General features: G+C 60.1%; 51 protein-coding genes, 1 other RNA gene and 1 pseudogene (2 of these 53 running past the window's edge). 24 read left to right on the top strand and 29 right to left on the bottom strand.

Translation table 11 applies throughout. The features are described from left to right. The 4 genes in view from ACA065_RS05115 to ACA065_RS05100 are tightly spaced (at most 10 nt apart) and all read right to left on the bottom strand, a layout consistent with a single transcriptional unit that may run on beyond the window. Positions 1-319 carry the 5' end (the start) of an efflux RND transporter periplasmic adaptor subunit gene (locus tag ACA065_RS05115; protein WP_497693570.1) on the bottom strand. Its footprint begins 542 nt before the window's first position, so the window shows 319 of its 861 coding nt (coding positions 1-319); it begins with the start codon at positions 317-319; its stop codon lies off the left edge, out of view. 10 nt (positions 320-329) lie between these two features. After that, positions 330-530 carry a DUF1656 domain-containing protein gene (locus tag ACA065_RS05110; RefSeq protein ID WP_497693569.1) on the bottom strand — a complete coding sequence of 67 codons (201 nt, stop codon included), beginning with the start codon at positions 528-530 and terminating at the stop codon, positions 330-332. Beyond that, positions 520-2,697, bottom strand: a complete 2,178-nt coding sequence (locus tag ACA065_RS05105) for an FUSC family protein (protein WP_497693568.1) — start codon at positions 2,695-2,697, stop codon at positions 520-522. The genes ACA065_RS05110 and ACA065_RS05105 overlap by 11 nt, the downstream gene beginning before the upstream one ends. A gap of 10 nt (positions 2,698-2,707) precedes the next feature. Further along, on the bottom strand, positions 2,708-4,216 hold the full coding sequence (locus ACA065_RS05100; RefSeq protein ID WP_497693567.1) for an efflux transporter outer membrane subunit: 1,509 nt from the start codon (positions 4,214-4,216) through the stop codon (positions 2,708-2,710). A 181-nt stretch (positions 4,217-4,397) separates the two neighbouring features. Here ACA065_RS05100 and ACA065_RS05095 point away from each other — a divergent pair, with 181 nt between their 5' ends. The 5 genes from ACA065_RS05095 (at position 4,398) to ACA065_RS05075 (ending at position 9,859) form a co-directional block, all read left to right on the top strand. Then, a complete protein-coding gene (locus ACA065_RS05095; protein ID WP_053254489.1) occupies positions 4,398-5,366 on the top strand; it encodes a LysR family transcriptional regulator in 969 nt (322 codons plus the stop codon). Between the two features lie 1,096 nt (positions 5,367-6,462). Next, complete coding sequence (locus ACA065_RS05090; protein WP_497693566.1) at positions 6,463-7,437, top strand: 2-hydroxyacid dehydrogenase; 975 nt, start codon at positions 6,463-6,465, stop codon at positions 7,435-7,437. Between the two features lie 181 nt (positions 7,438-7,618). Further along, complete coding sequence (locus ACA065_RS05085) at positions 7,619-8,521, top strand: chemotaxis protein CheV (protein ID WP_497693565.1); 903 nt, start codon at positions 7,619-7,621, stop codon at positions 8,519-8,521. Positions 8,522-8,524: 3 nt separating this feature from the next. After that, positions 8,525-9,007 carry a GNAT family N-acetyltransferase gene (locus ACA065_RS05080; RefSeq protein WP_497693564.1) on the top strand — a complete coding sequence of 161 codons (483 nt, stop codon included), beginning with the start codon at positions 8,525-8,527 and terminating at the stop codon, positions 9,005-9,007. Positions 9,008-9,115: 108 nt separating this feature from the next. After that, a complete protein-coding gene (locus ACA065_RS05075; protein WP_497693563.1) occupies positions 9,116-9,859 on the top strand; it encodes a YkgJ family cysteine cluster protein in 744 nt (247 codons plus the stop codon). Positions 9,860-9,869: 10 nt separating this feature from the next. Here the strand turns inward: ACA065_RS05075 and ACA065_RS05070 are convergent, their stop codons facing one another. From ACA065_RS05070 to ACA065_RS05055, 4 genes and pseudogenes are all read right to left on the bottom strand, one after another. Further along, positions 9,870-11,015 carry a transporter substrate-binding domain-containing protein gene (locus ACA065_RS05070; RefSeq protein WP_497693562.1) on the bottom strand — a complete coding sequence of 382 codons (1,146 nt, stop codon included), beginning with the start codon at positions 11,013-11,015 and terminating at the stop codon, positions 9,870-9,872. A 146-nt stretch (positions 11,016-11,161) separates the two neighbouring features. Next, positions 11,162-11,362, bottom strand: a pseudogene (locus ACA065_RS05065) (methyl-accepting chemotaxis protein); the annotation flags it as partial. Between the two features lie 107 nt (positions 11,363-11,469). Further along, positions 11,470-12,261 carry a transporter substrate-binding domain-containing protein gene (locus tag ACA065_RS05060; protein WP_497693561.1) on the bottom strand — a complete coding sequence of 264 codons (792 nt, stop codon included), beginning with the start codon at positions 12,259-12,261 and terminating at the stop codon, positions 11,470-11,472. Between the two features lie 170 nt (positions 12,262-12,431). Beyond that, positions 12,432-12,665, bottom strand: a complete 234-nt coding sequence (locus ACA065_RS05055) for a hypothetical protein (RefSeq protein ID WP_497693560.1) — start codon at positions 12,663-12,665, stop codon at positions 12,432-12,434. 215 nt (positions 12,666-12,880) lie between these two features. Here ACA065_RS05055 and ACA065_RS05050 point away from each other — a divergent pair, with 215 nt between their 5' ends. The 7 genes from ACA065_RS05050 (at position 12,881) to ACA065_RS05020 (ending at position 24,995) form a co-directional block, all read left to right on the top strand. Beyond that, positions 12,881-14,047, top strand: a complete 1,167-nt coding sequence (locus ACA065_RS05050) for an efflux RND transporter periplasmic adaptor subunit (protein ID WP_497693559.1) — start codon at positions 12,881-12,883, stop codon at positions 14,045-14,047. Then, positions 14,044-17,139 (top strand): multidrug efflux RND transporter permease subunit, encoded by a 3,096-nt coding sequence (locus ACA065_RS05045; protein ID WP_497693558.1) that lies wholly within the window; start codon positions 14,044-14,046, stop codon positions 17,137-17,139. Before ACA065_RS05050 ends, ACA065_RS05045 begins: the two co-directional genes overlap by 4 nt. A gap of 32 nt (positions 17,140-17,171) precedes the next feature. Continuing rightward, positions 17,172-17,849, top strand: coding sequence for a heavy metal response regulator transcription factor (locus ACA065_RS05040; protein WP_065900845.1), 678 nt, complete (start codon positions 17,172-17,174; stop codon positions 17,847-17,849). Then, positions 17,839-19,203: a heavy metal sensor histidine kinase gene (locus ACA065_RS05035; protein WP_497693557.1), complete on the top strand. Its 1,365-nt coding sequence runs from the start codon at positions 17,839-17,841 to the stop codon at positions 19,201-19,203. Before ACA065_RS05040 ends, ACA065_RS05035 begins: the two co-directional genes overlap by 11 nt. Positions 19,204-20,537: 1,334 nt before the next feature. Next, the gene (locus ACA065_RS05030) at positions 20,538-21,860 is read left to right on the top strand and encodes an OprD family porin (RefSeq protein ID WP_497693556.1); all 1,323 of its coding nucleotides are present in this window, start codon (positions 20,538-20,540) and stop codon (positions 21,858-21,860) included. Positions 21,861-21,947: 87 nt separating this feature from the next. Continuing rightward, entirely contained in the window at positions 21,948-23,441 is a 1,494-nt protein-coding gene (locus tag ACA065_RS05025) for a diguanylate cyclase (protein ID WP_497693555.1), read from the top strand. Positions 23,442-23,501: 60 nt separating this feature from the next. Next, positions 23,502-24,995 (top strand): diguanylate cyclase, encoded by a 1,494-nt coding sequence (locus ACA065_RS05020; protein WP_497693554.1) that lies wholly within the window; start codon positions 23,502-23,504, stop codon positions 24,993-24,995. A 37-nt stretch (positions 24,996-25,032) separates the two neighbouring features. On the opposite strand, the gene ACA065_RS05015 is transcribed toward ACA065_RS05020, so the two are convergent. The 19 genes from ACA065_RS05015 to rsmI all read right to left on the bottom strand — a co-directional run bounded on the left by ACA065_RS05015 (position 25,033) and on the right by rsmI (position 45,821). Further along, positions 25,033-26,037: a hypothetical protein gene (locus ACA065_RS05015; RefSeq protein WP_497693553.1), complete on the bottom strand. Its 1,005-nt coding sequence runs from the start codon at positions 26,035-26,037 to the stop codon at positions 25,033-25,035. 252 nt (positions 26,038-26,289) lie between these two features. After that, positions 26,290-27,201, bottom strand: a complete 912-nt coding sequence (gene lpxC, locus ACA065_RS05010; RefSeq protein ID WP_003171886.1) for a UDP-3-O-acyl-N-acetylglucosamine deacetylase — start codon at positions 27,199-27,201, stop codon at positions 26,290-26,292. 112 nt (positions 27,202-27,313) lie between these two features. Continuing rightward, positions 27,314-28,519, bottom strand: a complete 1,206-nt coding sequence (gene ftsZ / locus ACA065_RS05005) for a cell division protein FtsZ (RefSeq protein WP_448652884.1) — start codon at positions 28,517-28,519, stop codon at positions 27,314-27,316. A gap of 75 nt (positions 28,520-28,594) precedes the next feature. Next, entirely contained in the window at positions 28,595-29,857 is a 1,263-nt protein-coding gene (gene ftsA, locus ACA065_RS05000) for a cell division protein FtsA (RefSeq protein WP_110623104.1), read from the bottom strand. A gap of 15 nt (positions 29,858-29,872) precedes the next feature. Next, entirely contained in the window at positions 29,873-30,742 is an 870-nt protein-coding gene (locus tag ACA065_RS04995; protein ID WP_497693552.1) for a cell division protein FtsQ/DivIB, read from the bottom strand. 4 nt (positions 30,743-30,746) lie between these two features. Then, positions 30,747-31,703: a D-alanine--D-alanine ligase gene (locus tag ACA065_RS04990; RefSeq protein WP_497693551.1), complete on the bottom strand. Its 957-nt coding sequence runs from the start codon at positions 31,701-31,703 to the stop codon at positions 30,747-30,749. Next, positions 31,700-33,145: a UDP-N-acetylmuramate--L-alanine ligase gene (murC, locus tag ACA065_RS04985; protein WP_159954308.1), complete on the bottom strand. Its 1,446-nt coding sequence runs from the start codon at positions 33,143-33,145 to the stop codon at positions 31,700-31,702. The genes ACA065_RS04990 and murC overlap by 4 nt, the downstream gene beginning before the upstream one ends. Further along, positions 33,138-34,208, bottom strand: coding sequence for an undecaprenyldiphospho-muramoylpentapeptide beta-N-acetylglucosaminyltransferase (gene murG, locus ACA065_RS04980; RefSeq protein WP_497693550.1), 1,071 nt, complete (start codon positions 34,206-34,208; stop codon positions 33,138-33,140). Before murG ends, murC begins: the two co-directional genes overlap by 8 nt. Beyond that, a complete protein-coding gene (ftsW, locus tag ACA065_RS04975; RefSeq protein ID WP_497693549.1) occupies positions 34,198-35,421 on the bottom strand; it encodes a putative lipid II flippase FtsW in 1,224 nt (407 codons plus the stop codon). The genes murG and ftsW overlap by 11 nt, the downstream gene beginning before the upstream one ends. After that, positions 35,418-36,764, bottom strand: coding sequence for a UDP-N-acetylmuramoyl-L-alanine--D-glutamate ligase (murD, locus tag ACA065_RS04970; protein ID WP_497693548.1), 1,347 nt, complete (start codon positions 36,762-36,764; stop codon positions 35,418-35,420). The genes ftsW and murD overlap by 4 nt, the downstream gene beginning before the upstream one ends. Positions 36,765-36,770: 6 nt before the next feature. Further along, positions 36,771-37,853, bottom strand: a complete 1,083-nt coding sequence (gene mraY / locus ACA065_RS04965) for a phospho-N-acetylmuramoyl-pentapeptide-transferase (protein ID WP_032886319.1) — start codon at positions 37,851-37,853, stop codon at positions 36,771-36,773. Further along, positions 37,853-39,223, bottom strand: a complete 1,371-nt coding sequence (locus ACA065_RS04960) for a UDP-N-acetylmuramoyl-tripeptide--D-alanyl-D-alanine ligase (RefSeq protein WP_497693547.1) — start codon at positions 39,221-39,223, stop codon at positions 37,853-37,855. Before ACA065_RS04960 ends, mraY begins: the two co-directional genes overlap by 1 nt. Next, positions 39,216-40,679, bottom strand: coding sequence for a UDP-N-acetylmuramoyl-L-alanyl-D-glutamate--2,6-diaminopimelate ligase (locus tag ACA065_RS04955; RefSeq protein ID WP_497693546.1), 1,464 nt, complete (start codon positions 40,677-40,679; stop codon positions 39,216-39,218). Before ACA065_RS04955 ends, ACA065_RS04960 begins: the two co-directional genes overlap by 8 nt. Next, positions 40,679-42,421: a peptidoglycan D,D-transpeptidase FtsI family protein gene (locus tag ACA065_RS04950; protein WP_497695302.1), complete on the bottom strand. Its 1,743-nt coding sequence runs from the start codon at positions 42,419-42,421 to the stop codon at positions 40,679-40,681. Before ACA065_RS04950 ends, ACA065_RS04955 begins: the two co-directional genes overlap by 1 nt. After that, complete coding sequence (gene ftsL / locus ACA065_RS04945) at positions 42,421-42,714, bottom strand: cell division protein FtsL (protein ID WP_058414273.1); 294 nt, start codon at positions 42,712-42,714, stop codon at positions 42,421-42,423. Before ftsL ends, ACA065_RS04950 begins: the two co-directional genes overlap by 1 nt. Further along, positions 42,711-43,658 carry a 16S rRNA (cytosine(1402)-N(4))-methyltransferase RsmH gene (gene rsmH, locus ACA065_RS04940; protein WP_016974952.1) on the bottom strand — a complete coding sequence of 316 codons (948 nt, stop codon included), beginning with the start codon at positions 43,656-43,658 and terminating at the stop codon, positions 42,711-42,713. The genes ftsL and rsmH overlap by 4 nt, the downstream gene beginning before the upstream one ends. Next, on the bottom strand, positions 43,655-44,110 hold the full coding sequence (gene mraZ, locus ACA065_RS04935) for a division/cell wall cluster transcriptional repressor MraZ (protein ID WP_003171868.1): 456 nt from the start codon (positions 44,108-44,110) through the stop codon (positions 43,655-43,657). The genes rsmH and mraZ overlap by 4 nt, the downstream gene beginning before the upstream one ends. Positions 44,111-44,465: 355 nt before the next feature. After that, positions 44,466-44,819, bottom strand: an RNA gene (rnpB, locus tag ACA065_RS04930) — RNase P RNA component class A. Positions 44,820-44,915: 96 nt separating this feature from the next. Then, positions 44,916-45,821 carry a 16S rRNA (cytidine(1402)-2'-O)-methyltransferase gene (rsmI, locus tag ACA065_RS04925; protein WP_497693545.1) on the bottom strand — a complete coding sequence of 302 codons (906 nt, stop codon included), beginning with the start codon at positions 45,819-45,821 and terminating at the stop codon, positions 44,916-44,918. Between the two features lie 176 nt (positions 45,822-45,997). On the opposite strand from rsmI, the gene ACA065_RS04920 reads away from it, so the two are divergent. The 4 genes from ACA065_RS04920 to ACA065_RS04905 all read left to right on the top strand — a co-directional run bounded on the left by ACA065_RS04920 (position 45,998) and on the right by ACA065_RS04905 (position 49,444). Beyond that, positions 45,998-47,809 carry a penicillin-binding protein activator gene (locus tag ACA065_RS04920; RefSeq protein WP_497693544.1) on the top strand — a complete coding sequence of 604 codons (1,812 nt, stop codon included), beginning with the start codon at positions 45,998-46,000 and terminating at the stop codon, positions 47,807-47,809. After that, complete coding sequence (locus ACA065_RS04915; protein WP_159954299.1) at positions 47,809-48,180, top strand: YraN family protein; 372 nt, start codon at positions 47,809-47,811, stop codon at positions 48,178-48,180. Before ACA065_RS04920 ends, ACA065_RS04915 begins: the two co-directional genes overlap by 1 nt. A 92-nt stretch (positions 48,181-48,272) precedes the next feature. Beyond that, on the top strand, positions 48,273-48,866 hold the full coding sequence (locus tag ACA065_RS04910; RefSeq protein WP_133099833.1) for a phosphoheptose isomerase: 594 nt from the start codon (positions 48,273-48,275) through the stop codon (positions 48,864-48,866). Further along, complete coding sequence (locus tag ACA065_RS04905) at positions 48,863-49,444, top strand: BON domain-containing protein (RefSeq protein ID WP_497693543.1); 582 nt, start codon at positions 48,863-48,865, stop codon at positions 49,442-49,444. Before ACA065_RS04910 ends, ACA065_RS04905 begins: the two co-directional genes overlap by 4 nt. Before the next feature lie 67 nt (positions 49,445-49,511). Here the strand turns inward: ACA065_RS04905 and ACA065_RS04900 are convergent, their stop codons facing one another. Both ACA065_RS04900 and ACA065_RS04895 read right to left on the bottom strand, forming a co-directional pair. After that, the gene (locus ACA065_RS04900; RefSeq protein WP_497693542.1) at positions 49,512-50,291 is read right to left on the bottom strand and encodes a YiaD family glycine zipper/OmpA-like lipoprotein; all 780 of its coding nucleotides are present in this window, start codon (positions 50,289-50,291) and stop codon (positions 49,512-49,514) included. A 382-nt stretch (positions 50,292-50,673) separates the two neighbouring features. Next, the gene (locus tag ACA065_RS04895; RefSeq protein WP_497693541.1) at positions 50,674-50,946 is read right to left on the bottom strand and encodes a hypothetical protein; all 273 of its coding nucleotides are present in this window, start codon (positions 50,944-50,946) and stop codon (positions 50,674-50,676) included. A gap of 110 nt (positions 50,947-51,056) precedes the next feature. Here ACA065_RS04895 and ACA065_RS04890 point away from each other — a divergent pair, with 110 nt between their 5' ends. The 8 genes from ACA065_RS04890 to ACA065_RS04855 form a co-directional block, all read left to right on the top strand. Beyond that, on the top strand, positions 51,057-51,437 hold the full coding sequence (locus ACA065_RS04890) for a GreA/GreB family elongation factor (RefSeq protein ID WP_497693540.1): 381 nt from the start codon (positions 51,057-51,059) through the stop codon (positions 51,435-51,437). Between the two features lie 43 nt (positions 51,438-51,480). Beyond that, a complete protein-coding gene (locus ACA065_RS04885) occupies positions 51,481-52,185 on the top strand; it encodes a hypothetical protein (RefSeq protein WP_497693539.1) in 705 nt (234 codons plus the stop codon). Positions 52,186-52,449: 264 nt separating this feature from the next. Continuing rightward, positions 52,450-53,070 (top strand): helix-turn-helix domain-containing protein, encoded by a 621-nt coding sequence (locus ACA065_RS04880; RefSeq protein WP_497693538.1) that lies wholly within the window; start codon positions 52,450-52,452, stop codon positions 53,068-53,070. 28 nt (positions 53,071-53,098) lie between these two features. Beyond that, positions 53,099-53,908 (top strand): hypothetical protein, encoded by an 810-nt coding sequence (locus tag ACA065_RS04875; RefSeq protein WP_497693537.1) that lies wholly within the window; start codon positions 53,099-53,101, stop codon positions 53,906-53,908. A gap of 37 nt (positions 53,909-53,945) precedes the next feature. Next, complete coding sequence (locus ACA065_RS04870; RefSeq protein WP_497693536.1) at positions 53,946-54,089, top strand: hypothetical protein; 144 nt, start codon at positions 53,946-53,948, stop codon at positions 54,087-54,089. Positions 54,090-54,137: 48 nt separating this feature from the next. Then, the gene (locus ACA065_RS04865) at positions 54,138-55,358 is read left to right on the top strand and encodes a hypothetical protein (protein ID WP_497693535.1); all 1,221 of its coding nucleotides are present in this window, start codon (positions 54,138-54,140) and stop codon (positions 55,356-55,358) included. Positions 55,359-55,530: 172 nt separating this feature from the next. Further along, positions 55,531-56,100 (top strand): hypothetical protein, encoded by a 570-nt coding sequence (locus ACA065_RS04860; RefSeq protein ID WP_497693534.1) that lies wholly within the window; start codon positions 55,531-55,533, stop codon positions 56,098-56,100. 9 nt (positions 56,101-56,109) lie between these two features. Further along, positions 56,110-57,671: the 5' portion of a hypothetical protein gene (locus ACA065_RS04855; RefSeq protein ID WP_497693533.1), read on the top strand. 121 nt of this gene lie beyond the right edge of the window; the window shows 1,562 of its 1,683 coding nt (coding positions 1-1,562); it begins with the start codon at positions 56,110-56,112; its stop codon lies off the right edge, out of view.

Raw genomic sequence — 57,671 nt, 5'->3', positions numbered from 1 at the left:
GGCGGTGGGCATTGACCTTGCGCATCTCCCACGTCGCTTTGCGCGAGGCCACCAGCGATTGCGCCTGCTTGACCGCGATGCGGTAGTGCTCGGGGTCGATTTGCATCAGCAGGTCGCCCTTCTTCACCAACTGGTTGTCACGCACCGGCACATCCACCACTTCGCCGGTGACGTCGGCCGCCACGTTGATGATATCGGCGCGCACACGGCCGTCGCGGGTCCACGGCGTTTGCATGTAATGCACCCACAATGTGCGGCCAATCCAGATCGCCAAAGCCAATACCAGCAAAGTCGCGAGCAGGCTGAAAAACTTTTTCATCGGGGCATTCTCAACGATAGACGCTCAGCGCCAAGGCGCCGAACAAGCAAACGAACAGGCTCAGGCGCAGCAACGCCGGGTGCCAGAAAAATCGGTACAGGTCGAACCCGGCCAGGAAGCGATCAAGCGCCCAGGCCAACCCCGCCGCGATCAAAAACATCAGGGTCATGGTCGGCATGTAGACGCCGTGGAAGGCGATTTCACGAGGCATGCGGGGCTCCTTTGAGGGCCGCCAGGGGCGATTGCGGGTCGAGCAGCGAGGTGCGAATAAAGTGCAGGTAGCTTTTCACCCGGCGCAGGGCCGAGGTGTCAAAGTGCGGGGCGAAGGGTTCGTCGGTGGCCTGCACGCGGCTGATCGCATGGTCGACGGCAATCAGGCCGCGCTCCAGGTTGCTCGCGCTCGGCTGCAAAAACAGCCGCACCAGCGAGCGGCCCATCACGCGGATCGCCTGGCGCCACGGCTGGGATTCGGCATACGCCGGGTGCACCGGCAAGATCGCCTGCTCCTTGCGCAGCTCGATGATCGCGTGGCCGACTTCCAGCACCACGAACATCCAGCGCAGCAAATCGCGCTGCACGTGCGGCTGGCCGACGGCGAGGCCGTAGGCCTGGTGCAGCAGGTCGCGGGTGCGGCTTTCAAAACTCGACGCCAGGCCCTTGAGCTTGCCGCTGATCGCATACACCACCTGCTCGCGCAGGTCCTGTTCCAGGCGGCGCCACAACCAGCGGCTGTTCGGCGGCAGGATGATCGCCCCCGCCGCCGCACACACCAGCATGCCGATGACCATGGCGATGTAGTCGTTGATAAACGTGTAGGGGTTGTAGACGGTGAGGTTGTCGGGCACCGAGCCGGTGCTGAAGAAGATCAGCAGGCCGACGCCAACACCGGCGTATTGCGGGCGTGAGGCGAGGAACGAGCCAAAGATGATCACCGGCGCGAGCATCACGCACAGCAGCGGGAAGCCGTCGATCCAGGGGAACACGAAGAACATTTCGACAAAGCCCACCAACGCGCCGATCAAGGTGCCGCAGGCCATCTGGAACGCCATGCGTTTGGGGTTAGGTGTGGCGGCGGACAAGCCCACGGTGGCGGCAGCGATCAGGGTCATGGTCGCGCCGCTCGGCCACGCCGTGGCGACCCAATAACTGCCGAGCACGATCAGGATAAATGAGGCGCGAATGCCGGACGCGGCGCAGGCCAGCCAGTTGGTTTTGGGGGTATACGTTTCGTCCCACTGCTCGCGCGCGTGGCTGTGGTCGGCGAGGGAAGCGTGGGTCAACGCGTAGTTGTGCAGGTCGTCGACAAAGCGGTAAAGCAACTCGTAGGCGGTATGGAAATCCAACTGCTCGGCTTCGCTCGGGTTGCCCTCCTGGAAGCTCGCGCGCAGGCTGCGCACCTTGGCGGGCAAGCCGTCTTTATAGGCGCTGAGTTGGTTGACCAACCGCGCAGCGTCGGGGCTGGTGAGGGCGCGGCCAGAGAAACCATCCAATACTTCAGCGAGGTCTTGCAGGCCGGGTTTGATTGCGGCGACGACGTGATCGGCCGCATCCGTGCGCAGCCGCTCAAGCAACTGGTGCAAGGCGTTGAAGCGCGTGGTGATGCTCATGAATTCGCTGTTGAGGCGACTGAGCCGGCCGTTCCTTCGGCGCATATGCGGGTCTTCAAACACGGTGACGCTGCGCAGCCCTTCCAGGCCCACGGCTTCGGCGATAAAGCGTACGTTACTGGCTTCGAACCCTTCACGCTGGCTGCGCCCACGTAGGCCATCGGTGACGAACAGCGCAAACACGCCAAAGCGCTGATACAAGGCATTGCGCATCGCGGCGCTGCTGGTTTGCGGCAGGATCGCGGCGCTGACCACGGTGGAGCAAAGAATCCCCAGGGAGATCTCCAGCACGCGCCACACGGCCGCCATAAAGGCCCCGTCCGGGTGCGCGAGGGCAGGCAAACCAACCATCGCCGCCGTGTAGCCGGCCAACACAAACCCATAGGCGCGAAAGTTGCGATTGCGCGTCGCACCGGCCGTGCAAATGCCCACCCAGATCGCCAGCGCGCCAAGAAACAACTCGGTGTTCTGCGCAAACAAGGCGATCAACAAGACCATCACCGCCGAGCCTGCCAAGGTGCCGAGGAAGCGATAGAAGCTCTTGGCGAACACCTGGCCGCTCTGCGGTTGCATCACGATAAACACCGTGATCATCGCGGTGCGTGGTTGCGGCAGTTCCAGGCGCATCGCCAGCCACAGCGTGAGGAACGCGGCGATCAACACCTTGAAGATATACACCCAGGTCACGCCATCGCTGCGTGCCCAGTCGAAAAAACCACGGCGCCACTCCAGGGAGTGCAACCAGCGCAGCGGTGCAGGCAAGGGCGTCATCAAATCCTACTCAGTGATCAAATACGGCCAGCGCCGCCGGGGTTTTGCTTGGGAGGGTTTTGCCCGGCTGCGGGCTGTCGTTGCCGGCGCCAAGGCCGCCGCCCAGCGCCGTGACCAGCTCGGCATGCGCGCTCAGGCGCGCGGCCTGCACCTGTTGCTCGATTTGCTGCTGGCGGAACAGCAGCGTCTGGGCATTCAGTACGTTGAGGTAATCGGTGAGCCCGCGCTGGTAGGCGATCATCGCGATGTCGTAGGTTTTCTGCGCCGAGGCCACCGACTGCGCGGCGAAGGCCGACTGCTTGCCCATGGATTCGCGACGGATCAACTGATCGCTGATGCCCTTGAGCGCGTTGACCAAGGTCTGGTTGTACTTGGCCACGGCGATGTCATAACCGGCGCTGGCTTCGCCCAGTTGGCCACGCAAACGGCCGCCATCGAAGATCGGCAAGGTGATCGCCGGGCCAACGTTGTAGTTGAGTTTCTCGCCGCTGAGAAATCCCAGCATGGCACCGCCGGTGGCCATGTAGCCGAGGCTGCCGACCAGGTCGACGTTGGGGTAGAAACCGGCGTGGGCGACGTCGATACCACGCGCCTGGGCGGCGACTTGCCAACGGCTGGCAACCACGTCCGGGCGTTGGCCGAGCAATTGCGCGGGCAAGCTCGAGGGTAATTTCAGTGGCGCGGCGAGGGACAAACTCGGGCGTTGCAACTGCGCGCCCTCACCCGGGCCTTTGCCCGCCAATGCCGCCAGTTGGTTACGGCTCAAGGCAATTTCTTCGTCCAGGGCATCCAACTGGCGATGGGTTTCCGGCAACGGCGTTTCGGCCTGGCTGACGTCGAAGTGCGTGCCGATCCCGGCGTTCAGGCGTTTGTTGGCCAGGTCGAGAATCTGCTGTTGCTGGGCCAGCGTGGCCGCGACGATATCGCGATTGGCGTAGTGCAACGACAGCTGGATATAGGCGCGCACCACGTTGTTTTGCAATTCAAGCTGGGCCTGGCGCGCTTCGGCGGCGCTCATATGCGCCAGGTCGACGGCGCGCTCAGTGGCATTGCTCTCGCGGCCCCACAGGTCGAGGGCATAACTCAGGCCCAGGGACGAATTGTTGTCCCAGGTAGTCGTTCCGCTCAACTCGCCCGGCCCGTAGAACTGATCCTTCGGCCAGTTATGGCGCTTGAGCGTGGTGTCACTGCTGATCTGCAGCGACTCGGCCGACTCGGCAAACCCGGCCATGGCCCGCGCTTCGCGCACCCGTGCAGCGGCCATGGCCAGGCTCGGACTGTTTTGCGTGGCAGTTTCCACCCAGCGGTTCAGCTGCAGGTCGCCGTAGGCTTGCCACCATTGCGCGGTGGGCCAGTGGGCGTCCTGGGCGGCGTGTTGAATCGCTTCGTCGGTGGCCAGGGTATTGGCGTTGAGGGCCTGGCTTTGGGGGGCGATTCCTCCGGTTCCGATGCAGCCGCTGATTGCTAACGATAAGGTCCAAATACTGAGAGCCTTCAGCTCTCTGCTGATGCGCGGCACGGCAAGCGTATTCCTGAGGTGGTATTGCGGGAAGGTGGCGCAATTCTAGGGGGCGCAATGGAGGACGATAAGCTGGCATTCCTGTGAATCTTTGTTACCGTTCAGGCGATAATCCGTTGGTAGGGATCACTGGACGGCGTAACTTTCTGTCACAATTTGCTATCTCCCCTGAGAACACTCCATGGACACTTTGCAAAACATGCGCGCCTTCAGTTGCGTGGCCGAAGCCGGCAGCTTCACCGCCGCCGCCGTGCAACTGGACACCACCACTGCGAACGTCTCGCGCGCGGTCTCCAACCTTGAGGCCCATCTGCAAACCCGCTTGCTCAACCGCACCACTCGCCGCATCGCGCTGACCGAGGCCGGTAAACGTTATTTGCTGCGCTGCGAGCAGATCCTCGCCTACGTCGAGGAAGCCGAGGCCGAAGCCAGCGACGCCCACGCCCGTCCGGCCGGGCAGTTGAAAGTGCACACCATGACCGGCATCGGCCAGCACTTCGTGATCGACGCGATTGCCCGTTACCGCCGTACCCACCCCGACGTGACCTTCGACCTGACCCTGGCCAACCGCGTGCCGGACCTGCTCGACGAGGGCTACGACGTGTCCATCGTGCTGGCCAGTGAACTGCCGGACTCGGGGTTCGTGTCGCAGCGTTTGGGCATTACTTACAGCATCGCGTGTGCTTCGCCGGATTACGTCAAGGCCAAGGGCTGCGCGCAGCGGCCCCAGGATTTGCTTAACCACGCCTGCCTGCGTTTGGTGAGCCCGGTGATCCAGCTGGATAAGTGGACCTTCAACGGGCCTGAAGGCCAGGAAAGTGTGGCGATCAATACGTCGCCGTTTCTGGTCAATTCGGCGGATGCGATGAAAACGGCGATCACCAGTGGCATGGGTGTCGGTCTGTTGCCGGTGTATGCGGCTATCGAGGGGTTGCGTAACGGCACGTTGGTGCGGGTGATGCCGACCTATCGTTCGCAGGAGCTGAACCTGTACGCCATCTACCCGTCGCGCCAGTACCTGGATGCGAAGATCAAGACGTGGGTCGAATACTTGCGCGGGTCGTTGCCGGAGATTTTGGCGGCGCATCAGGCGGAGTTGGTGGCTTATGAGTTGAGTGGCAGCCTTAGTGGGGCGCGGTTGGCTAACTGAGTTGGGATGCTGGGTGGCGGGTGGGTTGAGTACATATCCGTTATTTGGGTGATGGCTGAGATTGGTTCCGCTCTTACAGCGGGTCACTTTTGGAAAAGAGCCCCAAAAGTAACCAAAAGGGCTCTTGCCCCACCACTCGGCACCTCGCCTAGGCTCGGTGTGCCCTCACGCAGGCTTTGGAGCGGGGGCCGCCGCGATGGGCCATCCTTGGCCCAGCGCGGCTAAACCGGCGTCCTGCCGGTTTACCCCCGCTCCAAAGCCTGCGTTCGGCCAGCGTGGTTAACGGGGCGCCTAAGATCAAAATCAAGATCAAAAGCAAGAGCACGGCGGCCTAGTAGCCGACCTGAGTGGTTAGATCAAAAGCGAAAGCGAGGCGGCCTGACAGCCGACCTGTTTACTGAAGCTGTTCTCGGTCTAATTGTGGGAGCGGGCTTGCTCGCGAATGCGGTGTGTCAGTCAGCTTATTTGTAACTGGCCCACCGCATTCGCGAGCAAGCCCGCTCCCACATTTTGAGCTCAGTACATCAGGTAGATGTGTGTACTCGGTCAAAGGTGGGAGCTGGCTTGCCTGCGATGGCATCAACTCGGTGTACCTGATGTACCGAGGTGTCTGCATCGCAGGCAAGCCAGCTCCCACAGAAAAGCAGATCTGCTCTTGCCCTGTTTTTGCCCTGCTTTTGCTTCAACCACTCAGGTCGGCTACTAGGCCGCCGTGCTGTAGATTTTGATCTTGATCTGACAGGCCCCATTAACCACGATGGCCGCACGCAGGCTTGAATCCGTGGGTAACCCGGCAGGACGCCGGGTTAGCCGCGCTGGGCCAAGGATGGCCCATCGCGGCGGCCCACGGATTCAAGCCGGAGTGAGGGCATGCCGAGCCTTAGCGAGGCACCGAGTGGTGGGGCAAAGACCTTTTGGTTACTTTTGGGGCGTTTGCCAAAAGTGACTCGCTGTAAGAGCGAAACCATAGGTGGCCGTTACCGCAGCAACGGATATGTACCCCGACCAAGACACCACCCTCGGCCCCAACCTGACAATCCCCCCCAGGAATGTTAGCGTGCTTAGTATTCTCCCGTAGTCGATGAGCCCGCCTGCAATGAAAAAGACCGTCCTTGCCTTCAGCCGCGTCACCCCCGAGATGATCGAACGCCTGCAACAGGACTTCGAGGTGATCGCCCCCAACCCCAAGCTGGGCGACATCAACGCGCAATTCAACGAAGCCCTGCCCCACGCCCACGGTTTGATCGGCGTAGGCCGCAAGTTGGGCCGCGCGCAGCTCGAACGCGCGAGCAAACTGGAAGTGGTCTCCAGCGTGTCGGTGGGCTACGACAACTACGACGTGCCGTACTTCAACGAGCGCGGGATCATGCTCACCAACACCCCCGACGTACTCACCGAAAGCACCGCCGACCTGGCGTTCGCCCTGCTGATGAGCAGCGCACGCCGCGTGGCCGAACTCGATGCATGGACCAAGGCCGGCCAGTGGAAAGCCAGCGTCGGCGCGCCGTTGTTCGGTTGCGATGTACACGGCAAAACCCTCGGCATCGTCGGCATGGGCAACATCGGTGCAGCCATCGCCCGTCGCGGGCGCCTGGGTTTCAGCATGCCGATCCTGTACAGCGGCAACAGCCGCAAGACGCAACTTGAGCAGGAGCTGGGCGCGCAGTTCCGCAGCCTGGACCAGTTGTTGGCCGAGGCGGACTTCGTGTGCCTGGTGGTGCCGTTGAGCGACAAGACCCGCCACCTGATCAGCACCCGCGAACTGGGCCTGATGAAATCCAGCGCGACCCTGATCAACATTTCCCGTGGCCCGGTGGTAGACGAGCCGGCGTTGATCGAAGCCCTGCAAACCCAGAAAATCCGCGGTGCCGGGCTGGATGTGTATGAGCAGGAACCGCTGGCGGAATCGCCGTTGTTCCAACTGAGCAACGCGGTGACCTTGCCGCACATCGGCTCGGCCACCCATGAAACCCGCGAAGCCATGGCCAATCGCGCCCTGGACAACCTGCGCAGCGCCTTGCTGGGCCAGCGCCCGCAGGACTTGGTGAACCCACAGGTCTGGAAGGGCTGACGCATTCCCCCTGTGGGAGCGGGCTTGCTCGCGAAGGCGATGGGTCAGTCTAAACATTCAGTGCCTGACACACTGTCTTCGCGAGCAAGCCCGCTCCCACATAAATACGGTTAAAGCCTGGCCGTGTGAAGTCGATAACCTTCCATAGAAGATCGTCTTCCCTGATCCACAGAAGGTTTTTATGTCCACCACCAAAGCCCGCGCAGATTCACTTTCGCTTCTGCTCTTTACCTTGCGCAGCGGCAAGCTGATGGCCATCAACCTGCTGAAAGTCAGTGAAATCATCCCCTGCCCGCCGCTGACCAAGCTGCCGGAGTCCCACCCACACGTCAAAGGCATCGCCACGCTGCGCGGTGCGTCGCTGTCGGTGATCGACCTGAGCCGTGCCCTGGGCGAAATGCCCCTGCAAGACCCGAATGGCGGCTGCCTGATCGTCACCGACGTCAGCCGCTCCAAGCAGGGCCTGCATGTGCAGGCGGTGAGCAAGATCGTGCACTGCCTGACCACCGATATCCGCCCGCCGCCGTATGGCTCCGGCGGTAATCGCTCGTTCATCACCGGGGTCACCCAGGTCGAAGGCGGGCTGGTGCAGGTGCTGGATATCGAAAAGGTCATCCACGGCATCGCCCCGGCGCCGGTTGAAGCGGCGCCGACCGACCTGACCATGGAAGAGGCCGAAGTACTCGGTAATGCGCGGATTCTGGTGGTGGATGACAGCCAGGTCGCCCTGCAGCAGTCGGTGCACACCCTGCGCAATCTCGGCCTGACCTGCCATACCGCGCGCAGTGCCAAGGAAGCCATCGACGTGCTGCTGGAGCTGCAAGGCACGGCCCAGCAGATCAACGTGCTGGTCTCGGACATCGAAATGTCCGAAATGGACGGTTACGCCCTCACCCGCACGCTGCGCGAAACCCCGGACTTCCAGGAACTTTACGTGCTGTTGCACACCTCCCTGGACAGCGCGATGAACAGCGAAAAGGCGCGCCTGGCCGGTGCCGATTCGGTGCTCACCAAGTTCTCCTCGCCCGAACTGACCAAATGTCTGGTCATCGCTGCGCAAACCGTGGCGCAAAAGGGCCTGTAGCCGGTGGCGGAATACTTCCAACTGCTGCGCCGCGACCTCACCGCCAGCCTGCCCGCGCCGCAGTGGCCGGCGGGTACGCGGCTGGATCATTACCGCGCGGAGCTGGCACCAGCGATTCATGCCGTGTTGCGCATGGCCCAGGATCAAGGCGGTGGCCGCGTCGCCAGCCTGGAGCAATGGCAACACCAGTTCATCACGGATGCCGAGTTCGACCCCACGCTGTGCCTGGTGGCCAGTAACGGCGACGGCATCCTCGGCGTGGCCCAATGCTGGACCAGCGCGTTTATCAAAAACCTCTCCATACACCCGTGCGCCCAAGGCCAGGGGCTGGGCCGCGCCTTGTTGCTGCACACCTTTGAGGTGTTCAAGCAACGCGGCGAACCCTACGTGGACCTCAAGGTGCGCGAGAGCAACCTGCGCGCCCGGCAACTGTATGAAAGCGCCGGCATGGTGTTTGTGCTGCGCGATGTGGTGCCCGAGGACTGACAGGCACTGGCGCATAACTTGCTTTGCAAGAACCTGGACAGTGCATAGAGGCAAAAACCCGTCACTGTTCAAGAGTACCCTCTGACCTTGCCTGGTGACAGATCCTCCATGAACACTCACTTTTCCTGCGTGGGTTGCGGCAAATGCTGCACCGACCATCATGTGCCCCTGACCCTCGAAGAGGCCCGGCAGTGGGCGGCTGACGGCGGTAACGTCATCGTTCTGGTGGAGGGGTTCCTCGGCAACGGCCTGGGCTTGCCCGTGCAACAACGCGAACACGCCGAACGCCGCTCGGTCGTGGTGCCAAGCGGCAGCACCGAAGCATTTGTGGCAATTACCTTTGCCGCTTACAACGCCGGGCGCTGCCGGAATCTTGACGAAGACAACCGTTGCGGCATTTACGAGCGTCGCCCGCTGGTGTGTCGCATCTATCCGATGGAAATCAACCCACATATCCCACTGAACCCAGCGGCCAAAGACTGCCCGCCGGAGTCCTGGGAGCAAGGCCCGGCGTTGATCGTCGGTGGCGAGTTGATGGACCAGGAATTGGCAGAATTGATCCGCCGCTCGCGCCAGGCCGACCGCGATGACGTGCAGACCAAAGAGGCGGTGTGCGCCTTGCTGGGCATTCGCACCACCGCGCTCAAAGGCGATGGGTTTACCGCGTACTTGCCGGATATGAACGCTTTTGCCCAGGCGATCGAGTTGGCCATTGATCAGCCGCGCGCGGCCAATGAGTGGGTGTTTCATGTGTCCGGCATGGACATCGCCGAACAACTGCTGGATGCCGGCGCCCAGATCGCAACCCAGGTGCCGGCCAACTACGTGTTTATTTCATTGCGGGCCTCTTAGGCGCGCGGGCTTAAGGAATGGCCACGCACTCGATTTCGATCCGAGCATTGGCTAACAGCTTGCCGGCGAAGGTCGTGCGCGTAGGAAGGCGGTCGGCTTGGAAGTAGCTGGCATAGACTTTGTTCATCGCGGCAAACTCCTTGATGTCGGCAAGAATCACCATGCATTTGGCCACCCTGTCCATGCCCACGCCGTTTTTCTTCAGCGTGTTGCGCAGGGTCTCCAGCGCCTGCGCGGTTTCTGCACTAATGCCGCCGCGTACCAGCTTGCCGTTTTTATCCAGCCCCAGCAGCCCTGAAACGTAGAGGGTTTGCCCTTCTACTCGTACGGTTTCCGAAAATGGCAAACCACCGTCTGCCGGGGTGAATATCATCTTGGCCGCTTCAGGCTTGCCTGATACCGGGGCCAGATAAGGCTGGGTAATGGCCGCGTACTTGCCATTGTCTTTCAGACGCTGCAGCGCTTTGTTCAGCGCCGCCGTCAATTCAGGGTCGGTTTTGCGCGTAGCGATGGCGGGGCCGCTGCCCAACAACTCATCCTTGATCGCCGGTCCGGCAAAGGCAAATGCTCTGCCCTGAGGGGTGTTCAGCAACGCCTCGCGAATCTCAATGGTGTCTTGCAAGGTCGCGTCCAACTCCCCGGCCAGCAAGCTTTTGATCAATTCGGCATTGAGGTTGAAGCTACGTACCTGCACCCCTTGCGGTGCCCACCGCGCCATGGCATAGGCGGCCCGGCTGGTGCCCGTCAATACGCCCACGCGTTTGCCCCTGAGCGCGTTGGGTTCTGGCAGCAGGTTGGAACCCACGGCGGCGACCAACCGGCTTTCAAGGGCATACAGTGGGTCGGTAAAGTCGACTATTTCACGCCGGGGCGGCGTCGCGGTCATCGGCATGATCGCGTCGAAGTGCTTGGCCTGGAGCGCCGCAATATTGGTTGCATAAGGCTGATCGACCCACACGCAACGCGCGTTGAGTTCAGCACACAGCGCGTTACCCAGCTCTATATCCAACCCCGCCAGCTGGCCCTGCGCATTGCGGTATTCAAATGGCGGCACATCCGCCTCGACCCCAAACCGAATTTCGCTCCATGGGTTGGCGGGAGGCGGGGAAACGGCACACCCACTGCCTGCGAACATCATCAAAGCAAGCGTCAACATTCTTATTGCCTTAGTCATAAACCTGTCCTGTGCAAAAGTGATGTGAGGCATTCGGGCTCAATCACTCATGGCCCAAACGCCCACAGCGTTTTAACAAGCACTAACTGGTCTTTAACTACGACACGCCTGTTTATTAAGTAGGAAAATTCCCAAATGTGATAGTAGACGGCTTTTGGCTCTAGCGCCGGCTGATGCCAGCCAAGCAATTCATCGCAGCTATAGCCGCAAACGTCGATAAAGTCCCGGTTGGCATAGGTAATCGCGCTGGCCAGGTCGGTGGTCGAGAAGCTATTGGCGTCAGGAGCAAAGTCCACATCTGGACCGGTAACCGGCAGATTGATCTTCATGGAGAAGCGCGCTCGTCATTATTGGAGGAGTCGGCAGGGCGTCGACCCTAAGCGCACCGATGGGGCCAATACTGATCCAGCGCATGTTCCGAGCAATTAATCGGCCATCATGGACTGGCAAGCGGTGCATCCAGTTTGTAAGGCTGAAGGATTCGCTGGTATTCGCCGCTCTGCCTCAGCCGTTCCAACGCGTGGTTGAGATCATTGCGCAAAGCGATATCCGGCTTGCGCACCGCAATGGCCACGCCGTCGCCCAGCAGTTCGGCCGAAACGGCGGGGCCAAGGAAGTCGAAATCCTGGCCGGCCGGGGTGTCGAGCAGTGTCTTGCGCATTTCCACAGTGCCTTGCAGCGTCGCATCGATATGCCCGGCCACCAGGCTGCGAACCATTTCGTCATTGAGCCAGAAACTCTTGACGACGACGCCCGCCGGCGCCCACTTTGATCGAGCAAAGGCTTCACGGTTACTGCCCAGCAGCACGCCGACACGCTTGCCTCGCAGCGCCGCTACGGTAGGCATCAAGCCTGATGCCTTGTGCGCCACGAGCCGCGTGATGAACGGATAAAGATTGTCGGTAAAGCTCACCCATTGGCGCCGTCTTGAGGTGGGGGCTATGCCCATGATCGCATCGAACCGACGAGCCTCGAGGGCTTGAAAACTTTCGACAAGAACCTGATCAACCCAGGTACAACGCGTGTTGAGCTGTTGGCAAAGGGCATTGCCCAACTCAATATTCAACCCCACCAGTTGACCTTGCTGATCGCGACTTTGAAAGGGCGGGTATTGGGCGACGACAGCGAAGCGAATATCGCGCCGGGGTTCATCACCCGTCGCAGCGGAGCAGAAAACAGCGGCCAAAGGCAATAAGGCAGGCACAACAAAAACCCGGATGAAATCCACAGGGGACGTCCTTTTCTGGAAAGACCAGCCTCACTACACCCAGCCCCGGTTGGAACAATCGAGGCGGAGCAGAGGCTGCACAAGCTTTCAAGAAACGGTCACGGGCCTTCAATCAGACAGGTCAGCAGACCCTGTAGGCAAAAGCCGCCACAGTCTGCGCGTCATTACTCTCAGCGTTTACCCATCGAACGGCGAGTACCCGGCGGGGCCATGCCTGGGGACTTGGTATGGCCGTTTTTGGCACCATTTTTGTACCAAGGCTGGGCGGCATTCTTGGCCCCAGCCAACTCACCCGGCTTGAACGGAAACTTGAACGCCGCGATTGAGGCTTTTTCAACGCTTTGAGCGTCGGCCGGATCGACGAGGTCGGCCGCTTCAACAGGGGGTTGTGTCGGGGAAGTCATGGAAGCTCCGGAGCGTGCAGAAAATGAGGCGGGGCCGGCTTGCGGGCCACACTGGCGCGCAGTATACCTGCGCGCTTCGGATCTTTAACCACCGCCGGTACGAATGGCAGGACTTTACTGACAGCGCTGTCAGTTAGCAGTCACCGTGCTGACCGGATTGGCGGGCTATAAAGACCTTTCATTCTCCCAACCCTTTGCCCCGGCGCCCCACCTCCATGCACATTCAACGAAAAACCGCCCTGATCGTGGGTGTCCTCGTGGTAGTGGCGATTGCAGCCTGGGCCCTGACCCGGCCCGCCAAGACCAAACTGGCGGCGCCCACCGCCATCCCGGTCCGGGTCGTGAGCGTCGTGCAACAGGACATCCCCCGCTTTGTCAGCGGGATCGGCTCGGTGCTGTCGTTGCACAGCGTTGTGATCCGCCCGCAAATCGACGGCATCCTCACCAAATTGCTGGTCAAGGAAGGCCAGTTGGTCAAAACCGGCGACCTGCTCGCCACCATCGATGACCGCTCGATCCGCGCCAGCCTCGACCAGGCCAAGGCGCAACTGGGGGAAAGCCAGGCGCAGCTGCAAGTGGCACTGGTCAACCTCAAGCGCTACAAGGAATTGAGCATCGACGACGGCGTGTCGAAGCAGACTTATGACCAGCAACAAGCCCTGGTCAACCAACTCAAAGCCACGGCGCAAGGCAATCAGGCCGCCATCGACTCGGCCCAGGTACAGCTTTCCTACACCCAGATTCGCTCTCCGGTCACAGGCCGCGTCGGCATTCGCACCGTGGATGAAGGCAACTTCCTGCGCATGAGTGATACCCAGGGCTTGTTCTCGGTCACCCAGATCGACCCGATTGCCGTCGAGTTCTCCCTGCCGCAACAGATGCTGCCGACCCTGCAAGGCCTGATTGCCTCGCCGACCCAGGCCAGCGTCGATGCCTACCTGGGCGCCGACACCGACGGCCAGACCGGCGACTTGCTCGGTGAAGGCCACTTGAGCCTGATCGACAACCAGATCAGCTCCACCACCGGCACGCTACGCGCCAAGGCCGAGTTCAAGAATGCCTCGCAGCGCCTGTGGCCGGGCCAACTGGTGACCATCAAGATCCAGACCGCCCTCGACAAGAACGCCCTGGTGGTGCCGCCGACGGTGGTACAACGCGGCCTCGACTCGCATTTCGTGTACCGCGTAAACGGTGACAAGGTCGAGATTGTGCCGGTGCAAGTCACTTACCAGGACAGCGACGTGAACATCATCAAGGGCGTGCAAGCCGGTGATGTGCTGGTCAGTGATGGCCAGTCGCGGCTCAAGGCCGGTGCCCAGGTAGAAGTGCTCAAGGAGCCGCCGCAAGTGATCCAGACCGTCGACGCCAAGGTGCAGCCATGAGCGGCAGCCGTTCGCCGTCCGCCTGGTGCGTCGACCACCCGGTCGCCACCCTGCTGCTGACGTTTGCCCTGGTGTTGTTGGGCATCATTGCCTTCCCGCGCCTGGCCATTGCGCCACTGCCGGAAGCGGAATTTCCGACCATCCAGGTCACCGCGCAATTGCCCGGCGCCAGCCCGGACACCATGGCGTCGTCGGTGGCAACACCGTTGGAGGTGCAATTCAGTGCCATCCCCGGCATGACCCAAATGACCTCCAGCAGCGCCTTGGGCTCAAGCCTGCTGACCCTGCAATTCACCCTGAACAAGAGCATCGACACCGCCGCGCAAGAAGTGCAGGCGGCGATCAACACCGCGTCCGGCAAGTTGCCCAGCGATATGCCAAGCCTGCCGACCTGGAAGAAGGTCAACCCGGCAGACAGCCCGGTGCTTATTCTCAGTGTCAGCTCGGACAGCATGCCCAGCACCGAACTCAGTGACTACGTGGAAACCCTGCTGGCCCGCCAGATCAGCCAGATCGACGGCGTCGGCCAGATCAACATCACCGGCCAACAGCGCCCGGCGATTCGCGTCCAGGCCTCACCTGACAAGCTTGCAGCCATCGGCCTGACCCTGGCGGACGTGCGCGTGGCGATCCAGCAATCGAGCTTGAACCTGGCCAAGGGCGCGATCTACGGCGAGAACAGCGTGTCGACCCTGTCGACCAACGACCAGCTGTTTCACCCGGATGAATACGGCCAGTTAATCGTTTCCTACAAGAACGGCGCGCCGGTTCAGCTGCGCGACGTCGCCAAAGTTATCAACGGTTCGGAAAACGCCTACGTGCAGGCCTGGTCCGGCGACACGCCTGGGGTCAACCTGGTGATTTCGCGCCAGCCCGGCGCCAACATCGTCGAGACCGTAGACCGCATTCAAGCCGAACTGCCGCGCCTGGAAGGCATGCTGCCGGCCTCGGTGCAGGTCAGCGTGTTGACCGACCGCACCAAGACCATTCGCGCGTCCTTGCATGAAGTGGAAGTCACCTTGCTGATCGCCATTTTGCTGGTGGTGGCGGTGATGGCGCTGTTCCTGCGGCAATTGTCGGCGACGCTGATTGTGTCCAGCGTGCTCGGCGTGTCGCTGGTCGCCAGTTTCGCGCTGATGTATGTGCTGGGTTTCAGCCTGAACAACCTGACGCTGGTGGCGATTGTGATCGCCGTGGGCTTTGTGGTGGACGACGCCATCGTGGTGGTGGAGAACATTCACCGCCATCTGGAAGCGGGCCTCGATAAACGCGAAGCGGCGATCAAGGGTTCCGGCGAGATTGGCTTTACCGTGGTGTCCATCAGCTTCTCGCTGGTGGCGGCGTTTATCCCGCTGCTGTTCATGGGCGGCGTGGTCGGGCGGCTGTTCAAGGAGTTTGCCCTGACAGCGACCTCGACCATCCTGATTTCGGTGGTGGTTTCGCTGACACTGGCGCCGACCCTGGCCGCGCTGTTCATGCGCGCGCCCACCCATCACGCCCACGACAAACCCGGCTTCAGTGAGCGCCTGCTCGCCGCGTATGCACGCAACCTGCGCCGCGCGCTGGCCCATCAACGCACGATGGTGGCGATCTTCCTGGTCACCCTGGCCCTGGCCGTGGTCGGCTACGTGTTTATTCCCAAGGGTTTTTTCCCGGTGCAAGACACCGGTTTTGTGCTCGGCACCAGCGAGGCGGCAGCCGACGTGTCGTACCCGGACATGGTCGCCAAGCACAAAGCCCTGGCCGAGATCGTCAAGGCCGACCCGGCAGTGGCAGCGTTTTCCCATTCAGTGGGCGTCACCGGCAGCAACCAGACCATCGCCAACGGCCGCTTCTGGATCGCCTTGAAAGACCGTGGTGATCGCGACGTGTCCGCCAGCCAGTTCATCGACCGCATCCGCCCCAAACTGGCCAAGGTGCCGGGCATCGTGCTGTACCTGCGCGCGGGCCAGGACATTAACCTCAGCTCCGGCCCGAGCCGCGCCCAGTACCAATATGTGCTCAAAAGCAACGACGGGCCGACACTGAATACCTGGACCCAACGCCTCACCGAAAAACTGCGCGCCAACCCGGCGTTCCGTGACCTGTCCAACGACCTGCAACTGGGCGGCAGCATCACCCACATCAGCATCGACCGCCAGGCCGCCGCGCGCTTCGGCCTGACTGCCACCGACGTCGACCAGGCGCTGTATGACGCGTTCGGCCAGCGCCAGATCAACGAGTTCCAGACCGAGATCAACCAGTACCAAGTGGTGCTGGAACTCGACAGCCAACAGCGCGGCAAGGCCGAGAGCCTGAACTACTTCTACCTGCGCTCGCCGTTGACCAACGAGATGGTGCCGCTGTCGGCCCTGGCCAAGGTCGACCCGCCAACCGTGGGGCCATTGTCGATCAGCCATGACGGCATGTTCCCGGCGGCCAACCTGTCCTTCAACCTGGCGCCCGGCGTGGCGTTGGGCGACGCCGTGATCATGCTCAACCAGGCCAAGAACGAAATCGGCATGCCGGCGACCATGATCGGCACCTTCCAGGGCGCGGCCCAGGCGTTCCAGAGTTCGTTGGCCAGCCAGCCCTGGCTGATCCTCGCGGCGCTGGTGGCGGTCTACATTATCCTGGGTGTGTTGTATGAGAGTTTCGTGCACCCGCTGACGATCATCTCGACCTTGCCCTCGGCGGGCCTGGGTGCGCTGATCATGCTGTGGCTGCTGGGCCAGGACTTTTCGATCATGGCGTTGATCGGCCTGGTGCTGTTGATCGGCATCGTCAAGAAGAATGGCATCCTGATGATCGACTTCGCCCTGGAGGCCCAGCGCGTGCGTGGGCTGCCGCCCGAAGAGGCGATTTATGAAGCCTGCGTCACACGGTTCCGGCCGATCATCATGACCACCCTCGCCGCCTTGCTCGGCGCGGTGCCGCTGATGCTGGGCTCCGGCCCCGGGGCGGAACTGCGCCAGCCGCTCGGCATCGCAGTGGTCGGCGGGCTGCTGGTAAGCCAGGCGCTGACGCTGTTCACCACACCGGTCATATACTTGTACCTTGAACGGTTTTTCCACCGGCCCAAACCAGCGCTGGCGCTGGCGACCACACACTGAGGCTGAGGCCCCGCCTTGGAGCAAAAAGGCTCATGCGCGTCCTGATTATTGAAGATGAAGAAAAAACCGCGGATTACTTGCATCGCGGCCTGACGGAACAAGGCTATACCGTCGATGTGGCGCGCGAAGGCGTCGAGGGTTTGCACCTGGCGCTGGAGAACGATTACGCGGTGATCGTGCTCGACGTGATGCTGCCCGGCCTCGACGGCTTCGGCGTATTGCGCGCACTGCGTGCACGCAAGCAAACGCCGGTGATCATGCTCACGGCCCGCGAGCGCGTGGAAGACCGCATTCGTGGCCTGCGCGAAGGCGCCGACGATTACCTGGGCAAACCGTTTTCGTTCCTGGAACTGGTGGCGCGCCTGCAAGCGCTGACCCGTCGCAGCGGCGGGCATGAGCCGGTGCAGGTTACCGTGGCTGACCTGTGGATCGACCTGATCAGCCGCAAGGCCAGCCGCAACGGCCTGCGCCTGGACCTGACCGCCAAGGAGTTCTCGCTGCTCAGCGTGTTGGCGCGGCGCCAGGGTGAAATTCTCTCCAAGACGGCGATTGCGGAGATGGTCTGGGACATCAATTTCGACAGCGACGCCAACGTCGTCGAAGTGGCGATCAAACGCCTGCGCGCCAAGCTCGACGGGCCGTTCGACACCAAGCTGCTGCACACCATTCGCGGCATGGGTTATGTGCTGGAGAACCGCAGTGTCGGCTAATTCCATCGCCCTGCGCCTGAGCGGCATGTTCACGCTGGTGGCGCTGCTGATCTTCGTGTTGATCGGCGGCGCGCTGTACCAGCAAGTGGACCGGGGCTTGGGGTTGTTGCCCGGCGCCGAGCTGGATGCGCGCTACAGCGTGTTGGAGTCGTCGGTAAACCGCTTCGGCACGCCGGACCACTGGGCGAAAATCACCGCCAAACTGAAATTGCTCGGCGAGGAAGACAAGCGCATCCGCTTCTGGGTGGTGAGCAGCGATCCGAACTACGAGTACGGCAACCCGGATGCGCAGATCCGCGCCTTCGCCGCAGGGCCGACCGGTAAACGCGACTTGCGTCTGCCGGGGCGTGAATACCCGTTCAAGGTGTTGGTGAGCCAGTTCGCGGCGAAAGAACAGCGCCCGCCACTGCGCTTTATGATCGCCATCGACACCGAGAACTTCCGCGCGACCCAGCACCAACTGCTGGTGGCCCTGGTCAGCCTGGCGTTTGTCGGTGTGGTGCTGGCGGCGCTGTTGGGGTTTTGGGTGTCGCGCATTGGCCTCAAGCCGCTGGGCAAACTGTCGGACGAGGCGCAGAAGCTTGCACCGCCCAAGCTCTCGGGGCGCTTGCAACTGTCGCCGTTGCCGCCGGAATTGAGCCAGTTCGTCAATTCGTTCAATTCCACGCTGGATCGGGTTGAGCAGGCTTATTCGCGCCTGGAGTCATTCAATGCTGACGTGGCACATGAGCTGCGTTCGCCGCTGACCAACCTGATTGGCCAGACCCAGGTGGCGCTGACGCGCGGGCGTTCGGCCGAGCATTATTTTGAGGTGCTGCAATCTAATCTTGAGGAGTTGGAGCGGCTGCGTTCGATCATCAATGACATGTTGTTCCTGGCCAGTGCTGATCAGGGCAGCAAGGCAACCAAGCTGATCGAAAGCTCGCTGGCGGATGAGGTGGCGACCACGCTCGACTACCTGGATTTCATCCTCGAAGACGCCCAGGTTCAGGTGCGGGTGCGTGGTGACGCTTTGGTGCAGATCGAGAAAGCTCACTTGCGTCGGGCGTTGATTAATCTGCTGAGTAATGCGGTGCAGCACACCGCCGCTGGGCAGGTTATTGAGGTGAATATTGAGGTGCAGGGGCATCAGGTGGCGATTGGGGTGACTAACCCTGGGGATGAGATTGCCAGTGAGCATCTGCCGCGACTGTTTGAGCGGTTTTATCGGGTGGATGCGTCGCGCAGTAACAGTGGGGCGAACCATGGGTTGGGGTTGGCGATTGTGAAGGCGATTGCGTTGATGCATGGCGGGGATGTGTTTGTGCGTAGTGATGGTGGGGGGAATACGTTTGGCATTACGTTGCCGGTGTAGGTGGGGGTTTAGGTGTTGGGTACATATCCGTTGTTTAGGTAACGGCTGAGATGGGTTCCGCCCTTACGGCGGGTCACTTTTGAAAAGAGCCCAAAAGTAACCAAAAGGCTCTTGCCCCACCACTCGGCACCTCGCCTCCGGCTCGGTGTGCCCTCACGCAGGCTTTGGAGCGGGGGCCGCCGCGATGGGCCATCCTTGGCCCAGCGCGGCTAAACCGGCGTCCTGCCGGTTTACCCCCGCTCCAAAGCCTGCGTTCGGCCAGCGTGGTTGACGGGGCGCCTAAGATCAAAATCAAGATCAAAATCTACAGCACGGCGGCCTAGTAGCCGACCTGAGTGGTTGAATCAAAAGCAAAGCCAAGGCGGCCTGGCAGCCGACCTGTTTACTGAAGCTGTTCTCGGTCTAATTGTGGGAAGGGGGCTTGCTCCCGATGGCGGTGTGTCAGTTTATGCATTGGTGAATGGCTCACCGCATTCGCGAGCAAGCCCGCTCCCACATTTTGAGCTCAGTACATCAGGTAGATGGGTGTACTCGGTCAAATGTGGGAGCTGGCTTGCCTGCGAAGGCATCAACTGGTTATGCCTGATGTACCGAGGTGTCTGCATCGCAGGCAAGCCAGCTCCCACAGAAAAGCAGATCTGTTTTGCTCTGTTCTTGATCTGCTTTTGCTTCTACCACTCAGGTCGGCTACTAGGCCGCCGTGCTCTTGCTTTTGATCTTGATTTTGATCTGACAGGCCCCGTTAACCACGATGGCCGCACGTAGGCACGGTGGAGCGGGTAAACCGGCAGGGATGCCGGTTTAGCCGCGCTGGGCCATGGATGGCCCATCGCGGCGACCCGCGGAAACGGGCCGGAGTGCGGGCATGCCGAGCCTAGGCGAGGCACCGAGTGGTGGGGCAAAGACCTTTTGGTTACTTTTGGCTGGGCCGGCATTCCGGGCGTTTGCCAAAAGTGACCCGCTGTAAGAGCGGAACCATACGAAGCCGTTACCGCAGCAACGGATATGCACCCCAACCAAGTAGCCAGCTGACACACCGCCATCAAGAGCAACCCCCTCCCAACGCCCCCAAGACTGTTGCGATTTGGGCAACAGTCATTATCTTGTTACACTCTGTATCACACCGCTCACCTGCGTTAATTTGACGCACCGATGAGCGCAACGGCAAACACAGCTTCCCGCTCACCCAAATTTCCCTCGACTTATTTCCAGGGCTCTACACTGGGAATCTGTTTAAAGCCGCTGACTTCAGCGGCTTTTTTTTGCCGCAAAAAAAAGGCCAGGCACACCCCCACGACATTGGCCGTTTACGATTGACCAAAGGAGCTCCACCGGTGAAGAACTCGCTGACGTTCACCCCGCTATTCCTCGCGATTGCAGCAACGATTGTCCCCCTCGCCCACGCGGCAGACACCACCCCCACCGACGGTTTCGTCGAAGGCGCAAGCCTCAAGATCAACACCCGCAACTACTACATGAACCGCGACCGTCGCGACATTCACACCGATGACAGCAAGGAATGGGGCCAAGGCTTCTTCGGCACCTTCGAATCCGGCTACACCCAAGGCACTGTCGGCTTCGGCCTGGACCTCAACGCCATGCTCGGCCTCAAACTCGATGGCGGCGGCGGCACCGACGGCTCCAGCATCCTGCCGTATGGCAGCGGCAACGGCAAAGCCCCCGGCTCGTTCTCCACCGCCGGCGGCACCTTGAAAATGCGCGCCTTCGACACCGAGCTGAAAGCCGGCGACCTGTTCCTCAATAACCCGGTGATCGCCGGCGGCATGACCCGCATGCTGCCGCAGGATTTCCGTGGCGTAAGCCTGACCAACCACAGCTTCGACGGCTGGATGTTTGAAGGCGGCCAGGCCAGCTTCACCAAGCTCTACAACCAGAGCGGCCACCGGCGCATCGGCACCAGCTACGGCGCGCTGCCGGACCACGCCGACAGCCAGCACCTGAACTGGGCCGGTGTGTCGTTCAGCGCCATCCCAGGCTTGACCAGCAACCTGTACGCCTCCGAACTCAAAGACGTGTGGCACCAGTACTACTACGACCTGGACTACACCTACGCGCTGAACGACCTGGTCAGCCTCAACCCGGGCCTGCACTACTACCACACCCAGGACACCGGCCAGTCGCTGCTGGGTAATATCGACAACAACACCTACAGCCTGCATTTCACCGTGGGCGTGGGCAACCACAGCGTCACCGCCGCCTACCAGCGGGTCAACGGCAACACGCCGTTCGACTACATCAGCCAGGGCGACAGCATCTACCTGGACAACTCCCAGCAATACTCGGACTTCAACGGCCCCAACGAGCGCTCGTGGAAACTCAAGTACGCCTATGACTTCGCCGGCCTCGGCATGCCGGGGCTGACGTCCGCCGTGTCCTACATCAGCGGCAAGACCGACCTGACCAAAGTCGACCCGAACAGTCGTGGCTACAGCGCCTGGTACAGCGCCGATGGCAAGGACGCTAAACACTGGGAGCGCGATATCGATTTGAAGTACGTGGTGCAAGGCGGCAAGGCCAAGGATTTGGCTGTGCGCCTGCAGTGGGCCACCAATCGCGGCGGCAACGGCTACGCGGCGGTGGATCGGGACGTGGACGAATACCGGGTGATCGTGGACTACCCGATCAACGTGTTCTAACCCGCAGACCTTTCTTTTTTAACCAGTGATTTAATTTTCATCGCGTAGAACTAAACTGCCAGCATCTTCCCTGTTGAAGCCTGCGCGATGAGTCAACTCCGCCCTCCTTCTTTACCTGCCCGCTCGGAGCTTCTGCTGATTCTGGGCAGTGGCCTCACCGTCATCCTGATCGTGGTTATCGTCGCCGCCTTGCTGACCCGCGAACACGCCAGCACCCTGGAGGCGGCGAAGCGCTCGACCACCAATATCACCCAATTGATCAATGCCGATGTGCTGCGTAACGCCGAACTCTACGACCTGGCGCTGCAGGGCTTGATCACGGCCACCACGCGCAATGACCTCACGCAGACGCCGCCGGACATCCGGCACATGGTGCAGTTTGATCAATCCACCGCAGCGCCCTTCAAGGGCGAAGTGCTATTGCTGGATGCCAGTGGTGCGGTGGTTGCCGATTCTTCGACGTTGCAGCCGACGCCGCGCAATTTCGCCAACCGTGACTATTTCCAGGTGCATAAACAGAATGCACAGGCAGGGCTGTTTATCAGCCGCCCGTTCAAGATCCGTTGCGATTGCGATCAAGTGTGGCGCATGGCATTCAGTCGCCGAGTAACAGGGCCCGACGGCGAGTTTGCCGGCGTGGCCGTGGCGACGATGCGCCTGGCGTATTTCGATCAACTGTTCAACCGCCTCACCATCGGCAACGGCAGCTCCGTCAACCTGCTGAACACCCGTGGCATTCTTCTGGCCCAGCAGCCACTGCTGGAGCGCGACATGATTGATAAGGACCTCAGCGACCGGCCCAATTTCAAACGCATACTGCGCGAAGGCGAAGGCAGCTTCCAGGCGATTTCCGCCCTCTCTGGCACAGAGCGTTTGTATACGTTCACCAAGGTCGGCGAGCTGCCGTTGATTGTGGTGGTGGCACTGGCCAGCGAAAACGTGTTCGCCCCCTGGCAACGTGCCGCGTTGCTGACCAGCGGCGCCACCGGCGTGCTGTGTATCGGCCTGTTGTGGCTGACCTGGATGTTGCGCCGCGAACTGCGCCGCCGCTATCGCGCCGAACAGGTGTTGTCTGAACTGGCCGCCACGGATGCGCTCACCGGCCTGGCCAACCGCCGCACCCTGGACCAGCGCCTGCGCCTGGAATGGGACCGCGCGCAGCGCTCGACCGAGCCGCTGACACTGTTGATGATCGACGTAGACCACTTCAAGGCCTTTAACGACCGTCATGGCCATCACGGCGGCGACGAGGCATTGCGCACAGTCGCGCAGGTGATCGGTGGCAACATCCGCCGCCCGGCCGACTTGGCCGCGCGCTATGGCGGGGAAGAGTTTGCGGTGGTGCTGCCGGACACCGACGCCAAGGGCGCCTGGGTGATCGCCGAGCATATCCGCAGCGGTGTCGAGCACCTGCCGCGCGTTGCCGGCGCTGAGCAGCCAGTTACCGTGAGTATTGGCATGAGCACGTGGGACAAACGCAGCCGCCTGTCACTCGAGGCGTTGTTGCTGCAGGCGGATCAAGCGCTGTACGAAGCCAAGCACACTGGGCGCAACCGGATTGTGGAAGCGGCCACGCGCTGACCTGCTGCAACGCTGCACACGTACTACGCTATGGGCATCCTCGAAGCAGAAGTACGCCCGATGAGCCCCAGCCTTTCCCGCCCTACACGTCGCCCCGAACGCTTGCTGATCCTGGGCAGCGCCCTCACGGCCCTGCTGATCGTGGCAATGGTGGCGGTGCTGCTGATTCGCGAACACGCCATTACCCTACAGACCGCCAAGCGCACCGCCAACAACATCACCCAACTGATCGACGCCGACGTGCTGCGCAACGTTGAGCTTTACGATATGGCCCTCAAGGGCCTGATCGCCGCCACCGAGCGCAATGACCTGCACAGCGTCTCCGCCGATATTCGCCACCTGATACTGTTCGACCGCTCCGCCGCCGCGCCGTACAAGGGCGACATCTTGCTGCTCGACGCGAATGGCGAGGTAATCGCCGACTCGTCCTTGCTCACGCCCAAGACCGGCAACTTCGCCGACCGCGACTATTTCCAGGTGCAGCGTAAAAACCCCGAAGCCGGGCTGTATATCAGCCGGCCGTTCATAGCCCGGTGCGTGTGTGACGACCCGTGGCGCATTGCATTCAGCCGGCGTATTTCCGGGCCCGACGGGCGTTTTCAGGGTGTCGCGGTGGCCTCCATGCGCCTGTCGTACTTCCACCAGCTGTTCAGCAGCCTGAATATCGGCAGCAACAGCACCATCAACCTGATCAACCAGCAGGGCATCCTGCTGGCGCAACATCCCCTGCTGGAACTGGACATGATCGACAAGGACTTGAGCCAACGTCCCAACGTGGGCCGCATGCTCAAGGAGCGAGACGGCAGCTTCAGTGGCGTTTCCAGCGTCGACCATCAGGCGCGGCTCTACACCTTCTCTACCGTCGGCAACTTACCGCTGATTGTGGCGGTCGCCCTGTCGAACGATGAGATATTCGCCCAATGGAAGCGCGCGGCACTGCTGATCAGCCTGGCAACGGGGGTGCTGTGCATAGGTTTGCTGTGGCTGAGCTGGATGCTGAGCAAAGAGTTGCGCCGCCGCCACCGCGCCGAACAAGTGCTGTCAGAACTGGCAGCCACCGATGCCCTGACCGGACTGGCCAACCGCCGCGCCCTGGACCAGCGCCTGCGTCTGGAATGGGACCGCGCCCAACGCTCAACCGAACCGCTGACGCTGTTGATGATCGACGTGGACCACTTCAAGGCGTTCAACGACCGTCATGGCCACCACGGCGGCGACGAAGCATTGCGCACCGTGGCCCACGTCATCGACAACAACATCCGCCGCCCGGCTGATCTGGCAGCGCGTTATGGCGGCGAGGAGTTTGCGGTGGTGCTGCCGCATACCGACGCCAAGGGTGCATGGGTGATCGCCGAACACATCCGCAGCAGCGTCGAGTACTTGCCACGGGTTGCCGGTGCTGAGCGGCCGATTACCGTGAGTATCGGCATGAGTACGTGGAATAAACGCAGCCGCATGTCGTTGGAGGCAGTGCTGCTGAGTGCGGACCAGGCGTTGTACGAGGCCAAGCACACTGGGCGAAACCGGATTGTGGATGCAGCCGCCCTGTCCTGAAAAGAACACGCCCATCCGCAGAGCCGGGCGTATTGACTTACACCGTATAACTGCCCCCCGCTGAAGCCGCGACATAAGGATGGGCAGCGACTGATGCCTCAAGGCTGACAGGCCAGTCTCGAGGGAACAGCGACACGCCAACACCGAAGGAAGCGTCAACCGTTACCCCTGGTGTTACAGACACTTCAGTTTTTGGAGGAATCTTGCTCGAGAAGTCAGTACTGAATGTCATTTTGTATTTAACGGTAACCCCCGGTGTAATACCCACCCCCCCATTAAAGGTGACGGGACCGCCCTGAACATTAGCGCTGAGAGACGTCCTGGGGACGAAACTATAACTATTAGAGATGGAAACCGTGTTATCGAAGTTTGTCGTTATTGTTGGCCTGCCACGAGGCGCCATCGCGAACTGAACGCCCGGGCCACCCACTTTTAACTCTTGCTGTGTTTGATGCACATGGCTCTGGTCCACACCCGCGCCCGCACCAAATCCCGAAGATGAAACGCTGCCCTGCACACCACCATTCAGACCAATACGCTGGGTTGTAGTCAGCGTGGGATTGAGATTAGCGTTCAGATTGAATGAGCCATTCGGGTTCACATTAACGCTGAACGCCGGAGCGCTGAACGTAAACCACTTGGAGACGGTGCCGCCGCCCCTGACGCCAATCCCCGTCCCCAAGATATTTGGAATGCCTGCACTCAAATTACCGTTCAACTCTATTTGCATCTTCGGTTCCACGGCGACATTCAGGCCGCCGGCGTCGTTTGGACGCAAGGTGATCACCGGTTGAAACCTCGCCGTGGCGCTGACACCAACGCTCGGCCCGCCAGGAAGCGGGGTGAGCCTGGCCGCAATGGTGGCAGACGTTGCCGGAACGAAAGTGAGGGTGGGAATCGGTTGAAACTTTGCCTCGCCCCCGAAAATATTGGCCGTATAAGGCGCCGTCAAGGCCCGTGGGGGTTGTTGGTTATTAACACCGCCGTTGGCTTGCTGTTGGTTAGGCGCGCGATATACGGGGTTTGCGGAGACATTATTCATGGGCGTTACACTCGCATTGGATAGTTATAGGTTCCTTAGCTGTGAAGTTAACGCCATCGTTGTTCAACTTTTAAATGTCGTAAATTCGACGGCTTCACGTAGAGTTTGTGGGACTCGGCGAGGTATCAGTTCCTACAAATAAACCGTCAGTGGTTTCAACAAGTATCCTGATAGACCACCTGCCTGATCGGGCGCGCAAAAAAAAGGCCACCCGAAGGTGGCCTTTCAAAACTAAAGAAAGAGAGTTGTTACTTACACCGCCGCAACGGGACGCATGTAAGAGATCGGTGCGGTGCTGGCATCTTCGAAGGTCACGACTTCCCAAGCGTCTGTCTGCTCAATCAACTTGCGCAGCAGCTGGTTGTTAAGGGCGTGGCCCGACTTGAAGCCTTTGAACTCGCCTATCAGGCTATTGCCCAGCAGGTAGAGGTCACCGATTGCATCGAGGATCTTGTGCTTCACAAATTCGTCTTCGTAGCGAAGGCCGTCTTCGTTCAGTACACCATCCGCGTCGACCACAATGGCGTTTTCAACGCTGCCGCCGAGTGCGAGGTTGTGCTTGCGCAGGTACTCGATGTCACTCATGAAACCAAAGGTACGGGCGCGGCTGACTTCTTTTACGAACGAAGTGCTGGAAAAATCCACGCTTGCACTTTGGGTGCGGTCACGGAATACCGGGTGATCGAAATCGATCTCAAAGCTCACTTTAAAGCCTTCGAACGGGACGAAGGTGGCGCGCTTGTCGCCGTCTTCTACTGTCACTTCCCGCAGAATGCGAATGAACTTCTTGGCTGCGTCCTGTTCTTCCAGGCCGGCAGATTGAATCAAGAATACGAAGGGTCCAGCGCTGCCATCCATGATGGGGACTTCGGACGCGGAGAGCTCGACGTAGGCGTTATCGATGCCCAGGCCAGCCATGGCCGAGAGCAAGTGCTCCACCGTGTCCACTTTGACGTCACCGTTGACCAACGTGGTCGACATCGTGGTTTCGCCAACGTTTTCCGCGCGAGCAGGAATCTGCACCACAGGGTCCAGGTCGGCACGAACAAACACGATGCCGGTGTCGACAGGTGCAGGCTTGAGGGTCAGGTATACCTTCTCCCCGGAGTGCAGACCTACACCTGTGGCACGGATAATATTCTTCAGGGTGCGTTGTTTAATCATGGCTTGGACCGCTTCAGCGCAAATTGCGAACTGGTATCAACAAAGGCTGGCGATAATAACAGACCAGACCTTTGCTGAACACCAATCACCTTCATAGCCCTGATACATTCCATTAATCGGCCTGACGACGCAGGAATGCCGGGATGTCCAGGTAGTCCAGATCATCTTGCGGATTCGGGCTACGGGACGCCGCAGCACCGGCCTGAGCCTGGTTGCGCATCACGGTCGGACGGTCCAGATCACGGTAGTTCACCGACGGCAGTTCCTGGCGCGAAGGCGCTGGAGCGGCAGCCTGCTGGCTGGCGTGGCTGTTGTGGCCGGTGTGAACGGTATTGTCGATGACCTTCACAGGCTTCTCGATTTTAGCGCCCAGGCCGGTCGCTACCACGGTCACGTGCAGTTCATCACGCATGTCCGGGTCGATAACGGTGCCGACTTTGACCATCGCGTGCTCGGAAGCGAAGGCTTCGATGATGCTACCCACGTCGGAGTACTCACCCAGGGACAGGTCAGGACCGGCGGTGATGTTCACCAGGATGCCGCGTGCGCCTTGCAGGTTCACGTCTTCCAGCAACGGGTTGCGGATGGCTGCTTCGGTGGCTTCACGTGCACGGTTCGGACCGCTGGCGCAGCCAGTGCCCATCATCGCCATGCCCATTTCGCTCATGACAGTACGTACGTCGGCAAAGTCGACGTTGATCATGCCTGGGCGCTTGATGATGTCGGAGATACCGCGAACGGCACCGGCCAGTACATCGTCTGCCTTGGCAAATGCGGACAGCAGGCTTGCGTCCTTGCCCAGGATGGTCAGCAGCTTCTCGTTGGGAATGGTGATCAACGAGTCGACGCTTTCAGACAGCAGACGGATGCCTTCGTCGGCGATCTGCATGCGCTTGCGGCCTTCGAACGGGAACGGACGGGTCACAACAGCCACCGTCAGAATGCCCATTTCCTTGGCCACTTCAGCAATGATCGGTGCAGCACCCGTACCGGTGCCGCCGCCCATGCCAGTGGTGATGAACACCATGTTGGTGCCTTGCAGCACTTCAGCAATACGCTCGCGGTCTTCCAGCGCGGCTTGACGGCCGACTTCCGGATTGGCGCCAGCGCCGAGGCCCTTGGTCACGGCTGTGCCCAATTGCAGGATGGTCCGCGCGCCGATGCTTTTCAGCGCCTGGGCATCAGTGTTGGCGCAGATGAATTCAACGCCTTCAATGTTGCTCTTGACCATATGGTTGACAGCGTTGCCGCCGCCACCGCCGACACCGATTACTTTGATAACCGGGCTTGCGGGGATGTTGTCTACGAGTTCGAACATGTTCCCTCTCCTTTCATTTTCTCTAGTTTTTTCGCCTACTGCTTTGTTGCGGTGCTGCGGTGTCGCGGTAAATCTTTAGAAATTGCCTTTTACCCAAGCCTGCAGCCGCTCGAACAACGGCGCTTTGGCCTCGTCGTCGCTGCGGTAGCTGTCACGGATGCTCGGGCCCGACAGGGAAATGCCGTCGGTCTGCTTTTGCAGCCCGTACAACAGCAAGCCCACACCGGTGGAATAAATCGGGTTGCGCACCACGTCGCCCAGGCCTTTGACGCCATGCGGCACGCCCAGGCGGACTGGCATGTGGAAGATTTCCTCGGCCAGTTCGACCGCGCCTTCCATCTTCGAGGTGCCACCGGTCAGCACGATGCCGGCCGGGATCAGATCTTCGTAGCCACTGCGGCGCAGTTCAGCCTGGATCAGGGTGAACAGCTCGTCGTAGCGTGGTTCGACCACTTCAGCCAGGGCCTGACGCGACAGCTCGCGCGGCGGGCGATCGCCCACGCTTGGCACCTTGATGGTTTCACCGGCACCGGCCAGTTTGGCCAGGGCGCAGGCGTAACGGATCTTGATTTCTTCGGCGTACTGGGTCGGTGTACGCAGCGCCATGGCGATGTCGTTGGTGACCTGGTCGCCGGCAATCGGGATCACGGCGGTGTGACGGATCGCACCTTCGGTGAAGATCGCGATGTCGGTGGTGCCACCGCCAATGTCCACCAGGCACACGCCCAGCTCTTTTTCGTCATCGGTCAGAACCGAGTAGGCCGAAGCCAACTGCTCGAGAATGATGTCGTCGATTTCCAGACCGCAGCGACGCACGCATTTTTCAATGTTCTGTGCCGCGTTGACGGCGCAGGTCACCACGTGAACCTTGGCTTCCAGACGTACGCCCGACATGCCCAGCGGCTCACGCACGCCTTCCTGGTTGTCGATCACGTAGTCCTGCGGCAGGGTGTGCAGCACACGCTGGTCAGCCGGGATCGCCACGGCCTGGGCGGCGTCGAGTACGCGCTCAAGGTCTGCCGAGCTGACTTCGCGGTCGCGGATCGCCACGATGCCGTGGGAGTTCAGGCTGCGGATATGGTTGCCGGCCACGCCGACGAACGCCGAGTGAATCCGGCAGCCGGCCATCAGCTGGGCTTCTTCGATGGCGCGCTGGATCGATTGCACGGTGGACTCGATGTTCACCACCACGCCCTTCTTCAGGCCCCGGGACGGATGCGTGCCGATACCGACGATTTCGATAACACCGTCTTCCCCGACCTCGCCGACCAGCGCCACCACCTTGGAGGTGCCGATATCGAGACCGACGATCATTTTGCCGCTTTGCACGTTTGCCATGGGTCCTGCCTCTTCTTAATTCTTCGCGACAGCGGGTTTGGCTGTCGTCGGCGCAGCTGGTTCACGCCAGCCGACGGCCAGGCCGTTGGCGTAACGCAGGTCGACGCTCGCAATGTTCGTAATCTGTTCTTTCAAGGTCTTGTCATAGATGGCAATAAAGCGGCGCATCTTTTCCACCAAGCGGTCGCGTCCCAGCAACAACTCGATGCCCGGGCCGGAACTGCCTGCCCCGGTGGTCAAAAACCAGCTGCCCCGCTCACGCAATTCCAGGCGTGCGATGGAGAAGCCCAGTGGCCGCAGCATCTGGCTCAAGGCCTGGTACTGCTGCATCACTTGCTGTTGCGCCCGCTGCGGCCCGAACAGCTGCGGCAGGTGCTCGTAGTTGGCCAGCTCACGCGGTGTGAACGCCTGGCCCTGGTTGTTCAACAGCGCTTCATCGCCCCAACGGGCCACGGGCAGTTGCTCTTCCAGGCGGATCGTCACCTGGTCCGGCCAAACGCGGCGGACCTCGGCATGGGCGATCCACGGCATCTGCTCCAACTCCCGGCGCATACCGGCCAGGTCAATGGTGAAAAAACTCGCCGCCAGGAACGGGCCAATACGCTGCTGTACCGCTTGCTGGCTGATGTAACTCAAGTCGCCCTGCACGCTGATCTTGGTGATTGGCCGGTCGGCATACGGCAGCAGACGCTGCGCGCCTTCGTACGTGCCGAAGCCCAGCACCACCAGCAACACCGGCCAGAACAAGGCCTTGAGAAAACCAAAATTGGCTTTCGGCAGGCGCGCCGACATCGGCTCTTTAGCCACCATTCGGCTGGCGCCCCGTGGCACCGGCTTGCGGCCGGGTGCTTGTGGGGGCTGATGACGAAGCGATGCGCCTTTCATGTGCTTAGCCTCGAGGCTCGATACTGGCGGCCAGAATCGCCAGCACCAACTGCTGGAAATCCAGGCCCGCTGCGCGAGCGGCCATAGGTACCAGGCTGTGATCGGTCATGCCGGGAGCAGTGTTGACTTCAAGGAACCAGAAATTCCCTTGGTCATCCTGCATCACGTCTGCCCGCGCCCAACCGGCGATACCCAGCGCCTCACAGGCTTTCGCCGTGAGGTCCATCAATTCCTGTTCCTTGGTTGCGTCGAGGCCGCACGGGATCCGGTACTGAGTATCGGAAGCCACGTACTTGGCGTCGTAGTCGTAAAAGGTGTGGGGCGTGCCCAATGCGATAGGCGGCAATACCTGGCCACGCAGGGTGGCGATGGTGTACTCGGGACCCTGGATCCACTGTTCCACCAACACTTGCGAATCGTAGGTACTTGCCGCTTTCCATGCGTCGATCAATTCGGCGGCCGAGTTCACTTTGGCCATGCCGATACTGGAGCCTTCATGGGCAGGTTTGACGATCAAAGGCAGGCCCAGTTCCTTGGCTGCAGAAATACAATCGTCTTCACTGCACAGCACGCTGTGACGCGGGGTTGGAATACCCAGGCTGTGCCACACCTGCTTGGTGCGTAACTTGTCCATCGCCAATGCCGACGCGAGGATGCCGCTGCCGGTGTAAGGGATGCCGGCACACTCAAGCAGGCCTTGCATGCTGCCATCTTCACCGCCACGGCCGTGCAGGATGATGAAGGCACGGTCGATCTTCTCGGCCAACAGGCGCGCGAGGAAATCATCGCCCACGTCGATACCGAACGCGTTCACGCCGGCGCTTTGCAGGGCTTCGAGCACGGCGTTGCCGGACTTGAGCGACACTTCGCGCTCAGCGCTCTTGCCGCCGAACAGCACGGCCACGCGGCCGAAGTCGGCAGGCGTAATGGTGGAAAACAGGGCGTCGTAGTTCGTGGTCATTTCGACTTCCCCTGCACAGCTGCAAAGAGCGGGCTCGCCAGCAACTTAGGCGCGAGACCACCAATGTCACCGGCGCCCTGGCACAGCAGAATGTCACCGGCACGCAGCAGCGGCTTGACGATCGGCGCCAGGTCCACGCCACGCTCGATGTAGATCGGGTCCAACTGGCCACGCTGACGGATGCTGTTGCACAACTTGCGGCTGTCGGCGCCCGGGATCGGCTCTTCGCCGGCCGGGTAGACTTCCATCAGCAGCAGCACGTTGGCATCGGCCAATACATTGACGAAATCGTCGTACAAATCACGGGTGCGGCTGTAGCGGTGCGGCTGGTAAACCATCACCAGGCGGCGCTCCGGCCAGCCACCGCGCACGGCTTTGATCACAGCGGCAACTTCGGTCGGGTGGTGACCGTAGTCGTCTACCAGCATCACGTCACCGCCGTCGACCGGCAGCTGGCCGTAGACCTGGAAGCGACGGCCGACACCGGCAAAGCGCGACAGGCCTTCAACAATGGCTTCATCGCTGACACCTTCATCGGAGGCGATGCAGATGGTCGCCAGGGAATTGAGCACGTTGTGGTTGCCCGGCATGTTCACCGAGACGTCCAGCGGCTCGCGGTCAGGGCGCAGCACGGTGAAGAAGGTTTGCATGCCTTCCTGGCGCACATTGATTGCGCGCACGTCGGCGTCTTCGCTGAAGCCGTAGGTCACGGTCGGACGCTTGACCAGCGGCAGGATTTCACGCACCACCGGATCGTCCAGGCACACCACGGCCAAACCGTAGAACGGCAGGTTGTGCAGGAACTCGACGAAGGTTTTCTTCAACTTGTTGAAGTCACCGTCGTAAGTTGCCATGTGGTCTTCGTCGATGTTGGTGACCACAGCGACCAGCGGTTGCAGGTGCAGGAAGCTCGCATCACTTTCATCGGCTTCGGCGATCAGGTAACGGCTGGTGCCCAGCTGGGCATTGGTGCCGGCGGCATTCAGGCGACCACCGATCACGAAGGTCGGGTCCAGGCCACCGGCAGCGAACACCGAGGCGATCAGGCTGGTGGTGGTGGTTTTGCCATGCGTACCGGCGACGGCGATGCCGTGGCGATAACGCATCAGCTCGGCGAGCATCTCGGCACGCGGCACCACCGGAATACGGCGTTCAAGAGCGGTGGCCACTTCCGGGTTGGAGGTGTTCACGGCACTGGAAACTACCAATACGTCGGCTTCAGCAGCGTTCTCGGCGCGGTGGCCGATAAAGATCTGCGCGCCAAAGGACTTCAGGCGGTCAGTGACCGGCGACTCTTTCAAGTCGGAGCCGGACACTTGGTAGCCAAGGTTCAGCAGTACTTCAGCAATGCCGCACATGCCCACGCCGCCGATACCGACGAAGTGGATACGACGGATGCGGCGCATCTCGGGTTGTGGCATGGCTTTCTGATTCTCAACCATGGGCCACCTCCAGGCAGATATCGACCACGGTGCGGGTTGCGTCAGGTTTGGCCAGGCGGCTTGCGGTGCTCGCCATGCTGTTGAGTCGTTCCGGTTGCATCAAAACCTCGGTCAGGCGTGCGGCCAAATCGGCGGCGCCAGTCGTTCTTTGCGGCAGCAGGAAGGCAGCGCCCTCCCCGGCCAAATATTCGGCGTTGCGGGTCTGGTGATCGTCGATGGCGTGGGGCAAAGGCACCAGCAAGGACGGCAGACCGGCGGCGGCCAGTTCACTGACGGTCAACGCACCAGCGCGACAGACCACCAGGTCGGCCCAGCCATAGGCATGGGCCATGTCTTTGATGAAGGGCTGCACATTCGCCTCGACCCCAGCCTCGCGGTAGCGGGTGGCGGTCACTTCATCGTGGTTCTTGCCGGCTTGGTGGAAGATCTCCGGACGCAATTCCACAGGGAGCTGCGCCAACGCTTGCGGCAACAATTTGTTCAGCGGCTCGGCGCCCAGGCTTCCGCCCAGAATCAGCAGGTGCGCCTTGCGCCCGGCCAATGCCTCACGGGCAATGGCCATAAACAGTTCAGTGCGCACCGGGTTGCCGGTGGTACGGCGTTTGTCCGATGCGCTGAAGGTATTCGGGAACGCTTCACACACTCGCGCGGCCAACGGCACCAGCAGGCGGTTGGCAGTGCCGGCGACGGCGTTCTGTTCGTGCACGATCACCGGCACACCAGCGAGCTTGGCAGCAACGCCGCCAGGGCCGGTCACATAACCGCCAAAGCCCAGCACACAGACCGGCTTCACTTCGCGAATCACTTTGCGCGCCTGCCACACCGCCTTGAGCAACACGAACGGTGCCTTGAGCAGCGACAGCTTGCCCTTGCCACGCAGCCCGGTGACGTTGATCAAATGCAGCGGCAAACCGGCATTCGGCACCAATTCATTTTCGATGCCGCGCGGCGTACCGAGCCAATGCACGGTGTAGCCACGGTTCTGGAATTCCCGCGCACACGCCAGGGCCGGGAACACATGGCCCCCGGTGCCGCCCGCCATGATCAGCACGTTAGCGCCCATGGGTCGGCTCCTCGGCAAAATCGCTTTCGCTGAATTCCATCTCTTCGCTGCCCAAGTGGGTTCGACTCTCCCACTCGATGCGCAGCAACAACCCCAGGCACGCGCAGCAAATCACCAACGAGCTGCCGCCGTAACTGAGGAACGGCAAGGTCAGGCCCTTGGTGGGCAGCAGGCCGACGTTCACGCCGATGTTGATCAGGAACTGGCCGATCCACAGGAATGACAAGCCGTACGCCACATACGCGGCGAAATACTGTTTGGCCTTCTCGGCCCACAAACCGATGTACATGCCGCGTACACACACGAACACGAACAACGCGACGGTGCACAGCGAACCGACCACACCGAGCTCTTCGGCGAGTACCGAGAACACGAAGTCGGTGTGCGCTTCCGGCAGGTAAAACTGCTTCTGTACGCTGTTGCCCAGGCCCACGCCCAGCCACTCGCCGCGACCGAAGGCGATCAGTGCCTGGGTCAACTGGTAGCCGGAACCGAACTGGTCGGACCACGGGTCGGTAAAGGTAATCAGACGGGCCATCCGGTAGGGTTGCGCCTGCACCAACACCGTCACGGCTGCCACGGCCAGCACCACCATCAAGGTGAAGCGGAACAGACCGACGCCACCGAGAAATAGCATCGCAGCGGCCGCGCCCATCATTACGACGGTGGCACCGAAGTCGGGCTCCATCAGCAACAGGCCGGCCATCGGCAGCAGCACGATGAACGGCTTGAAGAAGCCCATCCAGCTTTCGCGCACCTCTTTCTGGCGCCGTACCAGGTAACCGGCGAGGTAGATCACCACGAACACCTTGGCGATTTCCGACGGCTGCACGTTGAACGCACCGAAGCCGATCCAGCGCATCGAACCGTTCACCTCACGGCCGATGCCCGGCAGGATCACCATGACCAGCAAGCCAAACGCCCCCACCAGCAGCAACCATCCCAGGCGCTGCCAGGTGGCAATCGGGATCATCATGGTGACGATGCACGCGCCGAGGCCGATCACCAGGTACACCAGGTGACGGATCATCATGTACAGCGTATTGCCCGACTGTACGGCGGCCACTTCGGAGGACGCCGAAGTAATCATCACCAGGCCCAGGCCCAGCAACGCGAGGCAACCGGCGAGCATCGGGAAGTCGAGGTCGATACCGCGCCCGGTGATGATCGGCGATGGATACGGCTTGATGATATTTCTGAAATTGATGTTCATGCCAAACCCTCCACGGCGCGGGCGAACAGCTGGCCGCGCTCTTCGTAGTGCTTGAACATGTCGAAACTGGCGCACGCCGGCGACAGCAGCACTGCGTCACCCGGCTGGGCCAGGGCTTTGCATTGAGCGATGGCGTCGTCCAGGGATGTCGCGCGCACTTGCGGCACGGCGTCGCCGAGGGCGGCGGCGATCAAATCAGAATCACGGCCCATCAGCACCACGGCACGGCAATGTGCAGCCACCGGACCTTTGAGGTCCTTGAAGTCAGCACCTTTGCCATCGCCACCGGCGATCAGCACCAGCTTGCCGTCGATGTCGGCGCCAAGGCCTTCGATGGCGGCCAAGGCAGCACCGACGTTGGTAGCCTTGGAGTCGTTGTAATAGCTGACGCCATTGAGGTCGCGGACCCACTGGCAGCGATGCTCAAGGCCGCCGAAGGTGCGCAGGCTCGAGAGCATGGCGTCGAACGGCAAGCCAACCGCATGCCCGAGCGCCAAGGCTGCCAGGGCGTTGGACTGGTTATGCGCGCCACGGATTTTCAGCTCGCGCACCGGCATCAAGTTCTGGAATTCGAAGGCCAGGTATTTCTCGCCGTTCTCTTCGCGAATGCCGAAGGCTTTGAAATCAGGTTTGCCCAGGCCAAACGTCCAGCACGGCATGCCTTCGCCTATCAGTGGACGGCTCAGGGCATCCTGGCGGTTGACCACAAACTGCTTGGCGCCCCGGAAAATCCGGTGCTTGGCCAGGTGATACGCCGGCAGGCCGCTGTAGCGGTCCATGTGGTCTTCACTCACGTTCAACACGGTCGCCACTTCGGCGCCCAGGTCGTGGGTGGTTTCGAGCTGGAAGCTCGACAGCTCCATCACGTACAGCTCGACGTCGTCGCTGAGCAGGTCCAGCGCCGGGGTGCCAAGGTTACCGCCCACGGCCACGCGCTTGCCGGCTGCAACGGCCATCTCGCCAACCAACGTGGTCACGGTGCTTTTTGCGTTGGAGCCGCTGATGGCCACAATCGGCGCCTTCGCGTTACGCGCGAACAGGTCGATATCGCCAGACAGCTTCACGCCACGCGCCGCTGCCGCTTGCAGGGCCGGTGTCGCCAAGGCCAGGCCGGGGCTCACGTAGAGCTCATCGGCACGGCACAGAAACTCGACATCCAACTCGCCACAACGCACTTCCACGTGCGGGTAGTCACGGCGCAGCGTGACCAGCTCCGGTGGATTTTCCCGCGTGTCAGCCACGGCAAACGACGTGCCCCGGTTCGCCAGGAAGCGAACCAGGGACATGCCGCTCTTGCCGAGGCCGACAACGATGCGGAAGTGGTCTGAAGCGATCAGGGACACTCGTTTCTACCTCAGTTTCAGGGTGGCAAGGCCGACCAGTACCAGAATCACGGTGATGATCCAGAAACGGACAATCACGCGTGGCTCGGGCCAGCCCTTGAGTTCAAAGTGGTGGTGGATCGGCGCCATGCGGAACACGCGACGCCCGGTCAATTTGAAGGAAGCCACCTGGATGACCACCGACAGGGTTTCCATCACGAACACACCGCCCATGATGAACAGCACGATTTCCTGGCGGACGATCACCGCAATGGTGCCCAAGGCTGCGCCCAGCGCCAGTGCGCCAACGTCGCCCATGAAGACTTGTGCGGGGTAAGTGTTGAACCACAGGAACCCCAGGCCGGCACCGATGAGTGCGCCGCAGAACACGATCAGTTCACCCGCGCCCGGTACATACGGGATCAGCAGGTATTCAGCGAATTTCACGTTACCCGACAGGTAGCAGAAGATGCCGAGCGCGCCGCCGACCATCACCGTCGGCATGATCGCCAGGCCGTCGAGGCCGTCAGTCAGGTTCACCGCGTTGCTGGAACCGACGATCACGAAGTAGGTCAGCACCACAAAGCCGATGCCCAGTGGAATGCTGGCGTCTTTGAGCATCGGAATGATCAAAGTGGTTTCAACCGCGCTTGGCGCGGTGGTGTAAAGGAAGATCGCAGCGCCAAGGCCGAATACCGACTGCCAGAAATACTTCCAGCGGCTTGGCAACCCCTTGGAGTTTTTCTCGATCACTTTGCGGTAGTCATCGACCCAGCCGATGGCGCCGAACAACAGGGTCACCAGCAGCACCACCCACACATAGCGGTTATGCAGGTCAGCCCAGAGCAAGGTGCTGATGCCGATGGACGACAGGATCAGCGCGCCGCCCATGGTCGGGGTGCCGGATTTGGACAGGTGCGACTGCGGGCCGTCATTACGAACCGATTGACCAATTTGCAGGTTCTGCAGGGTGCGGATCATCCACGGCCCCAGGAACAGCGACAGAGACAGCGCGGTCAGCACACCCAAAATCCCGCGCAGGGTCAGGTACTGAAAGACCGCGAAGCCTTTGTGGAACTGTTGCAGATACTCAGCCAGCAGCAGCAGCATTAATGTTTCTCCGTACTTGAGCCACACAAGGCCGCGACGACGTTTTCCATCACCGCGCTGCGCGATCCCTTGATCAAAATGGTTGTGTGTTTGTCTTGTTCAGTCGCAGCCAGTGCCTGGATCAGCTCGGCCTGGGTTGCAAAATGCCGCGCGCCGAGACCGAAAGCATCGACGGCATGCGCCATGTTCGGGCCGACGGCGTAGAGCGCGTCGACTTTGCCGCTGGCGTAAGCGCCGACTTCGCGGTGGCCTTGCTCTGCCCAATCGCCCAATTCGCCGATATCACCCAGTACCAGAACCTTGCGCCCGGCAAAGCCTTTCAACAGGTCAACAGCGGCATTAATGGAGGACGGGTTGGCGTTATAGGTGTCGTCGATCACGCGCATACCGTTGCTCGCCAGTTGCGCGACCGTGCGGCCCTTGACCGGCTGCACAGCGCCCAGACCGGTGGCGATACCGAACAGCGACACGCCCAGGGCATGGGCGGCGGCGGCCGCGGCCAAGGCATTGGCGACGTTGTGGTTACCCAGCAGGTTCAACTGCACGTGCTCATCACCTTGCGGTGTGTGCAAGGTGAAGGACGGGCAGCCACGCGCGTCGACGGTGATGTTGGACGCGTAAAAATCAGCCGCTGCGTTCGATACGGCAAAGGTCAGCACCTTGCGACCGGCGGCGCGTACACGCCAGGTCTCGAAGGCCTTGTCGTCGAGGTTCAAGACTGCAGCGCCCGAGGCATCGAGGCCTTCAAGGATTTCACCCTTGGCTTCGACGATTTTCTCAGGGCCGCCAAACTCGCCTACGTGGGCGGTGCCGGCGTTGTTGATAATCGCAACGTGAGGCTTGGTCAGCGCCACGGTGTAGGCGATTTCGCCGACGCGCGAAGCACCCAGCTCGATCACCGCCGCCGTGTGTTCCGGGGCCAGTTCGAGCAGGGTCAGCGGAGCGCCGAAATCATTGTTCAGGTTGCCACGCGTGGCAAGCACCGGCCCGCGCGTGCGCAGCACACCGGCGAGCAATTCCTTGACCGTGGTTTTGCCGCTGGAGCCGGTGATGGCTGCAACCGGCTTATCAAAGGCAGCGCGGTTCAAGGCACCGAGTTGGCCCAGGGCCAAGCGGGTGTCAGCGACCCACAATTGCGGCAAGGTCGAATCCGCCACTTCGCGCTGTACCAAGGCACCCACGGCACCTTTGGCAGCGACGTCGTTCAGGTAGTCGTGGCCATCGAAACGCGGGCCTGCCAGTGCGACAAACAATTGCCCAGGCTTGATGTTGCGACTGTCGATACTGACGCCGTCGAAGCTGCAATCGCTCGACACTACGCGGGCCGACAAGGCCTGGGTCAGTTCGCTGAATTTCATCGCTTTAAGCATGCGCGACCTCCCAGGCGGTCAGGGCGTGATCGGCCTCGACCAGATCGGAGAAGGCATGGCGCTCGCCGTTGATTTCCTGGTAGTCCTCGTGGCCTTTACCGGCCAATACCACGACATCGTCAGCACTGGCGCTGGCGATCAGCTGGGCAATGGCTGCGCCACGCCCGGCGACGAATGTGACCTTGGACGCGTCTTTGAAGCCGACACGGATATCGTCGAAAATCTGGCTTGGGGCTTCGCTGCGCGGGTTGTCATCGGTGACGAGTACGCCATCGGCCAGGCGCTCAACGATTTCGGCCATCAACGGGCGCTTGCCGCGATCGCGATCACCGCCACAGCCGAACAGGCAGAGCAATTTGCCCTTGGCGTGCGGGCGCAGGGCGTCGAGGACTTTTTCCAGGGCGTCGGGAGTGTGGGCGTAATCGACCACCACCAGCGGCTGCGAGCCGCCGCCCAAACGCTGCATGCGACCGGCCGGGCCTTCAAGCTTGGGCAGCACACGCAGGATTTCATCCAGCGCGTAATCCAGGCCGAGCAATGCACCGATAGCGGCCAGCACGTTGCTCAGGTTGAAACGCCCGAGCAAGGTGCTGCGCAAGTGGTGTTCGCCTTGCGGCGTGACCAGCGTGGCGAGCACGCCTTCGTCATTAAATTGGGCTTCGCGGCAATACAGGTAAGCGCTGGAATCCTCCAGGCTGTAGCTGATCAGGCGCGCTTCGCTGTCTTGCGCAGCCAACTGGCGACCGAACGCGTCATCCAGGTTTACCACCCGGCACCTCAGGTCATTCCAGGCAAACAGCTTGGCCTTGGCGGCGGCGTACGCTTCCATGGTGCCGTGGTAGTCGAGGTGATCGCGCGACAGGTTGGTCATCACTGCCACATCGAAAGCCAGAGCAGCCACGCGGCCCTGATCCAGGCCATGGGAAGAGACTTCCATGGCAACCGCCTTGGCACCGGCCTTTTTCAGGTCGGCCAGGGTCGCTTGCACCGCAATAGGGTTTGGTGTGGTGTGCAGGCCGCTTTGCAGCGCGCCATAAAAACCGGTGCCCAGGGTGCCAACAATGCCGCAATGCTGACCCAGCAGGTCAAGCGCTTGCGCGACCAATTGGGTCACGCTGGTCTTGCCGTTGGTGCCGGTCACGCCGATCAGGTTCAGTTGACGGCTCGGGTCGCCATAAAAACGCCCGGCGATATCGGATAGCTGGGCAGCCAGGCCCTTGACCGGAATCAATGGCACGTCGGTGATCGGCAGCACAGTGGCGCCTTCCACTTCATACGCCACGGCGGCAGCACCGCGTTGCAGGGCATCGGCGATATGTGCGCGGCCATCAAACTTGCCGCCAGGCACCGCCAGGAACAGGTCACCGGCGCGTACATTACGGCTGTCCAGGCTCAACTCGCGAATCAGCAGATCGCGTCCGGCGTGGGCAAAAATCTTGTTCAAGCTAAGAGACATCAGCCGCGCCCTCCATTGGCTTTGGCAGCAGCGGCCGGAGGTCCGGCGTTCGCTTGTTGGGTGGGCGGCAGGTTGTCCGGCGTGATGTTCATCAGGCGCAGGGTGCCGGACATCACTTTGCTGAACACCGGCGCCGACACCAGGCCACCGAAGTAGCCGGCCTTGCTCGGCTCATCAATCACGACAACGATGGCGTAGCGCGGGTCGCTCATCGGGCCGAAACCGGCGAACAGCGAGCGGTACGAGTTTTCGGCGTAGCCCTTGGTACCGACCGATGTCTTACGTGCAGTACCCGACTTGCCTGCCACGTGATACGCCGGCACCTGGGCACGGAATACACCGCGCGGCGCTTCGATCACTTGTTGCAGCATGCCCTGCATGGTTTTGGCGACGTTTTCCGGGATCACCTGGGTGGCTTTCGGGGCTTCATCGACGTGAATCAGGCTCAGTGGAACCATGCGGCCATTATTGGCCAATACAGAGAAAGCATGGGCCAGCTGGATCGCGGTCACCGACAGGCCGTAGCCGTAGGAAAGCGTGGCCGTCTCGGCTTTTTTCCAGTCGCGGTAGTTCGGCAGGTTACCCACGCGCTCGCCTGGGAAATCCAGGCCGGTGGGTTGGCCCAAGCCGATTTTTTGCGCCAGGTGGTAGATGGTTTCGCCGCCAATATCGAAGGCGACTTTACTCATGCCCACGTTACTGGAGTTGATCAGGATACCGGTCAAATCCAGTACCGGACCTTCGGTGCGGGACACGTCACGAATGGTGTATTTGCCCAACTGCAGGGTGCCTGGGTAAACCTCGACTTTGTCGCTGGGTTTCCAGCGCCCGGTTTCCAGGGCGGCACTCATGGAGATGGCTTTCATGGTCGAGCCAGGCTCGAACACGTCAATCATCGCGCGGTTACGCATCATCGCCGGTTGCAGGTTGCGGCGGTTGTTCGGGTTGTAGGTCGGCTGGTTGACCATGGCGAGGATCTCGCCGGTCTTCACGTCCATAATCACCAGGCTGCCGGCCTTGGCGCCGTTCTCGATGATTGCGTTACGTAGCTCGCGGTTGGCCAGGTATTGCAGGCGCAGGTCAATCGACAACGCCAAGGGCTTACCGGCCTTGGCGTTTTTGGTGACTTGGACATCCTTGATCAGTCTGCCGCGCCGATCCTTGATGACCTGCCGTTTGCCGGGAACCCCGGCCAGCCATTCATCGTAGGCGAGTTCCACGCCTTCGCGGCCGTGGTCATCGATGTCGGTGAAGCCCACCATATGGGCGGTGGTTTCACCGGCCGGGTAGAAACGACGAAACTCCTCGATGCCATAGACACCGGGGACTTTAAGGTCGAGCACTTGCTGGCCCTGTTCAGGGGTGAGCCCGCGAACCAGGTAGATGAATTCTTTATTGGCCTGGGCTTCCAGGCGCTCGGACAAGGCTTTTGGATCCTGGCCCAGAGCGGCGGCGAGCTCGGGCCACTTGTCCTTGGCAACCTGCAACTCTTTGGCGTTGGCCCACAAGGTGGTCACCGGGGTACTGACGGCCAGAGGCTCGCCGTTACGGTCGGTAATCAGACCGCGGTGCGCAGGAATCGGGATATGCCGCAGGCTACGGGCATTGCCCTCGCCGATCAGGAAGTCACGGTCGACCACTTGCAGATCGATGATCCGCCAGGCAATCGCGCCCACCATCAGTGCCAGCAAGCCGAGCATCAGACGGAAGCGCCATGGGTAGAGTGCGCCTTCAAGTTTCATCATGGCGCCACCATGCGAACGTCGGCGGCGCTAGGGATGTGCATTTTCAACTGCTCGGTCGCCAGCACTTCGATGCGGCTGTGCGCGGTCCAAGTGCTTTGCTCGAGGATCAAGCGGCCCCATTCCGCCTGCGCCTTATCACGCACGCTCAATTCCCCATACAGGGTATTGAGCAATTGGCGGTTGTAGTGCGCGCTGTAGGACACCGCAATCGCGGACACCAGCACGCCGACAAACAGCAGCAACATAAAGAAGCTGCCGCCCGGGAGGGGCTTGGCAAAAAGCTTGCTCACCGCAGCTTCTCCGCGACGCGCATGACGGCGCTACGGGAACGTGGGTTGGCCTTGAGTTCGGCTTCGGAAGCGAACTGCGCTTTGCCATGGATTTTGATTTTCGGCACAAAGGCTTCGAAACGCACCGGCAGGTTGCGCGGCAGGTTGTCGGACTCGCCCTTGACCAGACGACGCATGAACAGTTTGACGATGCGGTCTTCCAGGGAGTGGAAGCTGATCACCACCAGGCGACCGCCCACTTCCAAGGCTTCCAGCGCGGCTTCGAGGCCGGCTTCCAGATCGCCCAGTTCGTTGTTGACGTGAATGCGCAGGCCCTGGAACGCGCGGGTCGCTGGGTTCTTGCCCTTTTCCCACGCAGGGTTGGCGACTTTCAGCACTTCGGCCAGGTCGGCGGTGCGCTCGAATGGCTGGATTTCGCGGCGCTCGACCACGGCACGGGCCATGCGACCGGCGAAGCGTTCTTCACCGTATTCCTTGAATACACGGGTGATTTCTTCGTGTGGCGCGGTGGCGATGAACTCGGCCGCGCTGATGCCACGGGTCGGGTCCATGCGCATGTCGAGCGGGCCGTCGTTCATGAAACTGAAGCCGCGCTCCGGGTCATCAAGCTGTGGCGAAGACACGCCCAGGTCGAGCAAAACCCCGGCCACCTTGCCTGCCATGCCACGTTCGGCGACTTCGGCACCGAGCTCGGCAAAGCTACGCTGTACAACGACAAAGCGGCCGTCTTCGGCCGCTAGCGCTTGCCCGGTGGCAATCGCTTGGGGGTCTTTGTCGAACCCGAGGAGCTTACCGTCGGACCCGAGCTGGCTGAGTATCAACCGACTGTGCCCGCCCCTGCCGAAGGTGCCATCCAAATAGCAGCCATCCGCGCGTACGGCGAGAGCCTCAACGGCTTCGTCAAGCAGTACGGTGATGTGGTTAAAGCCGCTATCAATAGTCACAGGATCAAATCACGCAGTTCATCAGGCATGGCGCCCGGTTGTTGAATAGCAGCCAGGTCAGCTGCAGAAACAGCATCCCAGGCATCTTCGTCCCACAATTGGAACTTGTTCAGTTGGCCCACCAGCATTGCGCGCTTATCCAGCTTGGCGTATTCGCGCAAACGCGGAGGCACCAGGAAACGACCGCTACCATCGAGCTCGAGGTCGACAGCATTACCAATCAGCAAACGCTGCAGGCGGCGGTTTTCTTCACGCAATGAAGGCAGAGCGCGCAACTTGGTTTCGATCAACTCCCACTCATCGAGGGGGTAAACACACAAACAAGGATCAACGGCGTCAATCGTGATGATTAACTGGCCTGAACTTCGCGAAATGAGCTCGTCACGATACCGGCTCGGCATGGCGAGACGGCCTTTTGCATCGAGACTGATAGCGTTAGCTCCGCGAAACACAGATGCGTTTCTCCAAATTTTAGCGTTTTACGTTCAAAAAACCCACTTTGTGCCACTTTCCGCCACTTGCGCACACTATAGGAATGCGCCCACCACACCGTCAAGGCGCGGATTCAAGGAAAAGCCTTACAGAACGGAGATTTAGGAACGCAAAAGGAGGAGAAACGCGAGTTCGAGGATGTTTTTGACTCAACAATCGCAAATAGCTCATGGAGCTAGGGCTTGAAGTTAAAGTAATTTATTAAGAGTAAGATTTTTTTGGTATTACGAAGACGCATCTGCCAATGATTTGGCAGGGAGGGATTCTTGCGTTACTACCGGGTTTCTGCCCGAGATTCGGACAGAAGGAAAAAAGGTGGAGAGTCGATCTGTAAGCCGGGTTCTGTCTTGAACAGTCATTCGTCTACGATGGCCATCACTGGACATCTTTAGCAACCTACCCGGTCCCAGCGCGGGCCACGCCTTGGGACCCTATTTGGTCTTGCTCCAAGTGGGGTTTACCTAGCCACGAACTGTTGCCAGTCGCGCGGTGCGCTCTTACCGCACCTTTTCACCCTTACCGGCACCGAAGTGCTTAGGCGGTTATTTTCTGTGGCACTTTCCGTAGGCTCACGCCTCCCAGGCATTACCTGGCACTTCGCCCTATGGAGCCCGGACTTTCCTCCCCCCCCTAATTTTCATAGAGGGCAGCGACTGTCCAATCGACTCTCCGCCGCGCAGGTTAACGGCACGGCGGCCTCAGGACAAGTATTAAAAGTACAGCAATGCCATCACGTTCAGACGGAATACAGGTTTAGCCCCTGAACTATTCGGCTTTCTGTTTATCCAGCGCGACTTGGTACAGCACGTTCTTACGCACACCGGTAATTTCAGCCGCCAACGCCGCGGCCCGCTTAAGCGGCATTTCCTTGAGTAGCAAATCCAGAATGCGCATGGCCTCGCTGCCCACGGCATCTTCTTCTTCCGGCGCCGACCAACCGGCCACCAGCACCACGCACTCGCCACGCTGTTGATTGCTATCGCCTTCGACGAAGGCGCGTAGCTCTTCCAGCGGCAAGCCCTTGAGGGTTTCGAAGGTTTTGGTCAGTTCACGCGCCAGCAGCGCGAGGCGCTCGCCGCCGAACACCAGCTCCATATCTTGCAGGCATTCAAGGATGCGGTGCGGGGCTTCATAGAAGATCAACGTGCGCGGCTCTTCTTTAAGTGCTTGCAGGCGCGCGCGGCGCCCTACTGTCTTGGCCGGCAGGAAACCCTCGAAGATAAAACGATCCGACGGCAGCCCGGCGGCCGATAAGGCTGCGATCAGCGCGCACGCACCCGGAACAGGCACTACATTGATACCAGCGGCACGCGCCTGGCGGACCAGGTGGTAGCCGGGATCGGAAATCAGCGGCGTACCGGCATCGGAGATCAGCGCGACATCGTCACCGGCCAGCAGGCGCGTGATAAAACGGCTGCCTTCTTCGCGCTCGTTATGCTCGTGGCACGCAGCTAATGGCGTGCTGATACCAAAATGCTGCATCAACCGCTGGGAGTGCCGCGTGTCTTCGGCCGCGATCAGTTTTACTTCGCGCAACACTTTTAGCGCCCGGGCACTGATGTCGTCCAGGTTGCCAATGGGCGTCGCCACGACAAAAAGCGAGCCTGCAGTGGAATTCAAAGGACCTGGAGCAGTCAAAACGCACACCTCGATGGTTAGCAAAAGTCGCATTGTAACGCGTAGGCGCCTTGAAAATATGCCATCAAGGTGGATGCCTTTTCAGCCGTCGGTAGCCGTTCGCAACATTTGCACGACCTAAATTGACGGTTTCACACCAGTAACATCGCGCCTGGGCCAGTGCTTGGGTACAATTCCACGCTAATTTGATCGGTATCAGGAACACTTACATGATCGCTTGCCTGCGGCTGCTCTCCGCCCTCTGCCTCGCTGCCTTATTGGCCGCCTGCGCCAGCTCGCCCTCGTCCAGCCTTGGCGACCTCCCACGGACCCCGGATGCCAGTATCGAGCAACTGCTCGAACAGGCGACCTCCGCCAACACGCCAGAAAAGGCCGCGATGCTGCGCCTGAGTGCGGCTGACCTGGCCTACCGTCAGAACAACCCTGGCCGTTCGTCGCAGATTCTTGCGCAGGTGCCCCTGGATGTACTGAAGCCGGCCGCGCAAGTATTTGCCAGCACGCTGGCGGCCGAACTGGCCATGGCGCGCAACCAGCCCAAGGCTGCGCTGACGGCCCTGAACCACCCTAGCCTGCAAAGCCTGAAGGACCTGCCGACAGAACAGCAGATCCGCACCGGCACCGTGCATGCCCGCGCCTATGAAGCCGACGGCCAGACCCTGGCTGCCGCGCGTGAGCGGGTCGCAATGGCACCGCTGCTGACGGGCGACGCCGCCAACAGCAACCACGACGCCATCTGGGCGCTGATTGCCGCACTGCCGGCTGAACAGCTGCAAGCCAGCGGCAACCCGACACTCGACGGCTGGATCAGCCTGGCCAAAGCGGTCAAGGGTGCCGGCACCCTGGAGCAACAACAAGCCGCCATCGATACCTGGCGCGCACAGAACCCAGGTCACCCGGCGGCAGTCAACCTGCCAACCCCGCTGACCAAGCTCAAGGAGCTGGCCAGCCAGCCACTGAACAAGATCGCCCTGCTGTTGCCGCAGGACGGCCCGCTGGCCTCGGTCGGCAAGGCACTGCGCGAAGGCTTCATGGCCGCCCACTTCCAGGCTGAACAAGCCGGGCAGAAGCCGCCGGTCATCGAGTTCTATGACAGCTCGCGCCTGACCTCCATCGACGAGTTCTACGCCAAGGCCCAGGCCGCAGGTGTGCAACTGGTGGTGGGCCCGCTGGAAAAACCCCTGGTCAAGCAACTCGCCGCTCGCCCGCAACTGCCGATTACCACCCTGGCGCTGAACTACAGCGAAATCGATCAAAGCCCGCCGCAGCTGTTCCAATTCGGCCTGGCCGCTGAAGACGAAGCCCGCGAAGTCTCGCGCCGCGCGCGCGCCGACGGCTTGCACCGCGCCGCCGCCATGGTGCCGCGTGGCGAATGGGGCGAGCGTGTCTACAAGGCCTTCCGCCAGGATTGGGAAGCCAATGGTGGCACCGTTGTCGGCGTCGAGTACGTAGACCAACCCGTTGCCCTCGCCCAACAGATCGCCGACCTGTTCCAACTGCGCAAGAGCGAAGGCCGCGCCAAGAGCCTGCAAAGCACGGTTGGCACCGACGTAGCGGCACAACCGTCGCGCCGCCAGGACATCGAATTCATCTTCCTGGCGGTGACGCCGCAATTGGCCCAGCAGATCAAGCCAACGTTGAACTTCCAGTACGCCGGCGATGTGCCGGTGTATGCAACGTCCCACGTGTTCAGCGCCAGCGGCGACAAGAACCAGTACCTGGACATGACCAACGTCATGTTCTGTGAGACGCCTTGGCTGCTCAACACCACCGACCCACTGCGCAACCAGGTTGCCGCGCAATGGCCACAGGCCAACGGCAGCCTCGGCCGCCTGTACGCGATGGGCGCCGACGCCTACCGCCTGGCACCGCGCCTGGGTCAACTCAAGGCACTGCCGGATACGCGCATTGACGGCCTCTCCGGCAGCCTGGGCATCGGTGGCAACCAACGCGTTGACCGCCAGATGCCATGGGCGAAGTTCGTCGGCGGCGACATCCAGCGCCTGCCGGACACCCCGCGCTGATGCCCGAGCGGTCCAGCGCACAAAGCGGCAAGGATGCCGAACTTCAAGCGCTCAACTATCTGCAACAACAGGGTCTGCGCCTTCTGGCGCAGAACTGGTTATGTAAACGCGGTGAGCTTGATCTGGTCATGCTTGACGGCGATACAGTAGTATTCGTCGAAGTCCGCTACAGAAAACACGCACAATGGGGTGGCGCGCTCGCCAGTATCGACGGGCGCAAACGTCAAAAGCTGATACTCGCCGCGCAGTTTTTCCTGCAAAAAGAGCATCGCTGGGCTGACTCCCCCTGCCGTTTCGATGTGGTTGCCATAGAAAGCACACCGTCTGGCCTCGCTGATCTGAACTGGCTTAAAGATGCCTTCGACAGCTGATTCAACGGACACCTTCACCACACACTTTTGCTCTTTGCTTTGCGGGCTGCACATTCCTGTGCCAAACAGCCGCGCTACTTAAGGTCACACAGATGGACATGCAATCCCGAATTCGCCAGCTTTTCCAGGCCAGCATCGACACCAAGCAACAGGCGATGGACGTACTTGCACCGCACATCGAGCAAGCCAGTCAGGTCATGGTCAATGCCTTGCTCAACGAGGGCAAAATGCTTTCGTGCGGCAACGGCGGTTCGGCCGGTGATGCCCAGCACTTTTCCTCCGAGCTGCTCAACCGCTTCGAGCGCGAGCGCCCGAGCCTGCCGGCCATTGCCTTGACCACCGACACGTCGACGATCACCTCGATCGCCAACGACTACAGCTACAACGAAATCTTCTCCAAACAGATCCGCGCCCTGGGCCAACCGGGCGATGTGCTGCTGGCGATTTCCACCAGCGGCAACTCGGCGAATATTATTCAAGCGATCCAGGCCGCACATGATCGCGAAATGATTGTCGTAGCATTGACCGGACGCGATGGCGGCGGCATGGCCTCGCTGCTGTTGCCGGAGGACGTGGAGATCCGCGTCCCGGCCAATGTCACTGCACGTATTCAAGAAGTCCACCTGCTGACGATCCACTGCCTGTGCGATCTGATCGACAGCCAACTGTTCGGGAGTGAAGAATGACCGTTAACCGCCTCAGCCTTTTGGCCATTACGCTGTGCGTCGCCATCAGCGGCTGCAGCACGGCAATCACTGCGACACGTGACACACCCATTCAGGATGACCGGGGCACACGCACTTTCGGCAGCAAGATTGATGACTCGCTGATCGAAACCAAGGTCGAAGTCAACGTCGCCAAGGCCGCTACCGACCTGGGCAACGGCGCATCGCGCATCGTCGTGACCAGCTTCAACGGTGTGGTACTGCTCGCGGGCCAAACACCGCGTGCCGACCTCAAGGCCCAGGCTGAACAAGCTGCCTCGACCGTGCAACGGGTGAAGAAGGTCCACAACGAGCTGCAAGTCATGGAGCCGATCACCCTGCTGGCCATCAGCAACGACGCCTTGCTGACGACCAAGATCAAGGCACAGATGCTCACCGACAACGCGATCCCTGGCTCGCGGGTCAAGATCGTCACTGATAACGGCATCGTCTACATGATGGGCCTGCTGACCCAGGCGGAAGCCACTCGGGCGGCAAACTTGGTACAAGGTGTATCCGGCGTGCAGAAGATCGTAAAAGTGTTCGAATACATCGACTGATGTAAACGCGGGCCACAAAAAAGGGCGCCGTGCATTGACTGCACGGCGCCCTTTTTTTGGCCGGCGTTTATTGGTACTGCTGGTACGGATTGCCTTGGAACTGGTTGTTCTGTTGCGGCGCCTGTTGTGGCTGCTGCTGGCCCGGCTGGCCGTATTGCTGGCCAGGGATCGGGCCCAGGTTGACCTCTACGCGACGGTTCTGGGCGCGGCCATTCACGTCGGCGTTGCTGGCAATCGGGTTATCCGGGCCGGCACCGCGTGCGCTCAGGTTGGTCGGGCTGACGCCTTGGGACGTCAGGTAGTTGGCCACGCTCTGCGCACGGCGCTGGGACAGGTCCATGTTCAGCTGGCGGCTGCCGGTGCTGTCGGTGTAGCCAACGATCTGGATGGTGTTCTGGTTGAACTGCTTGAGCGAGCCCGCCAGGTTGTTCAGCGGCGTGTAGAAGCTGCTGGAGATCGCATCCGAGTTGGTGGCGAAGGTGATGTTACCCGGCATGATCAGCTTGATCTGGTCGCCCTGGCGCTGCACTTCAACCCCGGTGTTGGCCATGCTGGCCCGCAGTTTCTTTTCTTGCTGGTCGGCGTAGTAGCCATAGCCCGCACCACCCAGGCCTGCAACGGCGGCGCCGATCAGCGCGCCCTTGCCACGGTTGTTATGGTCAATCGCGGCACCGGCCAAACCACCGGCCAATGCAGCCAGCCCACCGTACTTGGCGGTTTTGCTGATGCCACCTTGCGAACCATCATTTGCCTGCCCCTGGCTACCGTCATAAGGATTAGGTGAGGCGCAACCGGACAACAAGGCTACGGCGGTGGCAACAACAAGAAGACGACGCGGAGTAAACATGAAGGGAGCTCCTACTTTTGCATTCTGTGGTGCAAAGGACATTGGCAATGGACCTGTGCCGAGTTTTGAACGCGACAAACGGTAAAAATTCCGTGACGGCTTCCAGAGCTGTGACAAAAGGCCGGCCACGTTTACTGCTTTGCAAAACGTAGCAGACGCAGGCTGAACGGGGGCTGTGTTTTTGCTAGCGGGGGGCATATCCATTATTCAGGTTGTGGCGGATGTTGGTTTCATCCTTACGGCGAGTCACTTCGGAAAAAAAGCACCAACGTAGCCAAAGTGCGCTTGCCCCAGCACTCGGCACCTCGCTCTGGCTCGCCTAAGATCAAAAGCAGAGCCGAGGCGGCCTGACAACCGACCTGATGGTGGAAACTGAACTCGGTCAACTGTGGGAGCTCTGCTTTTGATCTGCTTTTGATCTTGATCTGACAGGCCCATGCACCTCTTCAGCAATGTTATGCCCGAACACAAAATTTATGATAGTCCCGGTGTTGTGTTGGATGATGCAGAAATACGTGGCCGCTTCCTGACCGAGTTCAATCGCTACGCCGAAGAATTCCATGTCATCGATAACAGCACTGACAGTTTGCGAGATGCCGTCCAAAAGGCCGTCTCTTTCCTTCCTTGGTTGAACTGAGCCGGGTATGTCGAACATCTACTACGTGACCCGCAAGGGGCTTGGCGTTCTCGCCCAGAAACAAAGAACACTGGTTGAAGATTTGGAGAAATCGACCCGGGCGATGGGCCATTCAGCCAGCCTCGACAATGACCTTCGGGAAAACCCTGAATTCATGCAACTACGAACCAAAGTCACCTACGAACTCCCCAGAAAAAATTGCCGATTTGGAGAGCGTGATCAAACTTGCCAGACTTATCGACGATGCAGAGCATATCCAGAACCAGGACTTCCAGGAAGTGATGCCCGGAACGGAAGTCGAGCTGGAGTCAGAGGACGGTGAACTTCGTATTCATTCCATTCTGGGCTATGAGGAGGGCAACCCCGGGCTTGGCGTCGTTTCATACCTCTTCCCAGTTGGCGAGAAGCTGATGAACAAGGTCGTCGGGGACGAGGTAGAACTACCCTTGCGCGGCAGGTTGGCTCGTTACGAAATCGTCAACATAAAACGCAGTCCCTACCTGGAATAGTCCACGACACCGGGCTCCCCTTCAAACCGCAGGAAGGATGTCAATGAACAGAATCAACGAGGTCAAAGAGCTGACTGGCTTCAGCCTGTCCTCGGCGGAAATCATCCAGCATCGCTTGCTCAAACATGCGTCAACACGCGAGGCATTCGCGGGAATAGTCAAGTTTGATTCGGTCGATTCCCGGGTTTTATTCGATCGAATTCATGAGAGTTTTGAGGAGGCAAGTAATGACCGCCCCTACCACGACTGGTATCACACCTGCTGTGTAATAGAAGGCACCATCCGAGGCTTGCGGTACCACCTGAAAGTCGATCTTGATGGACTGAACGCAGCTGAACAGCGAGAGGTTAATTCAGTAGTGACCGCTGCTGCGTTTCATGATGCGGGCCACACAGGAGTGAAGGATCCTGACATTGTGAATGTTTCTAGATCAATCATTATTGCGAGCCGGTTCTTGACTGAAGGAGGCATCCTTGACACAAGCGGTGACTCCATAAACGTGGATCTGCCTCTCGCCCTCGAGACCCTTCAGAGCACTCAGTACCCTTTTAAACGGGAGCCCTTGAACGAATACCAAGCCATTGTTCGTGACGCTGATCTTCTGCAAATTCTGGAGCCCACATGGTTCGAAGATATCTACTTCAACATGTACCAGGAATTTCTCGAAGGAAATCCAACTTTAGACTTCGAAGAGTTTTGTAAAAACGAGTTGGCTTTTTTGAGTAACGCGAAATTTTACTCTGCCTGATTCCACGATGAAATTAAGGACGAGTTCTCCAAGTCTGCGCTCTCCAGGGCCAAACAGACCTCTGAAGTGGTGCCGAAGTGCTAATCGCAGGGGCTTCAGGTTTTCCCCTGTTCGCCCAAATGGTGAGGTAAAACCCGAATACGGACTGAACAATGGATTTCCTGCGCTCCACACAACAACAAAATGGAGCGCCTGAGCTCCATCAATACTGGCCATTACGCACCCCACTGAGTAATCTCTCGACATCGAATACGGGAGATCAACATGGACAACCGGTCATCAGAAAGCCCATCCAAACCGCTTGGACGCTTCTTTAGCGAAAATCTGAGTGCGGTGCTAGCGGTTGCTGGCAAGCAGCGCGACAGCGGCCTCCCTGGGCCAGTCACGTCAACCAGATTACAAGCCGAGACGGGCATTGCTCGCAGTACGCTTCGCTCACTCAAGTCGCTGGAAGATGACTCAGCCGCCAATCCAGATCTCGATACCCTTGAGCGCGTTGCCGGGGTACTGGGAGTGCCACCCGCCTTCCTGCTCATGCGTCCTCAGGACTGGTTAGCCCTTGGAAACGCCTTGGGTGATATCGGCCACTATTTGCCCGCCGCCGGCAAACTCCAACAAGACGGTTTACTAGAGGCCAGGAGTCCGGTGGAGAAGGTACTGCGTGAGTCAAAGATGCATCCTGATCCCCGTCCCATTGGGGTTGGCGCTTCACCAGAGGTAGCACGTGCAAATGCCAGGGACGAGTGGCGCCGTCGGTATTGCCTGACCCTTGATGCATTGATACTCCGGCAAGTTCGAAGCCCAAACCCGCGAGTCGCCCTTGCTGCGATTGCCGGTGCGCTGGCCAATCGGGCAACTCCAAACGATCCGAAGATCGAAAAATAATCCATCCACATTCAGAAGGAGTTCCAGCATGGCAATGATTCACGATGCCGACCTCGCAGAGGTGCTGATGAGCGCATCAGCGGATGATGTCAAGTTGCTTATTGACGTCATCACCGACAGCGGCAAGGGGCGGATCTCCCTGTCCTCATCAGTGTGCAGCCAGTTGGTCGCAGGCAAAGAAGGCGAAGTCAATGAGTTCATGCGTGCATTGCTGGCAGAGGAGCTGACGCGCTTTGGCGGCAACTCGCTAATGAACCTGTTCCGCGGGGGAAGTGGTGTTCCCTACAAAGAAATGCTCAGCGATGTTGCGAGCCATGTAGGCGTGGCCAAGATAAGCACCGCCAGTTGCGGCGAAATGGAGATGGCTATTATCGCGAAAGTGATTGAGCAATCGCTTAGCCGTATGAGTGAGGAAGACAAAGCTACCTTCTTCGAGTCAGTAGGGCCTGGATACCGAGCCGGGATGGGGCCGAGCGCTCTTGCAGCGCTCATCGCCACCCTGAGTGCCTCCGGGCTTACGGCCTACTCCCTTTCTGCCATGGTAGCGAGTGCAACTATGAGCAGCCTTGTGGGCCGAGGCGTGGTCTTCGCCGGTAGCGCGACCCTGGGCAGAGGCTTGGCAGTTCTCACAGGCCCCGTCGGTTGGGCGATCACTGGGATTTGGACTGCCTTCGACCTCGCTAGCCCGGCCTATCGAGTGACGGTCCCCTGTGTCATTCAGATCGGCCACATGCGCCAGAAAATGTTGCTTAAGCCGACCTGTTCAGAATGCCACTTGCCACTCGCAGCAGACCCCAAGTTCTGTGGCAACTGCGGTGCACGGGTGAAGAGCCGATAGATGCGCTTTCGTTCAATCGCAACTGGAGTATTCGTTGATGAATCATACGATTTCACCGCTTGAGTTCTTGCTGACCAATGCAATCTGTTTCGCCGCTGGCGCTGTCGTGGTCGTCGCGCTGCAACTGGGCGGCAAGGCTGTTTACCGGGCGGGCCAGCGTAAGACAGCCGCCGCGTCCTGATCTCAAAAAGATGTGCATCAGGCGAATCAATAAATTAAGGGATGAATTATGTACATCAACAAGCATGCCACTCGTCTGGCGCAACAAAGACTTCAAGCTGGACAGTTGGCCAACGATATCAATCGTTGGAAGTCCGATCTCGAATGGTTCACCACGTTCGATAGCGAGCAAACCAACACGAAACTGGGACATGCCAAACGTGCGGCGCAGGTCGTCAGCAATCGCTTGGCCGAACACAAGAATAAGATTGAGTCGTCTCAACAGCGCTTGACTCAGTTAAAGGAGATCGCGGGTGGGTTTTTCTCAAGCCTCTGGCGGTCCGCTGAACAAACCGTTGCCTATCGGCAATGCCCTGAGCTTGAATCCCTTCTTAAATCGCTCCGCCAATCGGCGGCCGAAGACCAGGTCATGCTGGATACCTACGAAAAGGATGTATGTGATTTAACCGAATCACTACTTCGTTATCGTGCTCTCAATCCGCTTGAAGCCCAAGCGACCATTGCGAGCAAGATTGAGGAGTTGACTCGATTGCAAGGCGCGATCGAAGAAACCCACCGTGAAAGTGAGCATTGGGAGTCGATGGCCGGCGAGGTTCTGCGCAAATGGAAAGGAGCACTCAGTGAGCTGGATAAGGTAGAGCGTGACATTGCTCAAGCCGAAGGCTTTGAAAAAGCGTTGAGTAGTGCAATGAACTCTCGCGAAAAAGCGATGATCCACCAACGCTGCGAGGCTCGTTTTCAAAATGGCAGACCTGGTGTCGTGCTTAGTGGACTGAACAGCGAACGGCGCAAGTGGCAACGTGACGCTGACAAACTACAGAGCCGCCTGAATGACATCATTCGGCTGCTGGATAAGCAAATCAAAACCCTGATCATCGATGGCAACAACCTTTGCTACGAACCTATGGAGCAAGGTAAGGGCCGGTTCATTGGTCTGGCTGCATTGAAGGCGCTGGTGCCGCACCTTTGTAGGAGCTACAAGGTGACGTTGATGTTCGACCCAGGGATCCGTCAGCGTCTATCGCTGGATGATATCGCGCTGAAGGAGATGTTTCCCGAGGCTAACGTCATCGTGATGCCCCCGCAGATCAAAGCCGATGAGGGATTGCTTGCCGCTGCTGAATTCGACGCGGGCGCCTATGTAATCAGCAACGATCATTTTGCTGATTACCCCGAGCAGCCGGCAGTTCAAGAGAACCGAGTTCTAAAACACATCGTTCACCCGCGGTCGGTGCAGATCCACCAACTGCAGTTGAATATCCCTTACTGAGCCCTCAACGCGTGCCGAAATATGTGGCTGGGGCCCATTTCCGTTCCGCAACGATTTCGACATTCATTTGCGTTGTCAGGTAGCACTGCTCTTGCGGCAATAGGAGAGCATATCGCTGCAGTAGGCATCGTTTTTTGGTGCGATGGCACCCTCAATAAAATATGGATCGAATATGGTCGCGCAGGTTGCAGGGAGAGCCATTGTATTAATCGGTGCAGCAGTTACCGCATCTGGAATCACTGCCTCGGTGATGCATTACGTCAACCGTAGCAAGGTTCAGAAGGCCCGTGACGCCGGTAAGCGAGAAGGCGAAGCTCGTGAAAAGGCTCGACAGGAAGAAAGACGTCGCCAGTCGAACGCCAATCAAGCAGAAATGCTAGCTACATTCGCTGAGAACCAAGCGCGGAATCGGCTTGCCTTGGCATTAGTGACAGTGGGGGCGGCCTGTGTGGTCAGCTTTGGCCCAGTGACATCGGATGACCAAACCAACATTGAGGAGTACGTGCTGGGTGTTTCCCGCATTGGGCTACCTGAAAACGTGAGAGCTAAAATGTCCCAGGCCTTCTCGAAACCTACCGATATCAAGACAGCCTATGTACAAGCTGCCAAATGCGCAGAAACGCACGGCTGGGGTGTTTTCGATGAGCTCGTTCAACTGATGACAGCGATGAAGACCCGAGCACCTTGCCAGGTCTGCGCATCGTTTGCATCCGAATGGCACTACCTGCGCGCTGCAGCCTGAGGACTTCAAATGAACGCCAGTTTTGAACGATTTGCGATGCGGCAGGCGCTGCGTGCCAGCAGCAGTGAGCGATCACTGTTGATCCCCCTGCCTTCCGCCGCCGATGCCCACAGCCTGGATAACGCTCCCGTTGACCAGGCGTACTTGTCAGCTATGGAGCTCGCCCTGCCAACCCCGCCGACAACGTATTTTGTGAATGACGCTGTCACTGACGCACGACTTGCCGGCTTGATCGACGCTATCGATTCGCAACGCGTGGAACGGCTCTTTGGTGATCTGCGCCGATCGTCTCTGCAGTCCATCGCGGTACCATTCGGTCTCGGGAAAATGCTTAGCGCTTACGACCAACACGGGGCAAGTGTCGACACCATTCACAACGCGCGGGCAGGCGTTTATGCCACTGAAGCAGCTGAGCAGGCATACAAAAAGAATGGTCCTTACACGGAAGCTGTTAAGGCTAAGTACCACCAGAAAAACTCTGCCTACATGAAGGTTAGTCAAGACAGCACTGCAGCGCGCGTGAAGGGTAATTTGCAAGACGCATACACGGGAGAGACGATGAGTGAACGTCGTAGTGATAGTCATAGCATGGACCATGTCATCTCTGCAGAAGAGGTACACAACGATCCTGGCCGGGTGCTGTCCGGAGTCGACGGCGCGATGTTGGCGAACAAAGACGTCAATCTCAAACCCACCTCGATTTCAACCAATTCAGCAATGGGAAAGAAGTCGGCTACGGAGTATCTCGCCTGGCTTGAGAGTACGAAAGTTGCGCGCGCGAAAAAGCTCAAAAAGCTTCGAGATAAGGAAGCGGCGAAAGAACCAATGAGCCAGAAAGCCAAACAAGAGCTGGCTAAGCTTGAAGAGCAAGAGAAGATCGCCGCAAATCCGGAGCTCCTGCTCGAGGCGGATCAAAAGGCTCGGGCCGAGTATGAAAAAGCGGTTAATGACGCTTACTACCGGAGCCCAAAATTTCGTAAAGACTGTTTGCGCACGAGCGCGATCGCTGGTGGTCGTGCAGCGTTTCAGGCTGCTATGGGTGCGATCCTGGTCGAGCTGTTCGCGAGCATCTTCGCTGAACTGAAAGACTGGCATCAAAACGGCCGTGCCGAGGAGTCGACAGTAGGTATAGAACTCAAACGTCGCCTCAAGCGCGTAGGGGTTCGGGTAGCCAAGCAATGGAAATCCGTTCTGGACGCGACCGCCGGGGGGTTTGTCACTGGTTTTCTGTCGAACCTTGTCACTGTTCTGATCAACGCGTTCCTAACGACAGCGAAGCGCACCGCTCGAATGATCAGGGAAGGTGCAAGTTCTCTGGTTGGCGCTTGCAAGACTCTGCTCCTGCGCCCCGAAGGCATGTCGCTGAGTGACGGGTTACATGAGGCGTCAAAGATTTTGATTGGTGGAGGGATTGTTGTTGGCGGTGTACTGCTCGAAGAGGCCATCAGTACCTACTTGAAAGCAGTACCATTCGTAGCCCCCTTCGCAGATCTTGCAACTGCTGTCATCGTTGGTACTTCAACGGCCATCATTTCCACATTGGCGGTGTACTTGGTCGATAAGGCCGATCT

This window comes from Pseudomonas sp. LBUM1640, from assembly GCF_059716225.1.
Note: the sequence above shows the minus strand (reverse complement) of the source record. Positions and strands in the feature narration are given on the sequence as shown.

What these genes read in the sequence shown, in the direction of transcription:
- ACA065_RS04920 (WP_497693544.1), top strand. Translation starts at nt 45,998, where the DNA reads ATGATCGCTTGCCTGCGGCTGCTCTCCGCCCTCTGCCTCGCTGCCTTA.
- murC (WP_159954308.1), bottom strand. Translation starts at nt 33,145, where the DNA reads ATGGTTGAGAATCAGAAAGCCATGCCACAACCCGAGATGCGCCGCATC.
- ACA065_RS04995 (WP_497693552.1), bottom strand. Translation starts at nt 30,742, where the DNA reads ATGAAAGGCGCATCGCTTCGTCATCAGCCCCCACAAGCACCCGGCCGC.
- ACA065_RS04910 (WP_133099833.1), top strand. Translation starts at nt 48,273, where the DNA reads ATGGACATGCAATCCCGAATTCGCCAGCTTTTCCAGGCCAGCATCGAC.
- ACA065_RS04875 (WP_497693537.1), top strand. Translation starts at nt 53,099, where the DNA reads ATGGCAATGATTCACGATGCCGACCTCGCAGAGGTGCTGATGAGCGCA.
- ACA065_RS04895 (WP_497693541.1), bottom strand. Translation starts at nt 50,946, where the DNA reads ATGTTCGACATACCCGGCTCAGTTCAACCAAGGAAGGAAAGAGACGGC.
- ACA065_RS04900 (WP_497693542.1), bottom strand. Translation starts at nt 50,291, where the DNA reads ATGTTTACTCCGCGTCGTCTTCTTGTTGTTGCCACCGCCGTAGCCTTG.
- ACA065_RS04890 (WP_497693540.1), top strand. Translation starts at nt 51,057, where the DNA reads ATGACCTTCGGGAAAACCCTGAATTCATGCAACTACGAACCAAAGTCA.
- ACA065_RS04905 (WP_497693543.1), top strand. Translation starts at nt 48,863, where the DNA reads ATGACCGTTAACCGCCTCAGCCTTTTGGCCATTACGCTGTGCGTCGCC.
- ACA065_RS05095 (WP_053254489.1), top strand. Translation starts at nt 4,398, where the DNA reads ATGGACACTTTGCAAAACATGCGCGCCTTCAGTTGCGTGGCCGAAGCC.
- murG (WP_497693550.1), bottom strand. Translation starts at nt 34,208, where the DNA reads ATGGGCGCTAACGTGCTGATCATGGCGGGCGGCACCGGGGGCCATGTG.
- ACA065_RS04955 (WP_497693546.1), bottom strand. Translation starts at nt 40,679, where the DNA reads ATGTCTCTTAGCTTGAACAAGATTTTTGCCCACGCCGGACGCGATCTG.
- ftsZ (WP_448652884.1), bottom strand. Translation starts at nt 28,519, where the DNA reads ATGTTCGAACTCGTAGACAACATCCCCGCAAGCCCGGTTATCAAAGTA.
- ACA065_RS04950 (WP_497695302.1), bottom strand. Translation starts at nt 42,421, where the DNA reads ATGAAACTTGAAGGCGCACTCTACCCATGGCGCTTCCGTCTGATGCTC.
- ACA065_RS05105 (WP_497693568.1), bottom strand. Translation starts at nt 2,697, where the DNA reads ATGACGCCCTTGCCTGCACCGCTGCGCTGGTTGCACTCCCTGGAGTGG.
- ACA065_RS05110 (WP_497693569.1), bottom strand. Translation starts at nt 530, where the DNA reads ATGCCTCGTGAAATCGCCTTCCACGGCGTCTACATGCCGACCATGACC.
- ACA065_RS05075 (WP_497693563.1), top strand. Translation starts at nt 9,116, where the DNA reads ATGAACACTCACTTTTCCTGCGTGGGTTGCGGCAAATGCTGCACCGAC.
- ACA065_RS04865 (WP_497693535.1), top strand. Translation starts at nt 54,138, where the DNA reads ATGTACATCAACAAGCATGCCACTCGTCTGGCGCAACAAAGACTTCAA.
- mraY (WP_032886319.1), bottom strand. Translation starts at nt 37,853, where the DNA reads ATGCTGCTGCTGCTGGCTGAGTATCTGCAACAGTTCCACAAAGGCTTC.
- lpxC (WP_003171886.1), bottom strand. Translation starts at nt 27,201, where the DNA reads ATGATTAAACAACGCACCCTGAAGAATATTATCCGTGCCACAGGTGTA.
- ACA065_RS05045 (WP_497693558.1), top strand. Translation starts at nt 14,044, where the DNA reads ATGAGCGGCAGCCGTTCGCCGTCCGCCTGGTGCGTCGACCACCCGGTC.
- ACA065_RS05050 (WP_497693559.1), top strand. Translation starts at nt 12,881, where the DNA reads ATGCACATTCAACGAAAAACCGCCCTGATCGTGGGTGTCCTCGTGGTA.
- ACA065_RS05015 (WP_497693553.1), bottom strand. Translation starts at nt 26,037, where the DNA reads ATGAATAATGTCTCCGCAAACCCCGTATATCGCGCGCCTAACCAACAG.
- ACA065_RS04960 (WP_497693547.1), bottom strand. Translation starts at nt 39,223, where the DNA reads ATGCTTAAAGCGATGAAATTCAGCGAACTGACCCAGGCCTTGTCGGCC.
- ACA065_RS05025 (WP_497693555.1), top strand. Translation starts at nt 21,948, where the DNA reads ATGAGTCAACTCCGCCCTCCTTCTTTACCTGCCCGCTCGGAGCTTCTG.
- ACA065_RS05040 (WP_065900845.1), top strand. Translation starts at nt 17,172, where the DNA reads ATGCGCGTCCTGATTATTGAAGATGAAGAAAAAACCGCGGATTACTTG.
- ACA065_RS04880 (WP_497693538.1), top strand. Translation starts at nt 52,450, where the DNA reads ATGGACAACCGGTCATCAGAAAGCCCATCCAAACCGCTTGGACGCTTC.
- ftsW (WP_497693549.1), bottom strand. Translation starts at nt 35,421, where the DNA reads ATGAACATCAATTTCAGAAATATCATCAAGCCGTATCCATCGCCGATC.
- ACA065_RS04915 (WP_159954299.1), top strand. Translation starts at nt 47,809, where the DNA reads ATGCCCGAGCGGTCCAGCGCACAAAGCGGCAAGGATGCCGAACTTCAA.
- ACA065_RS05085 (WP_497693565.1), top strand. Translation starts at nt 7,619, where the DNA reads ATGTCCACCACCAAAGCCCGCGCAGATTCACTTTCGCTTCTGCTCTTT.
- ftsA (WP_110623104.1), bottom strand. Translation starts at nt 29,857, where the DNA reads ATGGCAAACGTGCAAAGCGGCAAAATGATCGTCGGTCTCGATATCGGC.
- ACA065_RS05090 (WP_497693566.1), top strand. Translation starts at nt 6,463, where the DNA reads ATGAAAAAGACCGTCCTTGCCTTCAGCCGCGTCACCCCCGAGATGATC.
- ACA065_RS04885 (WP_497693539.1), top strand. Translation starts at nt 51,481, where the DNA reads ATGAACAGAATCAACGAGGTCAAAGAGCTGACTGGCTTCAGCCTGTCC.
- ACA065_RS05055 (WP_497693560.1), bottom strand. Translation starts at nt 12,665, where the DNA reads ATGACTTCCCCGACACAACCCCCTGTTGAAGCGGCCGACCTCGTCGAT.
- ACA065_RS04860 (WP_497693534.1), top strand. Translation starts at nt 55,531, where the DNA reads ATGGTCGCGCAGGTTGCAGGGAGAGCCATTGTATTAATCGGTGCAGCA.
- ACA065_RS05020 (WP_497693554.1), top strand. Translation starts at nt 23,502, where the DNA reads ATGAGCCCCAGCCTTTCCCGCCCTACACGTCGCCCCGAACGCTTGCTG.
- ACA065_RS04870 (WP_497693536.1), top strand. Translation starts at nt 53,946, where the DNA reads ATGAATCATACGATTTCACCGCTTGAGTTCTTGCTGACCAATGCAATC.
- ACA065_RS04990 (WP_497693551.1), bottom strand. Translation starts at nt 31,703, where the DNA reads ATGACCACGAACTACGACGCCCTGTTTTCCACCATTACGCCTGCCGAC.
- rsmI (WP_497693545.1), bottom strand. Translation starts at nt 45,821, where the DNA reads ATGCGACTTTTGCTAACCATCGAGGTGTGCGTTTTGACTGCTCCAGGT.
- ACA065_RS05070 (WP_497693562.1), bottom strand. Translation starts at nt 11,015, where the DNA reads ATGTTGACGCTTGCTTTGATGATGTTCGCAGGCAGTGGGTGTGCCGTT.